Source organism: Bradyrhizobium sp., from assembly GCF_030654605.1.
Classification (GTDB): Bacteria; Pseudomonadota; Alphaproteobacteria; order Rhizobiales; family Xanthobacteraceae; genus Bradyrhizobium.
Window position 1 is genome coordinate 1 of sequence record NZ_JAURXB010000142.1, and the last position, 45291, is coordinate 45291.

General features: G+C 62.2%; 54 protein-coding genes, 2 tRNA genes and 2 pseudogenes. 29 read left to right on the forward strand and 29 right to left on the reverse strand.

Going from position 1 to position 45291, the window contains the following annotated elements; translation table 11 throughout:
* Nucleotides 1-630: 630 nt before the first annotated feature.
* The 3 genes from Q7U29_RS13645 to Q7U29_RS13655 form a co-directional block, all read right to left on the reverse strand.
* The gene (locus Q7U29_RS13645) at nucleotides 631-987 is read right to left on the reverse strand and encodes a DNA-binding transcriptional regulator (RefSeq protein WP_304742236.1); all 357 of its coding nucleotides are present in this window, start codon (nucleotides 985-987) and stop codon (nucleotides 631-633) included.
* The gene (locus tag Q7U29_RS13650; protein WP_304742239.1) at nucleotides 965-1351 is read right to left on the reverse strand and encodes a type II toxin-antitoxin system RelE/ParE family toxin; all 387 of its coding nucleotides are present in this window, start codon (nucleotides 1349-1351) and stop codon (nucleotides 965-967) included. Before Q7U29_RS13650 ends, Q7U29_RS13645 begins: the two co-directional genes overlap by 23 nt.
* A gap of 295 nt (nucleotides 1352-1646) precedes the next feature.
* Nucleotides 1647-1721: transfer RNA gene (locus Q7U29_RS13655), tRNA-Glu, on the reverse strand.
* A 307-nt stretch (nucleotides 1722-2028) separates the two neighbouring features.
* On the opposite strand from Q7U29_RS13655, the gene Q7U29_RS13660 reads away from it, so the two are divergent.
* Genes Q7U29_RS13660 through Q7U29_RS13670 form a run of 3 tightly spaced genes read left to right on the forward strand, consistent with a single transcriptional unit; the run spans nucleotide 2029 to nucleotide 2750 of the window.
* Nucleotides 2029-2286: a PilZ domain-containing protein gene (locus Q7U29_RS13660; protein WP_304742241.1), complete on the forward strand. Its 258-nt coding sequence runs from the start codon at nucleotides 2029-2031 to the stop codon at nucleotides 2284-2286.
* 32 nt (nucleotides 2287-2318) lie between these two features.
* A complete protein-coding gene (locus Q7U29_RS13665; protein WP_304742243.1) occupies nucleotides 2319-2564 on the forward strand; it encodes a porin in 246 nt (81 codons plus the stop codon).
* A 33-nt stretch (nucleotides 2565-2597) separates the two neighbouring features.
* On the forward strand, nucleotides 2598-2750 hold the full coding sequence (locus tag Q7U29_RS13670) for a hypothetical protein (protein WP_304742346.1): 153 nt from the start codon (nucleotides 2598-2600) through the stop codon (nucleotides 2748-2750).
* Between the two features lie 95 nt (nucleotides 2751-2845).
* On the opposite strand, the gene Q7U29_RS13675 is transcribed toward Q7U29_RS13670, so the two are convergent.
* Complete coding sequence (locus Q7U29_RS13675; protein ID WP_304742246.1) at nucleotides 2846-3493, reverse strand: glutathione S-transferase family protein; 648 nt, start codon at nucleotides 3491-3493, stop codon at nucleotides 2846-2848.
* 124 nt (nucleotides 3494-3617) lie between these two features.
* Between Q7U29_RS13675 and Q7U29_RS13680 the strand changes: the two genes are divergently transcribed.
* Nucleotides 3618-4268, forward strand: a complete 651-nt coding sequence (locus Q7U29_RS13680) for an HAD hydrolase-like protein (protein WP_304742248.1) — start codon at nucleotides 3618-3620, stop codon at nucleotides 4266-4268.
* A gap of 4 nt (nucleotides 4269-4272) precedes the next feature.
* On the opposite strand, the gene Q7U29_RS13685 is transcribed toward Q7U29_RS13680, so the two are convergent.
* The gene (locus tag Q7U29_RS13685) at nucleotides 4273-4443 is read right to left on the reverse strand and encodes a hypothetical protein (RefSeq protein WP_304742250.1); all 171 of its coding nucleotides are present in this window, start codon (nucleotides 4441-4443) and stop codon (nucleotides 4273-4275) included.
* Between the two features lie 180 nt (nucleotides 4444-4623).
* A complete protein-coding gene (locus Q7U29_RS13690; protein WP_304742253.1) occupies nucleotides 4624-5076 on the reverse strand; it encodes a VOC family protein in 453 nt (150 codons plus the stop codon).
* A 300-nt stretch (nucleotides 5077-5376) separates the two neighbouring features.
* Between Q7U29_RS13690 and Q7U29_RS13695 the strand changes: the two genes are divergently transcribed.
* A complete protein-coding gene (locus tag Q7U29_RS13695) occupies nucleotides 5377-5583 on the forward strand; it encodes a hypothetical protein (RefSeq protein WP_304742256.1) in 207 nt (68 codons plus the stop codon).
* A gap of 120 nt (nucleotides 5584-5703) precedes the next feature.
* Here Q7U29_RS13695 and Q7U29_RS13700 read toward each other — a convergent pair whose 3' ends face one another.
* Both Q7U29_RS13700 and Q7U29_RS13705 read right to left on the reverse strand, forming a co-directional pair.
* Complete coding sequence (locus tag Q7U29_RS13700) at nucleotides 5704-5889, reverse strand: hypothetical protein (protein ID WP_304742258.1); 186 nt, start codon at nucleotides 5887-5889, stop codon at nucleotides 5704-5706.
* A 6-nt stretch (nucleotides 5890-5895) separates the two neighbouring features.
* Entirely contained in the window at nucleotides 5896-6198 is a 303-nt protein-coding gene (locus tag Q7U29_RS13705) for a hypothetical protein (RefSeq protein WP_304742260.1), read from the reverse strand.
* Nucleotides 6199-6375: 177 nt separating this feature from the next.
* Between Q7U29_RS13705 and Q7U29_RS13710 the strand changes: the two genes are divergently transcribed.
* Nucleotides 6376-6513 (forward strand): hypothetical protein, encoded by a 138-nt coding sequence (locus tag Q7U29_RS13710; protein WP_304742263.1) that lies wholly within the window; start codon nucleotides 6376-6378, stop codon nucleotides 6511-6513.
* 40 nt (nucleotides 6514-6553) lie between these two features.
* Here the strand turns inward: Q7U29_RS13710 and Q7U29_RS13715 are convergent, their stop codons facing one another.
* Together Q7U29_RS13715 and Q7U29_RS13720 are read right to left on the reverse strand one after the other, a co-directional pair.
* Nucleotides 6554-6730, reverse strand: coding sequence for a hypothetical protein (locus Q7U29_RS13715; protein WP_304742264.1), 177 nt, complete (start codon nucleotides 6728-6730; stop codon nucleotides 6554-6556).
* 141 nt (nucleotides 6731-6871) lie between these two features.
* A complete protein-coding gene (locus Q7U29_RS13720) occupies nucleotides 6872-7144 on the reverse strand; it encodes a sulfur globule protein precursor (protein WP_304742267.1) in 273 nt (90 codons plus the stop codon).
* Nucleotides 7145-7470: 326 nt separating this feature from the next.
* On the opposite strand from Q7U29_RS13720, the gene Q7U29_RS13725 reads away from it, so the two are divergent.
* A complete protein-coding gene (locus Q7U29_RS13725) occupies nucleotides 7471-7662 on the forward strand; it encodes a hypothetical protein (RefSeq protein ID WP_304742269.1) in 192 nt (63 codons plus the stop codon).
* Between the two features lie 88 nt (nucleotides 7663-7750).
* Here Q7U29_RS13725 and Q7U29_RS13730 read toward each other — a convergent pair whose 3' ends face one another.
* Nucleotides 7751-7942, reverse strand: coding sequence for a hypothetical protein (locus Q7U29_RS13730; RefSeq protein ID WP_304742272.1), 192 nt, complete (start codon nucleotides 7940-7942; stop codon nucleotides 7751-7753).
* A 190-nt stretch (nucleotides 7943-8132) separates the two neighbouring features.
* On the opposite strand from Q7U29_RS13730, the gene Q7U29_RS13735 reads away from it, so the two are divergent.
* The 5 genes from Q7U29_RS13735 (at nucleotide 8133) to Q7U29_RS13755 (ending at nucleotide 10922) form a co-directional block, all read left to right on the forward strand.
* Nucleotides 8133-8411: a hypothetical protein gene (locus Q7U29_RS13735; RefSeq protein ID WP_304742275.1), complete on the forward strand. Its 279-nt coding sequence runs from the start codon at nucleotides 8133-8135 to the stop codon at nucleotides 8409-8411.
* 116 nt (nucleotides 8412-8527) lie between these two features.
* Entirely contained in the window at nucleotides 8528-9289 is a 762-nt protein-coding gene (locus Q7U29_RS13740; RefSeq protein WP_304742278.1) for a Sir2 family NAD-dependent protein deacetylase, read from the forward strand.
* 198 nt (nucleotides 9290-9487) lie between these two features.
* Nucleotides 9488-10153 (forward strand): cold-shock protein, encoded by a 666-nt coding sequence (locus tag Q7U29_RS13745; protein ID WP_304742281.1) that lies wholly within the window; start codon nucleotides 9488-9490, stop codon nucleotides 10151-10153.
* 188 nt (nucleotides 10154-10341) lie between these two features.
* A complete protein-coding gene (locus Q7U29_RS13750; RefSeq protein WP_304742345.1) occupies nucleotides 10342-10782 on the forward strand; it encodes a DUF192 domain-containing protein in 441 nt (146 codons plus the stop codon).
* Nucleotides 10783-10845: 63 nt separating this feature from the next.
* Nucleotides 10846-10922, forward strand: a tRNA-Pro gene (locus tag Q7U29_RS13755).
* Between the two features lie 15 nt (nucleotides 10923-10937).
* On the opposite strand, the gene Q7U29_RS13760 is transcribed toward Q7U29_RS13755, so the two are convergent.
* Nucleotides 10938-11279: an AlpA family transcriptional regulator gene (locus Q7U29_RS13760; protein WP_304742283.1), complete on the reverse strand. Its 342-nt coding sequence runs from the start codon at nucleotides 11277-11279 to the stop codon at nucleotides 10938-10940.
* Between the two features lie 444 nt (nucleotides 11280-11723).
* On the opposite strand from Q7U29_RS13760, the gene Q7U29_RS13765 reads away from it, so the two are divergent.
* Entirely contained in the window at nucleotides 11724-12899 is a 1176-nt protein-coding gene (locus Q7U29_RS13765) for a DUF262 domain-containing protein (protein WP_304742286.1), read from the forward strand.
* Nucleotides 12896-13546, forward strand: a complete 651-nt coding sequence (locus Q7U29_RS13770; protein ID WP_304742288.1) for an MAE_28990/MAE_18760 family HEPN-like nuclease — start codon at nucleotides 12896-12898, stop codon at nucleotides 13544-13546. The genes Q7U29_RS13765 and Q7U29_RS13770 overlap by 4 nt, the downstream gene beginning before the upstream one ends.
* Here the strand turns inward: Q7U29_RS13770 and Q7U29_RS13775 are convergent.
* Nucleotides 13534-14565 carry a DNA cytosine methyltransferase gene (locus tag Q7U29_RS13775; RefSeq protein WP_304742290.1) on the reverse strand — a complete coding sequence of 344 codons (1032 nt, stop codon included), beginning with the start codon at nucleotides 14563-14565 and terminating at the stop codon, nucleotides 13534-13536. The two genes, Q7U29_RS13770 and Q7U29_RS13775, sit on opposite strands and share 13 nt — an antisense overlap.
* A gap of 624 nt (nucleotides 14566-15189) precedes the next feature.
* Between Q7U29_RS13775 and Q7U29_RS13780 the strand changes: the two genes are divergently transcribed.
* The 5 genes from Q7U29_RS13780 to Q7U29_RS13800 are packed head-to-tail and all read left to right on the forward strand — an operon-like array spanning nucleotide 15190 to nucleotide 20513.
* Nucleotides 15190-16710, forward strand: coding sequence for an ABC transporter substrate-binding protein (locus Q7U29_RS13780; protein WP_304742292.1), 1521 nt, complete (start codon nucleotides 15190-15192; stop codon nucleotides 16708-16710).
* A 37-nt stretch (nucleotides 16711-16747) separates the two neighbouring features.
* Nucleotides 16748-17674, forward strand: coding sequence for an ABC transporter permease (locus Q7U29_RS13785; RefSeq protein WP_304742294.1), 927 nt, complete (start codon nucleotides 16748-16750; stop codon nucleotides 17672-17674).
* Nucleotides 17671-18570, forward strand: coding sequence for an ABC transporter permease (locus Q7U29_RS13790; RefSeq protein WP_304742296.1), 900 nt, complete (start codon nucleotides 17671-17673; stop codon nucleotides 18568-18570). Before Q7U29_RS13785 ends, Q7U29_RS13790 begins: the two co-directional genes overlap by 4 nt.
* Nucleotides 18571-19545, forward strand: coding sequence for an ABC transporter ATP-binding protein (locus Q7U29_RS13795; protein WP_304742298.1), 975 nt, complete (start codon nucleotides 18571-18573; stop codon nucleotides 19543-19545).
* Complete coding sequence (locus Q7U29_RS13800) at nucleotides 19542-20513, forward strand: oligopeptide/dipeptide ABC transporter ATP-binding protein (RefSeq protein ID WP_304742299.1); 972 nt, start codon at nucleotides 19542-19544, stop codon at nucleotides 20511-20513. The genes Q7U29_RS13795 and Q7U29_RS13800 overlap by 4 nt, the downstream gene beginning before the upstream one ends.
* A gap of 154 nt (nucleotides 20514-20667) precedes the next feature.
* On the opposite strand, the pseudogene Q7U29_RS13805 reads toward Q7U29_RS13800, so the two are convergent.
* The 5 genes and pseudogenes from Q7U29_RS13805 to Q7U29_RS13825 form a co-directional block, all read right to left on the reverse strand.
* A pseudogene (locus Q7U29_RS13805) lies at nucleotides 20668-20922 on the reverse strand (glutathione-dependent formaldehyde-activating protein); the annotation flags it as partial.
* Between the two features lie 118 nt (nucleotides 20923-21040).
* Nucleotides 21041-21244, reverse strand: a pseudogene (locus tag Q7U29_RS13810) (YkvA family protein); the annotation flags it as partial.
* Nucleotides 21245-21468: 224 nt separating this feature from the next.
* Nucleotides 21469-21762 (reverse strand): hypothetical protein, encoded by a 294-nt coding sequence (locus tag Q7U29_RS13815; protein WP_304742301.1) that lies wholly within the window; start codon nucleotides 21760-21762, stop codon nucleotides 21469-21471.
* Nucleotides 21759-23381, reverse strand: a complete 1623-nt coding sequence (gene groL / locus Q7U29_RS13820; RefSeq protein ID WP_304742303.1) for a chaperonin GroEL — start codon at nucleotides 23379-23381, stop codon at nucleotides 21759-21761. Before groL ends, Q7U29_RS13815 begins: the two co-directional genes overlap by 4 nt.
* A gap of 87 nt (nucleotides 23382-23468) precedes the next feature.
* On the reverse strand, nucleotides 23469-24008 hold the full coding sequence (locus Q7U29_RS13825; RefSeq protein WP_304742305.1) for an Hsp20/alpha crystallin family protein: 540 nt from the start codon (nucleotides 24006-24008) through the stop codon (nucleotides 23469-23471).
* A gap of 250 nt (nucleotides 24009-24258) precedes the next feature.
* Between Q7U29_RS13825 and Q7U29_RS13830 the strand changes: the two genes are divergently transcribed.
* Nucleotides 24259-25392, forward strand: coding sequence for an alpha/beta fold hydrolase (locus Q7U29_RS13830; RefSeq protein ID WP_304742307.1), 1134 nt, complete (start codon nucleotides 24259-24261; stop codon nucleotides 25390-25392).
* Nucleotides 25393-25401: 9 nt separating this feature from the next.
* Here the strand turns inward: Q7U29_RS13830 and Q7U29_RS13835 are convergent, their stop codons facing one another.
* Together Q7U29_RS13835 and Q7U29_RS13840 are read right to left on the reverse strand one after the other, a co-directional pair.
* Nucleotides 25402-26088, reverse strand: a complete 687-nt coding sequence (locus tag Q7U29_RS13835; protein ID WP_304742309.1) for a CBS domain-containing protein — start codon at nucleotides 26086-26088, stop codon at nucleotides 25402-25404.
* Between the two features lie 270 nt (nucleotides 26089-26358).
* Nucleotides 26359-26580, reverse strand: a complete 222-nt coding sequence (locus Q7U29_RS13840) for a ChaB family protein (RefSeq protein WP_304742310.1) — start codon at nucleotides 26578-26580, stop codon at nucleotides 26359-26361.
* Nucleotides 26581-26770: 190 nt separating this feature from the next.
* Here Q7U29_RS13840 and ftsH point away from each other — a divergent pair, with 190 nt between their 5' ends.
* Genes ftsH through Q7U29_RS13855 form a run of 3 tightly spaced genes read left to right on the forward strand, consistent with a single transcriptional unit; the run spans nucleotide 26771 to nucleotide 29376 of the window.
* Nucleotides 26771-28705, forward strand: coding sequence for an ATP-dependent zinc metalloprotease FtsH (ftsH, locus tag Q7U29_RS13845; RefSeq protein ID WP_304742312.1), 1935 nt, complete (start codon nucleotides 26771-26773; stop codon nucleotides 28703-28705).
* Nucleotides 28680-29144: a host attachment family protein gene (locus tag Q7U29_RS13850; protein ID WP_304742314.1), complete on the forward strand. Its 465-nt coding sequence runs from the start codon at nucleotides 28680-28682 to the stop codon at nucleotides 29142-29144. The genes ftsH and Q7U29_RS13850 overlap by 26 nt, the downstream gene beginning before the upstream one ends.
* 28 nt (nucleotides 29145-29172) lie before the next feature.
* The gene (locus tag Q7U29_RS13855) at nucleotides 29173-29376 is read left to right on the forward strand and encodes a hypothetical protein (protein ID WP_304742316.1); all 204 of its coding nucleotides are present in this window, start codon (nucleotides 29173-29175) and stop codon (nucleotides 29374-29376) included.
* Nucleotides 29377-29394: 18 nt separating this feature from the next.
* Here Q7U29_RS13855 and Q7U29_RS13860 read toward each other — a convergent pair whose 3' ends face one another.
* From Q7U29_RS13860 to Q7U29_RS13885, 6 genes are all read right to left on the reverse strand, one after another.
* Nucleotides 29395-30096 (reverse strand): ABC transporter ATP-binding protein, encoded by a 702-nt coding sequence (locus Q7U29_RS13860; protein WP_304742318.1) that lies wholly within the window; start codon nucleotides 30094-30096, stop codon nucleotides 29395-29397.
* Nucleotides 30093-31328 (reverse strand): ABC transporter permease, encoded by a 1236-nt coding sequence (locus tag Q7U29_RS13865; RefSeq protein ID WP_304742320.1) that lies wholly within the window; start codon nucleotides 31326-31328, stop codon nucleotides 30093-30095. The genes Q7U29_RS13860 and Q7U29_RS13865 overlap by 4 nt, the downstream gene beginning before the upstream one ends.
* Nucleotides 31325-32401 carry an efflux RND transporter periplasmic adaptor subunit gene (locus tag Q7U29_RS13870; RefSeq protein ID WP_304742321.1) on the reverse strand — a complete coding sequence of 359 codons (1077 nt, stop codon included), beginning with the start codon at nucleotides 32399-32401 and terminating at the stop codon, nucleotides 31325-31327. The genes Q7U29_RS13865 and Q7U29_RS13870 overlap by 4 nt, the downstream gene beginning before the upstream one ends.
* 40 nt (nucleotides 32402-32441) lie before the next feature.
* Nucleotides 32442-32855, reverse strand: coding sequence for a translational machinery protein (locus tag Q7U29_RS13875; protein ID WP_304742323.1), 414 nt, complete (start codon nucleotides 32853-32855; stop codon nucleotides 32442-32444).
* Nucleotides 32856-33035: 180 nt separating this feature from the next.
* Nucleotides 33036-33863, reverse strand: coding sequence for a universal stress protein (locus Q7U29_RS13880; protein WP_304742324.1), 828 nt, complete (start codon nucleotides 33861-33863; stop codon nucleotides 33036-33038).
* A 168-nt stretch (nucleotides 33864-34031) separates the two neighbouring features.
* The gene (locus tag Q7U29_RS13885; RefSeq protein WP_304742326.1) at nucleotides 34032-34343 is read right to left on the reverse strand and encodes a hypothetical protein; all 312 of its coding nucleotides are present in this window, start codon (nucleotides 34341-34343) and stop codon (nucleotides 34032-34034) included.
* 409 nt (nucleotides 34344-34752) lie between these two features.
* Between Q7U29_RS13885 and Q7U29_RS13890 the strand changes: the two genes are divergently transcribed.
* Nucleotides 34753-36564, forward strand: a complete 1812-nt coding sequence (locus tag Q7U29_RS13890; RefSeq protein WP_304742328.1) for a carbamoyltransferase C-terminal domain-containing protein — start codon at nucleotides 34753-34755, stop codon at nucleotides 36562-36564.
* A gap of 38 nt (nucleotides 36565-36602) precedes the next feature.
* On the opposite strand, the gene Q7U29_RS13895 is transcribed toward Q7U29_RS13890, so the two are convergent.
* Nucleotides 36603-37757, reverse strand: a complete 1155-nt coding sequence (locus Q7U29_RS13895; protein ID WP_304742330.1) for an OpgC domain-containing protein — start codon at nucleotides 37755-37757, stop codon at nucleotides 36603-36605.
* Between the two features lie 234 nt (nucleotides 37758-37991).
* On the opposite strand from Q7U29_RS13895, the gene Q7U29_RS13900 reads away from it, so the two are divergent.
* From Q7U29_RS13900 to Q7U29_RS13915, 4 genes are all read left to right on the forward strand, one after another.
* The gene (locus tag Q7U29_RS13900; protein WP_304742332.1) at nucleotides 37992-38297 is read left to right on the forward strand and encodes an ETC complex I subunit; all 306 of its coding nucleotides are present in this window, start codon (nucleotides 37992-37994) and stop codon (nucleotides 38295-38297) included.
* 334 nt (nucleotides 38298-38631) lie between these two features.
* Entirely contained in the window at nucleotides 38632-40236 is a 1605-nt protein-coding gene (locus Q7U29_RS13905; RefSeq protein WP_304742334.1) for a carboxyl transferase domain-containing protein, read from the forward strand.
* Between the two features lie 2 nt (nucleotides 40237-40238).
* Nucleotides 40239-42257 carry an acetyl-CoA carboxylase biotin carboxylase subunit gene (locus Q7U29_RS13910; protein ID WP_304742335.1) on the forward strand — a complete coding sequence of 673 codons (2019 nt, stop codon included), beginning with the start codon at nucleotides 40239-40241 and terminating at the stop codon, nucleotides 42255-42257.
* A gap of 7 nt (nucleotides 42258-42264) precedes the next feature.
* Nucleotides 42265-43170, forward strand: a complete 906-nt coding sequence (locus Q7U29_RS13915) for a hydroxymethylglutaryl-CoA lyase (protein ID WP_304742337.1) — start codon at nucleotides 42265-42267, stop codon at nucleotides 43168-43170.
* A 59-nt stretch (nucleotides 43171-43229) separates the two neighbouring features.
* Here Q7U29_RS13915 and dctP read toward each other — a convergent pair whose 3' ends face one another.
* Nucleotides 43230-44252 (reverse strand): TRAP transporter substrate-binding protein DctP, encoded by a 1023-nt coding sequence (gene dctP, locus Q7U29_RS13920; protein ID WP_304742339.1) that lies wholly within the window; start codon nucleotides 44250-44252, stop codon nucleotides 43230-43232.
* A gap of 320 nt (nucleotides 44253-44572) precedes the next feature.
* On the opposite strand from dctP, the gene Q7U29_RS13925 reads away from it, so the two are divergent.
* Nucleotides 44573-44806, forward strand: coding sequence for a pentapeptide MXKDX repeat protein (locus Q7U29_RS13925; RefSeq protein ID WP_304742341.1), 234 nt, complete (start codon nucleotides 44573-44575; stop codon nucleotides 44804-44806).
* Nucleotides 44807-44894: 88 nt separating this feature from the next.
* Here Q7U29_RS13925 and Q7U29_RS13930 read toward each other — a convergent pair whose 3' ends face one another.
* Nucleotides 44895-45248 carry a DUF6481 family protein gene (locus Q7U29_RS13930; RefSeq protein ID WP_304742343.1) on the reverse strand — a complete coding sequence of 118 codons (354 nt, stop codon included), beginning with the start codon at nucleotides 45246-45248 and terminating at the stop codon, nucleotides 44895-44897.
* Nucleotides 45249-45291: the final 43 nt, after the last annotated feature.

Genomic DNA, 45291 nt, shown 5'->3' on the forward strand with positions numbered 1-45291 from the left:
CTTTTGCCACCGTCGCCCGCGCCTTGACGCGAACTTGACACCATCCCTTGGGGTGTCGGGACCACATGACTTCGCCGTCCGCTTCAGGCGCCCTCGTCAGCACGCCATCCACGTCCACCGCATCCCCGCCCCGCGCCGGTACGTTGCGCAACGCCCCCCTGAGTGGGACGGGATGGCCAATCATATAGCCTGATTTTCATTTCCGAAAAACAGAAATATTTTTTCGCAAGGGGCTTGACAATAATTCTGATAAACAGAAGTGATTTGCCCGTCGGGTGGATTTGTTGAATCTACTCGGCAAATTTTGGTTTTTGGCACGGGCTCGTTGCGATGGGTTTCGTGGGGGGACTCAACCTGTCCTGCGAAGTGAATCAAGGAGCGATACACCCGGTTTGGGTAGTGGGGGCCGCAGACGCGACCCACCGGAACAGGCGTTCCAGGAAGTGGTTCAATCAGAGGTGAATTGTCGGCCGATTCAAAGGCCCAAACGGCGATGACGCTCCGTAGCGAAGAGCGATATTTAAGCAATATCAATCGGTTTGCCACCTTTTAGAAGTCGAAAACGCGCGATGCACGCGGACTATTTCGGCGTTTGGCAAACCCTCGAGTCCTTGATTCCGATGCTCCCCATCATCGTACCACGTCCAGTCCCTTGGTCCTGACGACATGCAAAAGCTTGAGCGCCGCGCCTGTCGGTCGCCGCTCGCCACGCTCCCACTGGCTCACGGTATTAACCGCGACATTGAGGAAACCGGCCAGTACCGCCTGACTGACGCCTGCTTGCTCGCGAACCCTCGCGATCTCGGTCGGCGAAAGCTCCGTTACTTTCGGCAGGGCATCGCGTCCGAGCATCCGGAGTGTGGTCTTTTCCAAGTCAGTTTTGTTGATGATACCGATCTTGTGCAGGCCCTGCATCGCTCCAACGATCTCCGAGCGTAGTCGTGCCTTGCCCCTGAGTTCGGGTTTAACCTTGCTCTTCCTGGCCATAGCTAACCTCCATCACTTCATCAGCAGTAATCGCCATTTCCAACCCATCATCACCAAGCGAGAGATAACTTCGCCCGATCTGCCGCAAACAGGACAACTCATCGTCATCGAGGTTGGTCCGCTCGCTCTTGGCGAAGCCAAACAGAAACACCGCTCGGTCGCCGCGCCGATAAGCGATAATCGTGCGATATCCGCCGCTCTTGCCCTGACCCGGCCTTGCGGTTCGCTGCTTAATCAACCCGCCGCCCAGGTCAGCGTCTACAAGTCCGCGCTCGGCGTTACCGATGGCCTTGCCGAGCATTCTGTCGGTGATCCCTTCGCGGCGCTGAAAGCGCGCAAATGCTCGCAGTTTATAGACCTGCAACGGACCCTCTATCTGATAAAGTATGTATCACTCAGTGAGTTATAGCATCAAAATTCGTCGTGGTCATTACAAGACACGCCCGACCATCATGATTATAGGTATCAAACATTCCCTGCGGGACTCGGAAAGACCATTTCATCACTCGATACATCGCCGGAGATACCGGTAATCCATGTCGTGCATCGATGGTGCTCGCCAAGGTGGACGAGAATGCAGGTTGGTGGGATTCCCGTTAGATTCAGGTTTGCCAAATAGGCTAAAAACCAAAATCAATTCAACGCTATTGCGGAATGCTTGGCGCTCCCTAGCGGAATCGAACCGCTCTCTCCACCGTGAAAGGGTGGCGTCCTAACCGATAGACGAAGGGAGCGAAGGCGTCGCTGCGACCGGGCTGGTCGCAAGGCTGCCGTTTCGCTGTAGATATCGTACAAAAAGCTTCAGCAAATCAAGGCTTTAAAAGGGGCGATGGTGCCGGAGCGCAACCCGGATCGCAGCGACGCAATCGAGGCAGCGGGCGAACGTATAGTGGCGTTTGCCCGGCCGGGCAAGCCACCGGCAAAAGCGTTTTCGCGGCGGGCCGGACGGGCTTCCGGCGACCGCGAATCCCGGGATTATTCGTCTCGCGCAACGGTTCCTAAAGCCTGATCGGGTAGGGATATCGCTTCAGGAGACTTAAGATGGCCGCAGCCGCCAAGAAGCGGGAATCCCGCAAATCCGTCCACCAGCCCGGCTGGATCACGCTCGAGGGCGGCTTTGCCGCCCGGCCATGCGTGGTGCAGGATTTGTCCTCGACCGGCGCCAAGGTCACGGTCGATGACCCCAACGCGCTGCCCGGCAAACTGCGGCTGGCGTTTTCGCGCGACGCGCGGACGGGGCGGAGCTGCGAAGTGGTCTGGCGCCGCGGCAAGACCGTCGGCGTCAAATTCGTCCGCTAGCGCCGGCCGCCCGCCGGCGATAAAAGGGCGGCATGCGAAACGTCCTCCTGCTGATCGCCGTGACGGCGCTGCTGCCGGCCTCGTCGGCAACGGCCGAGCAGTTCGGGCTGCAAAAGTCCGACAGATCCATCTCCGCTGGCCGGCAACTTCAGGTGAAGGGCGCCCGCGCCGACCATTTCTGCGCGGCGTATGGTGCCGGCTTTGTCAGGGTTGACGGCACGCAGACCTGTGTGAAGATCGGCGGCGCCGTCAGCATCGGGGTCGGCGGCAGCCGCTGAAGCGATGCCCGGTCAACAGCGACGAGGCCTGATTTGCAGCTCGAAATCATCGTTCCCGTGCTGATGGGCTGCGCGCTGCTGTGGTGGGTCGGCGGCGGCATGAGCTGGACCACGCGCCTCGTGGTGACGGCGGTGACGCTGGTCGTGATCGTCATCGTCGTGCTGTTCGAGCGGTCGGGGTTTTAGCTGCTTGTCGTCATTGCGAGGAGCGAAGCGACGAAGCAATCCATACTTCCTGTGTGGCTATGGATTGCTTCGCTGCGCTCGCAATGACGGTTGTGCTACGACATCGGTACCGCGACGAACTCGGCAAATCCGGGACGGGCGGCGAACTGCGCGAACCAGCGCTCCAGAAGCGGCAGCCTCGGCCTGGTGATGCCCTCGACCCCGAACCAGCGCCGCGCATAGGCGCCGAGCGCGATGTCGGCAATGGTGAAATCGTCGCCTTCGATGAAGCGCCGCGTCGCCAGCTGCGCCTCGACGATCCGCCATTGCGCGGCCTCGGCGTCGGCGTCCTTCTGGATCGCGACCATGTCGCGCTTTTCGACGGGGGTGCGCACCAGCGCCCAGAACACCGGGCGATCGACCGGCTGCAGCGTCGACAACGTCCAGTCCAGCCAGCGGTCGACACCGGCGCGCAGCTTCGGCGCCTGCGGATAGATCGTCGATCCCTCGCCATAGGCGAGGTTGAGATAGCGCATGATCGAATTGGATTCCCACAGCACGTAATCGCCGTCCACCAGGGTCGGCACCCGGCCGTTGGGGTTCATCGCGAGATATTCCGGCTTGTCGTTCTGGCCGAACGCCATGCCGGCATCGATGCGCTGGCAGGGCAGATCGAGTTCGCGCAGGCACCACAGCACTTTTTGCACGTTGACCGAATTGGCCCGGCCCCAGATCGTCAGCTGGCCCTGATTCTTGTTTGGCACGCGTTGGCTCTCCCGTTGATCGGCTTTTGCGTTTGATAGCGGAAAACCGCGAAAAATGCGCGCGCGTCCGAAGCGGGCCATCCCGGCAAAAAAGCGCCGCTATGGATGCTATAAGGCTCCGATCATGCCCGGATACAAGCTCGCGATATTCGACCTCGACGGCACCCTGTCGGACAGCCTGCCGTGGTTTCGGCAGGTGGTGAATTCCTTTGCCGACAAGCATCGCTTCAGGCGCATCGAGGATGGCGACGTCGAGATGCTGCGCGGCAAATCATCCCGGGAGATCATCGCGCATCTCGAAGTGCCATTCTGGCGAATGCCCCTGATTGCGGCGGACATGCGCCGGCTGAAGAGCCAGAACATCGACAGCATCCCGCTTTTCACAGGCGTCGGATCGATGCTGCAGGAATTGTCGCAAGCCGGAATCATCATGGCGATGGTCAGCTCCGACTCCGAAAGCAATGTCAGGCGTGCGCTGGGCGACCATGCGGCGTTGATGGCGCAGTTTGCCTGCGGCGCCTCGATGTTCGGCAAGGCCGCCAGGTTCACGGCGGTCCTGAAGCGAACTGATATCGCCGCGGATGACGCCATCGCGATCGGCGATGAGGTCCGGGACGGCGAGGCGGCAGCGCAGGCCGGGATCGATTTCGGGGCGGTGTCGTGGGGCTATGCCAGGCCGGAGGTGCTCGGGCGGCTGTCGCCGGCGCTGGTGTTCGACAGCGTGGCGGATATTCTGGGAATTGTTGAGCCCGCCCGCGTCACGCGCCGGGGCTGACAGCTCAGGCCGAGGCCTGTTCGCCGGGCGCTTCGCGGGCCGCCATCAACTCGGCGTATCGGCTGTATTCGCCGGCCATTTCCAGCAGTCGCTCACGAACCTCTGCACTGGTCACCTGACGGGCCAGGCGCTTGGCCTGGTCGGCCTGGAATTGATAGTGCTGGGCCTGGCTCATGTGATCCCCTCGAATCTCAGTCAAGTCTGAGGCCAAAAGGTTCACCGAACGTGAACACGTGCGTGAACACTTGGACGTGAATGCCGGCATGAGGTCGGCCTCGGATGCGCCGGGAGGAAACGGCGCATCCGCTGAGATCATCATCCCCGTAGTCGTACGGGGCGTCGCGGTTGCCCGGGCCTACCAGTGGCCGGTGTTCGGCATCGACAGCCAGGGCTCGGCCGGCGGTTTGGGATCGCCCTTCTGCAGCAGCTCGATCGAGTGCAAATCGGGCGAGCGCACGAACGCCATGTTGCCGTCGCGCGGCGGCCGGTTGATGGTGATGCCCATCTTCATCAGGCGATCGCAGGTGGCGTAGATGTCGTCGACCTCATAGGCGAGGTGGCCAAAAAAGCGGTCCTCGCCGTAGGTCTCCTCGTCCCAGTTATAGGTGAGCTCGACCAGCGGCGCGCCGCGCGTGCTCGGGGTGTTCTTCAGCAGCGCCTCGTCCCCGGCAGCGCACAGGAACACCAGCGTGAACTTCGCCTTGTCATTGTCGATGCGGCGGACCTCCTTCAGCCCCAGCGCATCCTGATAAAACTTCATCGCGGCATCGAGATTGCGCACGCGCAGCATGGTGTGGAGATAACGCATGGTTTCCTGTTTCCTTGAGAGCGTTGTGAGATCCGGGCGGTGGTTCTGGCGGGTCAGGGCCATAAATAGCAGCAAAATGTTCGAATGGGCAGACATTGCGGGGAGGACTTCGGAGGCCTGACGCACTCGATCTGTTCTGCTGTCACGCTCGGATTCGCTCAGCCATGTCATCACAGGCTTTGATGCTCAGGGCCGCTTGACCTGGAGGCCTATTAGGGCTGATGAGGCGTAGGAGCCAATGAAGTATCACAAGCGAGCTCGCGCCATGCGGTGAGCGGCGAACCCCCTACAAGGAAACAAATGGCTGTTGAGAAATCCAAAGACGCCGCGCCGAAAAAGTCGGCACCGGAAGCCAAGGCTGCCGAAGTGAAGGCCGAAACCGCCGCAGTCGACAGCAAGCCGGATGCCGCACCGAAGCGGCAAGGCATGGGCGAGGGTCAGAAGCCGGTATCCAAAGCCTACAAGGATAACTGGAACGATATCTTTGGAAAAAAGAAGAAGCGATAAAGCCCGGGCATCGGCGGGTTCGCGATCACCAAGCAATCGCGTTCTACATTTCTGTCCGCTGCTTTGCGGTCTAAGCGTAAGCTAGGAAACCAATGACCGCCGCGAAGCGGCTATCAGCGCCTACTTCGCGTAGCCCTGGGAGCGCAGCCAGCCGATGCGGCGTTCGCCGTTCATCCAGTCGTCGGCGTCGGCCTTGCTGGTGAGGCCGGTGATCATGCGCGGCTCGACGCCCGGATAATCCGCCTGGATGCTCCAGTTGTCTTCGGCGATACGGACGATTTTGAAGGTTACTTTTGGTTTTGCCATGCCGCGTTATGCAGGTTTTTTTTGGAAAAGAGAACTGCCTTGCGAGGTTTCCCCAGCCTTCGCCAATGTGGCGGCAGGACGCGCCTGGGCGGCGGACGCGTGCTTTGGGGGCAGGCGCCGTGCCGCGGGCGTTCGGGGGAGGTCGCCGAACTCGGCGGAATGGTAGGTCCGGCCTTCCGGCGTCGTGATGCGGACATCGTAACAGGCGCGCACGATGAACTCGCGGGCCTTTTTCAGCGCCGATTCAGGCGTGCGGCGCCTGGCGGTATTGACGCCTCGGATATCGGTTCCGCTTACGGTGTAGGGCATTTCGGCTTCTTCTTGTTCTTCTCGATAATGGCGGCCTGCTTCTTCAGCGCCCCGGTCGTCTTGTTCATGACTCCCCAACCCGTCGGCGCTTGGCGTGTTCCATCGGCCAACCAGCTATCGGCAGCGCTTGAATTTCGTTCGCGTTTTGTTCATAGTGGCGCCACCGAGGAGACCGCCATGGACGCCGGCCAAGAGCGACAGATCATCCGCCTGTGGAATCAGCTGCGCCTGCTCGAGCGGGAAGGCCGCCCCACCGAGGCCGTCCGGCGCCAGATTGAACGGGCGCTTGCCGAACGCGAGTCTCGTGCCGCCTGACTTTCGGTAGCCAGCGCGTTCAGGCGCAAAGCCGAGCCGCTTACGTCTCGTCCTTCCGCCGTCGCTGCGACGCCGCCGAAGACTTCGGCTCCAGCTGCGCTATTCGCGCCTCGTATTCCCGGGCGAGATCCAGCAGCCTCTGTTCGGTGAAGGGGTCGGCCTGTTTGGCGAGACGACGGCAGCGTTCGGCCTGTTCTTTCAGCGTCGCCAGATCCATCACTCACCAACCGTCGGGCCTGTTGCAGTTTGATAATACCGACCGGCTGCAATGGTTTCGCCGCCAAGCCGTTGCCGTTCCGATGCGGGACAGAAAAATGCCCCGGCCGTTCACACCGGCCGGGGCATTCTCTGGCAAACCTCAGTAAGCGCAGACGTTCACGAGACGCAGGCCGCGCCGGGTCTGGATGTACTTGTAGCAATCGCCACCGATGTAGAAGGCCGAACTGCCGTAGAAGTGGCGGTGACCATGGTGCCCGTGACCATGATGCCCGCCATGGCCATGACCGTGATGGCCGCCGTGGCCGTGACCGCCATGACCATGACCACCACCACCGCCCGCCGAAGCAGGGGACATGGCGGCAGCGCCGAGGGCGATCGCGGTGATGACGGCGAATGAAATCTTGCGAAGCATTGTATTCTCCAGATGAGGTGCATTGCACCGGCTACGATGCACATGGGACGTTCCCCGGACGCCGATCGTTCACCGGATTTTCCCGAGCGGCACTTCAGACGTGCGCCAGATCACACAACGCGCCTACGGCGTCGCCCGCATCATCGAGATGCGCATCGCGCGAGAAAAAGTTTTCATCTTGTTAAGGTCTGTCAGAACGCAAAAACGTGTCCTCTGTTCGTTCTACCGTGAACAAAACGGAATCGAGTCGTGTCAAGAATTGACGGAATCGCGGGGCAATGCATGCTTGCGGGATGTTGGGATGGAAGAATTGCCGGTTCGCCCGCATGAGCAGCGGTCGCTACTGCCTGATACGGGACCTCGGCCTCGTGAAGGGCGGCAAGGGGCTGCGGCACCATGAAGTGCTGGTCGCCTTCAGCGTTCGGGCAGCGCTGCAGCGCCTGCGCCGGGTTGATTTTTCGCTCGGGCGGTTCAATCCGGATGCCAAATTCCCGGCTCGTGAAATCGTCGGCGAGTAACGCCCCGGGCGGAACTGCGCCGGGGCGTCGTGATGGGTCGACCCCTTCAAGTGAAGACGGACCGCCGCGCTACGCGGCGACGATGCCGCTACGACCAGAACGGCGGGTCTTCCAGCGTGCCGCGGATATGCGGCTCGGATCCGCTGCGGGCATTCTGCAGCGTCGTGACGAAATATTCCTCACGCTCGCGCTCGAATTTTTCCTGGGTGGCTTTGAAACTTGCCACGCGGCTGACGATTTCTTCCCGCTCGCGCGCGGCGTTGTACGGCTGTTCGATCATGCCCATCCCTTTTTGATTCTTGTCCCGCGCCCATTGGCGTCCGCGATTGGGGCGTCAATTGGGACGCCTGGTTGCGGGATTGTGATCGCCCTCGGGCAAAGTCGCGTCGGCGTTCCCAGTGGATAAGACGGGCGCCGCGCTTGTGGCTGCTCCGGCTTCCCGCTAGCCAAAAAGAAACGGGAGGCTGGCCATGGCAAAAATCGATCTGGACGCAATGAGCATCGAGGAAGTCGCCGATCTGCGCGACCTCGCCACCGACAAACTGGCGGAGAAGGTCGCGGCACGGCGCGCCGAACTCGAAGCCGAGCTGGAGAAGCTCGCGCAATACGACAAGCCGGCGCGCAAGTCGCAAGTAGCTGCTCCCGCGGCCAAGCCGAAAAAGACCCAGGAGAACGTCGCGAACGGTGCGGCCGGCGAGGGCGCCAAGAAGGCCGACGAGGCCAAGGAGCCGGTCGCCAAGGCCGCTTGATATGGCGGCTTGAAACGGTGGCCTGACAAGGCGGCCTGATCCGGTCATGCGGTCGACTTAGCAATCCGATCCGCCGTGCTATGATCAGCACGGCCAGACATTTCGGATCTCATCCCATGATCGCAACCGATCTTCGCAGCGGCGTGGAACAGCTCGGCGACATGATCGCCGAGGCGTCCACCATCGTCCCCTTCACCGGCGCCGGCATTTCAACCGAATGCGGCATTCCCGATTTCCGCTCGCCGGGCGGATTGTGGACCCGCAACCGGCCGATCCCGTTCGATGAGTTCGTGGCCAGTCCTGACGCAAGGGACGAGGCGTGGCGGCGGCGCTTTGCGATGGAGCCGACCTTCGCCGCCGCGAAACCGGGACGCGGTCATCGCGCGCTCGCAGCACTCTACAAGGCCGGCAAGATCCCCGCCATCGTCACCCAGAACATCGACAATCTGCATCAGGTCTCCGGCTTCGCCGCCGACCATGTCGTCGAGTTGCACGGCAACACCACCTACGCCCGCTGCATCGGTTGCGCCAAGGCCTACGACCTGGCCTGGGTAAAGCTGCGCTTCGAGGAGATCGGCGGTGCGCCCGACTGCCCCGTATGCGACGAGCCGGTCAAGACCGCGACCATTTCGTTCGGGCAGGCGATGCCGGAAGACGCGATGCGGCGCGCCACCGAACTCGCGCAGCATTGCGACCTGTTCATCGCGATCGGCTCGTCGCTGGTGGTGTGGCCAGCGGCCGGGTTTCCGATGCTGGCCAAAAACTGCGGCGCCCGGCTGGTGATCATCAACAACGAGCCCACCGAACAGGACGACATTGCCGATCTCGTGATCCGGCATGACATCGGGGAGACGCTCGGGCCGTTCGTCGGCAATTGATCCCAGATTGATTCGCGGCCGTGCAAGCTGTTCATAGCTCATGCCAGTTTTGTTTTTTATCTATGCGCCGCACGCGGGAGTGTTATCTTTTGATTCGCAAGATTCGCGCGGCGTCATCATGAATTCTCATCGATGGGCGCGTGTTCCGGCGACGTCGCAGCGGTACGGGGTCGTCGATGATGTGTGGGGTCCGGGGTCATGGGGTCGGACGGTTTTGAGTCCAAGAAGCTCGGCGGGCCGCCATCTGGCGGAACCGGATCGGACCGGCTTGGGCCGAGTGAATTTGCTGGCAGCGCCGGGCGCGATCCCGCGATCGATGCGCTGACGGGGCTCGGCGAGAGCGCAGCCAACCTGGTCGAAATCTCCGGCGTCATCAAATGGTTCGATGCATCAAAGGGCTACGGTTTCATCGTGCCCGACAATGGCTGGCCGGATGTGCTTCTGCACGTCACCGTGCTTAGGCGCGACGGCTATCAGACCGCCTATGAAGGCGCGCGGATCGTCTGCGAATGCGTACAGCGCCAGAAGGGCTACCAGGCCTTCCGGGTGGTCTCGATGGACGAATCCACCGCGATCCATCCGGCGCAGATGCTGCCGCCGCGGACTCATGTCAGCGTTACCCCGACCAGCGGGTTGGAGCGGGCGCAGGTCAAATGGTTCAACCGGCTGCGCGGCTTCGGCTTCCTGACCTGCGGCGAGGGAACGCCCGACATCTTCGTGCACATGGAAACCCTGCGCCGTTTCGGCATGACCGAGCTGCGCCCCGGCCAGTACGTGCTGGTACGGTTCGGGCCCGGCTCGAAGGGGATGATGGCGGCCGAGATCCAGCCGGAAGCCGGCGCGCCCGGGCTGTCGTCGCACTGATCCTGCGAGGCGCCACCTCACGGAAGCGTTAGCCGGGCTTTCGAAAATGCCCGTTCGCGCCTTGCCGAAGGTCTGGTATTTGCCGGGATCATTGGGCTAGCATTGCCGAAATCCTCCACGGCCAGTGAGCGTTGTTGATGAGTCTTGCTTCATGTGTCGATCGGCGCCGCGCCCGCGGCTGGTTCTGGATGCCGGTGATCGCGCTGCTGGCGCTCTGCACATCGGGCGGCTTCGGCGCGCAGGCCGCGAGCATCCAGACGCTCGAAATCGTCACCAGGAACGGTGTGCATGTCTTCTCGGTCGAGATGGCGACCACCGAGGAGGAGAGGCAAACCGGGCTGATGCACCGCAAGGAATTGCCGGACGGCAAGGGGATGCTGTTCGACTTCTCGCCGGAACAGCAGATATCGATGTGGATGAAGAACACTTTCATCCCGCTCGACATGATCTTCATCCGCGCCGACGGCCGTATCCTGCGCATCGCCGAGAATACCGAGCCGCAATCGCTCAAGATCATCTCGTCGGGCGGGCTGGCCAAGGGGGTGCTGGAAGTGATCGCCGGCACCGCGCAAAAATACGGCATCGTCCCCGGCGACCGGGTCGCCCATCCGCTTTTCAAGCCCCGGTGAGGGGCCGAAGCCAGCCTTGCTGGCCGCGCCTGAAGCGTGTAACGACAGGGCTTCCCAGACAAACGGGGTATAGCGCAGCCTGGTAGCGCGGCAGTTTTGGGTACTGCAGGTCGTTGGTTCGAATCCAGCTGCCCCGACCAATTAACCAAACATTTTCAGGCAATTACTCGTCGATCGCGTTTTTGGACCTGCATTTTTTGGCTCCCCTTTTTTGCAGAACCTGCAGTACTACTTAAGCGCGCTTTAAATGTGCTTTTTCGGCGCTGATCAATCTGAACTGGTCCGCAGCAGTCGTCCACCCGAGTTAATCCCTGCTGCCACTGGATATCCACGTATGGAAAGAAACCCAGCTTCATGGGTGTCACATAACAGGGCTTTGGAAAGGCGCCTTCCTTTACAAGTTCGTCGAACGTGGTCCGGCTGATCGGAATGTGTTGAAGCAAGTCCGCTATCGAAATCATAGGACGCAAAGCGATCTCTGGGCGATCCTTTCTCATTCGTCCCAACATACCTCCGTATGTTCGTCTGATGGACGATCTGCCTTGGAGTGATATCGAGGCGCAGTGTCCTCAATTCACGTGACTTGCTCGCATCCTCGATAGGCCATCGTTGCGGTATTGGTGTGCGAAACGAGGTCCTCGGAGGTCGGAGCCCTTCAAGTCTGGAGTTCAGGGGAATTTATTTGAGCCGATCCGGCAGTCACGTGGCAGGAAAGCGGCTGGGATTGATTGCCGGGCTGATTGGGGGATGAAGACGCGGTGGACGCTGATCAACGCGTCCAGCCAGTCACTTCAAGCAGGCAGCAGCCGAAGAAAAAGGCTCGGTTTCGGAGGTGCATTGTTCGTCCGGGTTCCAATTCTGCCTTGCCCCCATCCTCCGGTTGCGGTTGGATGCCGACTCAATGCGGCTGAAACTGCTGCGCGGTTACTGGAAGCGTCCGAATGAGCCAACAATCTGACGACGACGCTATCGTGGAGTCGGGCAACGAAACCGCGATTTTACGTCAGCGTCCTCCGGTAAAGTCAGCTGATAATATTGCGGCCGCGGAAAATGAAATTGTCGAGAACATCAAGGACGTTCGCTACATCGTCCGCGAATATCCGGCTGAAGTCGTTGTTCGCAAATATTTGGTTGGCAAAGATCAGGACCAGAACGAGATTTACGTTCCGGATTATCAGCGGGACCTGATCTGGCCGGCCAAGAACCAATCACGCTTCATCGAGTCCGTTCTGATTGGAATTCCTATCCCGTTCCTCTTCGTCGCAGACATCAGCGAAAAGGAAGACCCAGACGGCGCGGGGCGCCTGGAAATCGTTGACGGCGTTCAGCGGATCCGCACGCTTGTAGAGTTCATGTCCGGACAGCTTGTGTTGAGCGATCTCGAACGTTTGAAAACATTAAATGGTTTTACGTTTTTTGATTTGCATCCGTCGCGACAGCGAAGATTTAGGAGAGCAACGCTGCGTTTGATCGAGCTGACCGAAATGGTCACTGAAGATGTTCGGCGTGACATGTTCGATCGTATCAATTCGGGTTCCGTGGGACTTGAGGCCGTCGAGGTCAGGCGTGGGGTCGAGGGCGGTCTCTTTGTCGATCTCACAACAGAGTTGGCCAAAAATCCGACGTTGCACAAGTTGGCACCCATTTCGGAGACGATGAAAAAGCGATTTGAGTACGAGGAACTTATCACTCGATTTTTTGCGTTCTCGGATCGTTACGAGCAGTTCGGGACTGGACCCGAAGGCAAAGTCGTTAAAGATTTCCTCCTCAAGTACGTTCGCGATCTCAACACTGAATTGAAGAACGATCAATCCGGTGCGATCGCGAACAAGATGCGGAAGGAATGGAACGATATGCTTGCGTTCGTGGAAAGCAAATTTCCGAATGGTTTCGTTAAAACTGGGCGAGGAAGAAAGGTTCCTCGCGTGCGGTTTGAAGCTATTTCGGTCGGCACAAATCTAGCGCTTCGATCAGGAAACAACATTAACGAAGCAGCCATTCCGATTTGGCTTGAGGACGAGCAATTCCAAAAATGGACGACAAGCGACTCTTCCAACAACCGCGCCAACCTTATCGGACGAATTGACTATGTGATGAAAAAGTTGATAGGCGCATGACTGGTCCGTTAGCGGTAGCCTTCAACGAGCGAAAACGGCAGGCTCGACATTATTTGTCCGTCGTCATCACCGCGGAAAGGATGGCGAGCCTCTCAGCTGCTTCGAAATCGCAGGGACGACGATTGCTCACTCTCCGCGCAGGGACGTTCCTGTTGCTTTACAACATCATCGAGGCGACTACGCGGAACTCAATAGAGGCAATTCACGACAAAATAACAACAGAGCAAACTCCGTTCGACAAGCTGTCTCAGGTTTTGCGACAAGAAACTATCCGACGATACAAGCGAAATGCCGACGATAGCACGGATCACGATTGGCAAGATTTCCCCGCGTCGTTTGTTGCGGTCGCCCTCAATGAGGAAATCAAGCTATCGGGCAATGTCGATGCCCGTTTGATCCGTTCACTCGGAAATGCATATGGCTTTTCATGTCACACAAATCCAACGAGCACTTGGAAGGGCAGTGATCTCGTTACGATCAAGGATATCAGGAACGACCTCGCACACGGCCTGAAGACCTATGAGGATGTGGGCAAGGAGTATCCAGCGAAGGAGCTGCTGGCGATCACACGTCGTTCGCTATCCTTTATGCGAGAGATAACCGTGAATATTGACGATTTTCTAGACAACAAACATTATCTGCGCTGACGGACGTGATCCACGATCGCCTTACCGATTGCTTGGGCCAAGGCAGGGGGCACCGCGTTACCAATCAGCCGGCCAATTGCGCGAAAATTCACGCGTAATCCGTCCTCAGCAAATTTGAAAGATTTGGGAAACGATTGCAGCAAAGACCCTTCACGCAGCGTGATCGCTCTATCTTGATCGGGATGACCAAACCGTCCGTTGCCAAATCCGTAGAACTGGGTCGTGATCGTCGGAGCTGGTTTGTCCCATGACATCCGACCGTAGACTGATGGATATGTCCGGCCCTTTTCGCTGGTATGGCACGCAGCCCGCATGTGCTTTGGCCATTCCTTCCACGTTCCGGCAGGTCTCGCGATGCGGATGCGAGCCAGGTTTCGGGCAGTGAGCGCACGGGCAGCATGCAAGGGATCGTTTTCGTTCTTCTTGCCTGCGGAAATCCCTCGTAATCCGCTGATCGCGGATCGAACGGTCGGGGCTGTCGATTTTTTTGCCTTAGGGAGATCAATTTTTCCGAAACGCGATCCGAGCAAAACCAATCTCCGTCGATTTTGCGGTACGCCGTACTGAGCGGCATCCAGGATGCCCCAAGTCACATGATAACCTGCGGCCTCTAGACGCGAGACAAATGTGGTCCAGAGTGGAAGGTGAGCCAGCCTTGGCACGTTTTCCAAGGTGACTATCTCTGGCTTTACGCCTTCTGCTATGCGCAGGAACTCAAGGAGGAGCTGCCATCTTGGATCGATGGCTCGACGTCGGGTCGTGTAGCCGGAGAACGGCTGACATGGAGCGCAGCCGGCCAATACCCTGACTTTGGAGGAGAATAACTCTGCGACGGCCTCATTCGACAAAGACCCGACGTCTAACTGCAGGAAGGGCGCGCCAATATTTTTCTCAAAGGGAAATTGGCATGCCGGATCAAGGTCGATCCCGGCAGCGATGGTGATCCCGCTTTTCTTCAATCCCCATGACAGGCCGGCCGCCCCGCAAAACAGATCCACGGCCTCAATATCGTTCTTCAAGTTCGTCAATCCCTGAGAGACTCGCCCACGCAACTGTATACCGCAATCTCGCCTTAGATCGAAATGCGCGTGAATCCGGCAGCGGGTCTCGGAGCATCCGGCCAACATCCGTCCTCCCCATGACGGCCCGTCCGCGTTGTGCAAGCTTAGTCGAGGAGTCTTAGTGCGACATCCTTCCAGATCGCTTGTTAGCTGACGTCCGCGAAACGGCATTGATGGATCGGCTGGGATTGTCTCACACGGGCTCGCGAACCGTTGAGCACTACGTCCCGAAGCTGATCCGGCATCGGATCACCAGGCTAGGATCAGGAGTCGCGCGAGCTTGCGCAGCCTCTCGGGCCGACTTGTCCATTTGTTTGGGTTTGGGTATTCGCCAGTTCGCGGGTTTTCCCTTTCAGAACAAAATGGAAACATCGTGAGCCCTTATTCGCGACGGCATCCTTCAACCCGTAAGTGCGTCTGATCTTCCCATCGCGCCCTGCGGTATGGCGCCACGCGCGGATTGGCCACGGCCTGCCCAAAAACCCAACATTGCCTGCAAACCGTAAAGCCTTGACTCGCGGGCATGCGGCCTTTCCACTTGGTGTCGGACAGGGCCGCAATGATGCGACTGAGGGGATGACGATGAGCAGGTTTTCGACCGGGGTATTGACGGCGGTGGTTGCCGCCATGATGGCTGTCGCGCCCGCGCTGGCGGACAAGAAGGGCAACGCCATCCGTTTTGCCTACGATCAGGTCGTGGAAAACGTCGATCCGTTCATGAACAATGTGCGCATCGGGGTCATCATCGGCCAGCAGGTGTGGGACACGCTGATCTACCGCGACCCCAAGACCGCCGAATACAAGGGGCAGCTCGCGACCGCGTGGAAATGGATCGACGACAAGACCCTCGAACTGGACCTGCGCAAGGGCGTCAAGTTCCACAACGGCGCCGAATTCACCGCCGATGATGTGGTCTACACGCTGAATTTCGTGGTGAGTCCGGAAAGCAAGGTCGTCACCCGCCAGAACGTGGCCTGGATCGACCGCGCCGAGAAGATCGATGCCTACAAGGTGCGCATCATCTGCAAGGAGCCGTTTCCGGCGGCGATCGAATATCTTGCCGGACCTGTCGTGATCCATCCGCATGAATATTACGCCAAGGTCGGCCCGCATGGGATGAATGAAAAGCCTGTTGGTTCCGGCCCGTACCGCATCACCGAGCATTCGGTCGGCAAGTACGTGCGCATGGAGCGCAATCCGGACTACTTCAAGGATTCGCCGAAGCCGCAGCCGAAGATCGAGAAGGTCGAAATCCGCTTCATTCCGGACCGACAGACCCAGGTCGCCGAAATGATGGCCGGCGGCGCCGACATGATCATGAATGTCGCGCTCGATCAGGCGACCCAGATGAAGGCGGTTCCGACCCTTCAAGTCGTCTCCGGCGAGACGATGCGGATCGTGTTCCTGCACCTCGACAGCCGCGAAGCGACCACCGCGCCGCAACTGCGCGATCTCAAGGTACGCCAGGCCATCATGCATGCGATCGATCGCGAAAGCATGGTCAAGCAGATCGTCGGCCAGGGTGCGCGCGTGCTGCACACAGTTTGTTTCCCGCCGCAGTTCGGGTGCAGCGACGAGGGCGCACCCCGCTATGCCTACGATCCGGCGAAGGCCAAGCAGTTGCTCGCCGAGGCCGGCTTCAAGGATGGATTCGACATCGATCTCTACGCCTACCGGGAGCGCAACCAGACCGAGGCGATGATCGGCTATCTGCGCGCCGTCGGCATCAGGGCTAACCTGCGTTTCATGCAATACGCGGCGATGCGCGAGGCCAATCGCGCCGGCAAGGCGGCGATGCTGCACCAGACCTGGGGTTCGTTCTCGGTCAACGACGTGTCCGCGTCGACGCCGGTCTACTACAAGTTCGGCCCGGACGATATTTCGCGGGATCCGGAAGTGCGCGATTTCCTGCAACGCGGGGACTCCCAGGTCGATCCGGCGGTACGCAAGGAGGCCTATCGCAAGGCGCTTGCCCTGATCGCGGAACGGGCTTATTCGCTGCCGCTCTATTCGCTGACGACCTATTACGTTGCCAACAAGGACCTCGTCTTCATCGCCTATCCGGACGAGATCCCGCGCTTCTGGGAAATGTCGTACAAGTGAGGGGCAGCGTGCGCCACCTCGCACACTCGGCCATCGGATGCTGATCTACGCCCTGAAGCGTCTTGGACTAGCCGTTCTGGTCGCGGTGGTCGTCTCCGCGCTCGCCTTCCTGCTGCTGCGCGCGTCCGGCGACGTCGCCATCGCGCTCGCAGGCGAAGGCGCGCGCAGCGAGGACATCGAGAACATCAGACGCATTTACGGGCTCGATCGTCCGCTCGTCGTGCAATATCTCGACTGGGCCGCGAAGATGGCGCGCGGCGATTTCGGCACGTCGCTGTTCTTCAAGACGGACGTCCATGCGCTCGTGCTCGACAAGCTGCCGACCACGGCGCTGCTGGCGCTGTTCTCGCTGATTTTCGCGCTTGCCGTGTCGCTGCCGCTCGGGATCTTGGCGGCGCTGTATCCCAACAGCTGGATCGATCGCCTCTGTCTTGCGCTGGCGGTGATCGGACAGGCCCTGCCGAGCTTCTTTTTCGCCCTGATCCTGATGATCGTGTTTGCGGTGATGCTCCGGTGGCTTCCGGTATCGGGCAGCGACAGCTGGGCTCATTTCGTGCTGCCGACTGTCGTGCTCGGCTATTACATCGCGCCCGCCATCATGCGGCTGGTGCGCGCCGGCATGATCGAGGTGCTGGCCTCCGATTATGTCCGCACCGCACGCGCCAAGGGGTTGTCTTCGAGCTCCGTCGTGCTCAAGCACGCGCTGCGCAATGCGCTGGTTCCCGTGGTGGCGCTCGCGGCGGTGCAACTCGGTTTCCTGCTCGGCGGCTCGGTCGTGATCGAGACCGTGTTCGCGCTCGATGGCCTCGGCTATCTCGCTTATCAGTCGATCACCCATAAGGATCTTCCCGTCACGCAGGCCATCGTGACGCTGCTCTCCCTCATCTATGTTGGCCTCACGCTTGCCGCCGACCTGGCCAATGCCTGGCTCGATCCGCGCATCCGCGTCGGGAGCGGAACATGACCGATGTCGCGGCAATTCCCGTCCTGGACCTGACGGCGGCGTCATCGGGCGCATTGTTGCGCCGCCGGATCCTGGCGCATCGCGGCCTGCTCATCGGCACCGGCCTGCTGACGTTCATCGTCATGGTGGCGCTGTTCGCCCCGCTGATCGCCCCCCATGATCCCTACGCGCAGGACCTGTCCCGCCGCATGATTCCGCCTGTTTGGTACGAGAAGGGCAATTGGGCCCATCTGTTCGGTACCGACAATCTCGGCCGAGACTACCTCTCGCGCGTGCTCTATGGCTCCCAGATATCGCTTCTGATCGGCGCGGCCGTGATGGTGATCTCCGGCCTGATCGGCACCGCGCTCGGCCTCGCCGCCGGGTTCTTCGGCGGTCGCGTCGACATGATCGTGACCTTCATCATCACCGTGCGGCTGGCGCTTCCGCTCATTCTGGTCGCGCTCGCGGTGGTCGCCACGGTCGGCGGCTCGCTCTGGGTCGTCATCCTGGTACTGGGCCTGCTCAAATGGGACCGCTTCGCCGTGGTGATGCGGGCCGCGACGCAGCAGGTGCGGGTGCTCGACTATGTGGCGGCGGCGGAGGCCGCCGGCGCGTCGACGCTGCGCGTCATTGTTGGCGAAGTGCTGCCGAATGTGCTGCCCCAGCTGGTGGTCGTGGCGACCGTCGAAGCCGCCAGCGCGATCCTGCTCGAAGCCACGCTCTCCTTCCTCGGTCTCGGCGTCCAGCCGCCGCTGCCGTCCTGGGGACTGATGATCGCCGAGGCGAAGACGTACATGTTCTTCTCGTTCTGGCTGATCGCCATTCCCGGCACCGTGCTCGCTATTCTGGTCTTTGCCGTGAATATGGTCGGCGACGGCATTCGCGACGTCTCGGCGCCGGGGGGGAGGGGTTAAGTGGCTGTTCTGCTCGAGGTCGAAGGTCTGACGGTCGACATCGCGACGGCGCGGGGGACGCTGCATGCGGTACGCGATGTGTCGTTCTCGCTGCAGAGCGGCGAGACGCTGTGCCTGGTCGGCGAATCCGGCTGCGGCAAGTCGATGACGGCGCTCGCCTTGATGGGCCTGTTGCCGCGCGCGGCACAGCGAAGCGCGCGCCGCATGCGCTTCGAGGGCAATGACCTCGCCGCACTTCCGGAGCGCCGGCTCGCCGAACTACGCGGGGCGCGCATGGCGATGGTGTTCCAGGAGCCGATGACGGCGCTCAACCCGGCCTACACGATCGGCGATCAGCTCACCGAGGTGCATCGCCGCCACAAGGACTCGACGATGGCGGTGGCGCGTGAGCGCGCGGTCGCGCTGCTCGAGATGGTCGGGATCACCAATGCCGCGGCGCGGCTCGGACAATATCCACACCAGCTTTCCGGTGGCCTGCGCCAGCGCATCATGATCGCCATGTCGCTGATGTGTGGGCCGTCGCTGCTGATTGCCGACGAACCGACCACCGCGCTCGACGTGACAATTCAAGCGCAAATCCTGCGGCTGCTGGTCGAGCTGCAGCGGGATCTCGGCATCGCCATCGTGCTGATCACCCATGATCTCGGCGTCGTCGCGCGGGTCGCGCATCGGGTGGCCGTGATGTATGCCGGCGAGATCGTCGAGTCGGCCAGTGCCGCCGATCTGTTCGCGGCGCCGCGTCATCCCTATACGCGCGGGCTGATGGCTTCCATTCCGGTGCCGGGCGCCACCCGGCCGGGCGACAGGCTCGGCGTCATCAGAGGCATCGTGCCCTCCCTGATCGGAGACGTGGGAGGCTGTGCGTTCCGCGACCGCTGCGATTTCGCACAGCCGGTATGTGCCCGGACCGTTCCGGTGCGCTCCGATGGCGGACATGACTGGCGCTGTATCCTCGGCGAAGCGGTGGCCGCATGAGCGCGTTGCTCGAAGCCTCCGGTGTGTCGCGCGATTTTTCGGTCGGGCGCGGGCTGTTCGCCGCCAGCCAGACGCTGCGCGCCGTCGTCGATGTCAATCTTGCGGTCGGGAAGGGCGAAGTGCTCGGTCTCGTGGGTGAGTCCGGCTCCGGCAAGTCCACGCTCGCCAAAATGCTGCTCGGAATCCTCAAGCCCAGTGCGGGCGTGATCCGGTTCGGCGGCACCGACGTGGCCTCGATCGGACGCCGCGCGCTGGCCCGCCGCATCCAGCCGGTGTTCCAGGACCCCTATTCGTCGCTCAACCCGCGCCGAACGGTCGCCTCGATCGTCGCACTGCCGCTCGCCGTGCAGGGCGTCGGTACGGCCAGGGAACGCCGGGAGCGGGCCCTTGCGATGCTGGATCGCGTCGGTCTGGCGCTACGCCACGCCGACGTCTATCCGAATGAGCTTTCCGGCGGTCAGCGCCAGCGCGTGGCGATTGCCCGTGCGCTGGTGGTCGAACCCGAAATCGTGCTGCTCGACGAGCCGACCTCCGCGCTCGATGTCTCGGTGCAGTCGCAAATCCTCAATCTGCTGCTCGACCTGCGCCGCGATTTCGGCCTGACCTACATCTTCATCAGCCATAATCTCGCTGTCATCGAGCATGTCGCGACCAGCGTCGCCGTGATGTATCTCGGGCGCATCGTCGAGACCGCAAGCCGTGAAGATCTGTTCCGCGCCCCGCGCCACCCTTACACGCGCGCGCTGCTTGCTTCGGTGCTGACGCCGGAGCCCGGGCTCGGCGTTCCCGATGTCGGTTTGGGCCTGAGCTTTCCCGATCCGCTGGCGCCACCGCCGGGGTGCGTCTTCCATCCGCGTTGTCCGGATGCCGGCCCACGTTGTCGAATCGAGCCGCCGCGCCTGATCCGTGACGGGCAGGGGCTTGTCGCATGCCATTTGCACCATGGCGGCACCCGGCTGGCTGCCTGAAGCCGCGCTGCCTGCAGGCTCCGACAAGGCAGGCATGCCGCGCCGCGGCCGCTCGGATTTGAAGCAGTTGGAGCCAAGCGTTCAGCGGCCGGCGCGCGCATTGCTTGTCGCGTGCCGCCGGCTGAGGCAGCCGGCAGCGCGCAACCTGCGGGGATCAAGCCGCCTTCTGTCTCGATTTCGCGACGTGGGTGGCGATCGCGTCCATCAGCGCCGGAGACAGGCAATCATAGGGCTCGAGCCCGAGTTCCGTCAGGCGAGATCGGATCCCCGCCATCTCCGATGGTGCGACGCCGGACTCGATAACCGACGACACGAACGCCGCGAACCCCGGTGCTGCCGAGCCGGCTTCCTGGAACAGTTCGGGGTGGATGAAGTCGAGACCATAGAAGGGATGCCCCTTGTTCTCAACTCAAGGTCGGAGGCGATGCATTGTTCGTCAGCGACCAGTATTTTGTCGGCGACGAATCCAATCAGGCGGCGAGGCTCGCCTCGTATACTGTTTTCAATACGCATGCGTCGTATCAGATCAACAAGACGTTCAACAACTCGTCGAGGTAACCGATGACCGGAATGAAGTCCGGGATGAGGTCGATCGGCGACAGCGCATAGGCGGCGACGGCAATGGCGAGAGCCTTTGCGTACCATGGCACGCGCGGATCGCGGGAGGCCAGATAGATCGCGTGACCGTCTCGCTTGAGGCTGCGCGCCCAGGTTTTTATGCGGGAGAGCATCTGGACTTTTTACAGTACCCGGCGGCCATTCGCCAAAGCACCCGGCAAAAAGATGCTCCCGAGCGAGGCTCAGGAGCATCCCGAAGTCTGGCGGTTGCGTCCGGGGAAGTGGACGTCCGCAAATTAAAGTTAAGCAAATGCCGGGGCGGCGTCGTTGCGATGGATCAAATTCGCCGGGAATGCTGCTTCGCGTCCAGCGGTCCCACTGCGGTCAAGGCCACGACTCACCAGAATTGCCACCAACTTCTTGAAGCCGCACTCTTTGTCACGAGGTATTCGACGATTTCCGCCTTGACCGCATCCTTTTCATTGGGGTGGCCAGCCATGAAATTCAGAATCCATGCGCGCCTGACCGTCTCCGAGCCGCTGGGGATTTTGCGCAGGACCTTCGCGTCCGACGCATGGCAGCCGCCGCAACCGGCTGCAAAGGCCTCCTCGGGGGTGACAGCGCCGGCGGGGAGGCTACCCGACGCCATCATGACCGCCCATACGATCAGGCTTCGCGTCCGCAAGGTCACATCGCCATTTCCGGTTCGGCCGGCCGCTCTCGCTTCGGCTCCGGTATCTCCGTCATCGTCGCTTCGGTGAGCAGCAGCACGCTGGCGACCGAAACGGCATTTTCCAGCGCGGTACGAACCACCTTCGCGGGATCGATGATGCCGGCCTCGACCAGGTCGACATATTCCTTGCGTGCGGCGTCGAAGCCGAAATTGCCCTGACCGCCCAGCATCCGGGCGACCACGACGCCGCCGTCCACGGCGGAATTCTCGGCGATCTGGCGGGCAGGGGCCTCCAGCGCCCGTTTCAAAATCTGGACGCCGGTCCGCTCGTCGCCTTCGCAGGCGGTTTCTTCCCGGGCCACCGCTTCGATGCATTTGAGCAATGCAAGACCGCCGCCCGGCACGATTCCCTCGGCCACCGCCGCCTTGGTGGAACTGATGGCGTCGTCGAGCGCCTCCTTCTTGGCCTTCATCTCCGCCTCGGCCGGGGCACCGACCCGGATTACCGCGACGCCGCCGGCCAGTTTTGCGAGCCGCTCTTCGAGCTTCTCGCGGTCGTAGTCACTGGTGGTCTTCTCGATCTCGCGCCGGATCTGCGCAATGCGGCCATCGATCCGGACACGATCGCCGCCGCTGCCGATCAGCGTGGTATTTTCCTTGTCCGCGACCACCCGCGCGGCGCGCCCGAGCTGTTGCAAGGTGACGTTCTCGAGCTTGAGACCGATTTCCTCCGAGATCACCTGCGCGCCGGTCAGGATTGCGATGTCTTCCAGCATCGCCTTGCGCCGGTCCCCGAAACCGGGCGCCTTGACCGCGCAGCCCTTGAGAACGCCGCGGAGCCTGTTGACGATCAGCGTCGCCAGCGCTTCCCCCTCGATGTCCTCGGCCACGATCAGCAAGGGACGGCCGGACTTGGCGACCTGCTCCAGCACCGGGATCAGGTCGCGCAGCGCCCCGATCTTGTGATCGCACAGCAGTACGAATGGGTCTTCCAGCACGGACTCCATGCGTTCGGCGTCGGTGACGAAGTAGGGCGAGATGAAGCCGCGATCGAATTTCAAGCCTTCGACCACGTCGAGCGTGGTTTCCGTGGTCTTGGATTCCTCGACCGAAATCACGCCGTCGCCGCCGACTTTCTCGATCGCGTCGGCAACGAGACCGCCGATGGACGGATCGTTGTGGGCCGATAAGGTTGCGACCTGCGCCTTTTCTGCTTTGGTTTTCACCGGGCGAGACATGGCGCGCAGCGCCTCGATCGCCACCCGCGCGGCCCGGTCCAGTCCGCGCTTGAGATCGATGGCGCTGGCGCCCGCCGTGACGTTGCGTACGCCGTCGGCAAGGATCGCATGGGCGAGGATGGTCGAGGTGCTGGTGCCGTCGCCGACGACGTCTCCGGTTCGTTCCGCCGCCTGACGGAGCACCTGGGCGCCGAGATTCTCTTCGGGATCCCTGAGATCGATTTCCTTGGCGATGGTTACGCCATCATTGCAGACGATCGGCGGACCCCAGCTCTTTTGGATCAGAACCGATTTCGATTTCGGGCCCAGTGTGACGCGCACTGCGTCGGCGAGCAGCGTGGCCCCCCGCAAGACCTTTTCGCGGGCGGCGGAGTGAAACAGGATTTGCTTATGGGCCATTCGCTGCTTCTCCGTGCAATACACGTGGCTACCATGCGGTGCGGCCTCGCCGATCCGGATCGTGACGCGGCGAGGCCGGCAGCCTGGTTACTTTGCGGTGACCGGAATCGTCTTCTGGTTATTCTGCGCATCCGGGGACTTCGGCATCGTCACCGTCAGGACGCCGCCCTTGTAGCTCGCTTCGATCTTGCCGGCGTCGACGCTACCGGGTACCTGCAGCGAGCGGCGGAACGAGCCGTAGCGGCGCTCGGAGACGTAGCGGTCCTTGGTCTTCTCTTCCTTCTGCTCCTGCTTCTCGCCCTTGATCGTCAGCGTGCCGTTGGCGAGCTGGATGTCGATGTCCTTGACGTCGAGGCCCGGCAGTTCGGCTGTCAGCTCGAATGCCTTTTCCTTCTCGACGATGTCGATCGCCGGCGAGACGTTGAAGCCGAGATCGCGCCGCCAGAACGCTTCCATGTCGGGAAGCGGACGGAAGAGTGGCGCCTGCAGGAAGCCGGTCTGGAAGTCATGAAACAGCCGGTCGACCTGATTGCGCAGAACTTCAAAGGGTTGCCAGTCCGCGGCCTTGGCCGCCGGCGCAGAGGTTTCTTCGGTCTTGATGGGTAATTTTGTTCCAGCTTCCGCCATGATGGATACTCCTCAAGAGGTTGCTTGACGTAGGAACCAATATTCCTGCGGGAGCGTAGGTCTTTGATCTTCATCAAACGAACTGGCGACGTGGCGGCGTGAGATAAATCGACGTTGGCGGCGAGGCGGCGCTATAGTGTGCTACGGAGAGGCCACTCGCTGAGGGTGACGGCCGATGCCGGTCCGGGCCGTTACAGGAACCGCGATCAACGCGATGGCGTTGTCGATGACGATAGCCGGGTGAGGGTCAATGGAGCGGCTTCCAGGAGGTCAGTTCCCGTATGCGGCGTTGTTCTGGCCGGCGCTCGTCGCCGCATCAGCCAGCGAGACCGCGTCGTTCATGACGGCGCAGTTTCTGGAAATGATGGGCGACGGCGGTCGTACGCCGCAGCCGGAGGGGGTGACGGCAAGCGAGATTGCGCTCGACCTGCAGGCCGTGCGGCTCCGCGACTTCTCCCTGGTCAAGTGCGGTGTCCCCACCATCCTGTGTTCGCCGTTCGCGCTGCATGGAGCCGTCCTTGCCGATCTTGCCTCCGGGCACAGTCTCGTTGCCGCCCTCCGGGATGCCGGAATTGAACGGCTTTTCATGGCTGATTGGCGGTCGGCCAGCCCCGACATGCGATTTCTCGGAATTGACGATTACCTTGCCGCGCTCAATGTCCTTGTCGATCATCTCGGCGGAGCGGTGGACCTCGTCGGGCTTTGCCAGGGCGGCTGGTTGTCGCTGATCTATGCGGCCCGGTTCCCGACCAAGGTACGCAAGCTGGTGATGGTCGGCACGCCGGTCGATATCGCGGCGCGGCAATCGAAATTGTCGGCGATGGCGGAAGCGACGCCTCTGGCAGTCTTCAAGAATCTCGTGAGTCTCGGCGATGGCCGCGTTATCGGCCGCAATCTGGCGAGGGTCTGGCGAGGCGGCGTCATTGAATCCGATGATATCAGGGAATCGCTGCAGACGCCGCAGGCGGCCGGTTCGCCGGAATTCGCGCGGCTGGAGGCGATCTTCCGGAACTGGAATGCCTGGACGATTGACATGCCCGGAACCTATTACCTCGAAGTCATCGAGAAACTCTACAAGCGCAACGAGCTTGCCACCGGAGGCTTCGTCGCGCTGGGACAAAGGATTGACCTCTCGCGCCTGCGACTGCCGATATACCTTCTCGCCGGAAACGCCGACGAAGTGGTTACGGCAGAACAGCTGTTCGCGGTGGCACGGCTGGTGCGAACGCCGCCGGAACACCTTCGCGAGGAGGTCGCTCCCTCCAACCATCTCGGCCTGTTCATGGGAAAACGGACCCTTGAGGAACATTGGCCGAGGATCGCAGCCTGGCTGAACGAGCCGCTGTCTCGTTCCACCGGGGACAACCTTGCCGCCACTGGTTGACGTGAGGGCTCAGGCCCAACCGCCGCCTGAGAAGATCACCATGTTGTCATTGACGCTGCGAACGCCGGGCGTGGTTTCCGCCGCGACCTTGATGGCTTTTCGCTCGGCTTTGGATTCGGCGAGTCCCCAGAGATCAACCACGCCGTCGGATACGGTGACGTTCAGCAGTGCCGTGTGAGCCCAGGGCTCTGCCTGCAGGCTGGAGAGGATTCGGTCGCGAATGGCCTTGTCGGATGGCGTCACTTGGAGCACCTGGCGCGCGCTGGCGACCGCCTGAAGGAGATTGGCGCGGCTGACGATTCCGACGATCTGACCGTTCTCCAGGATCGGCAGCCGCTTGATCGCATTCTTCTCCAGCACGGTGGCAATCTCGTGCAGGGGTGTCTCGGGAGCGGCCGTGATGACGGTGCGGGTCATGACATCCGCCACCTTGCGGCTGTGCGACTTGACATATTCGGCGGCGAGCGTGTCGGCCTCGGTAAAGGCGCGAAGCCACCAGGAGCGACGTCGTTCCGTACCCGCCTCGACGCGGTGCAGCAGGTCGCCTTCGCTGACAATGCCGACGAGCTTGCCGTTGTCGTCAACGACCGGGGCCGCGCTGATATTTCTTTCGAGAAACTGAGCCGCAACCTCCTGAACGGTCGCGGAGGGTTTGACGGTCACGACCGGCGTAACCATGACATTGCGGGCTTGCATGAAAAATCTCCCTTGTTCGGATGACAGCTGAGGACTCGGTCCCGCATTTGTCGTTGATTCAAGTCAAGTGACGGGCTCCACCAACTCGTCGCGCTCGATCCAGCGCCGGACCTCAGCCGGGGCAGTACGAATCTGGTCCGAACTCAAGCTTATGCCAATCATGGTCGACCTCCCGGGACAGGGCCTTGGTGGCATCGTTCGGCGATATCGATGTTGATCGGGATCAATCGGGACGCGGCAGCACCGGTATCGCGTGAAAGCGCACAGCGGTCAGTCGGCCTTTCGCAGGATCCACCGTTCACCGGATTTTTCGTATTTGCGCTTCACTGCCGCCCAGGCGACGCGGTGCGCGGTGCTCTCGCGCCGTTGGGGGCCGCGCCGGGCGTATTGTGTCCAGGCGCCGTTGAACGCGCCGAGATAGATCTCCTGCGCATGCCGCGGCAAATGGGCCTGGATGGACGGCGGAAGATCTTCGACGGATTGGTAGGGCAACCGACCGCCCTCCGCGTTGGATGGCTGGTGACAAAACGCCTCAAATCCTACCTACCTCCCGCGCGAGCAACGTCAATTGATCCAGAGCAAGCGGGGGCACCCGGCGCTTGCTAATTATGTCGGCACCGTCGGCGTTCGTCCGGCCAGGGCACCGTTCTGAAATTTCGAAGTGACGGGAGACAAAGGAAAAATGGAATCGGACCCGTCGTCACGAAAGCAGACTGTCGCCATCGGCTATATTTTCGCGGCCAGCATCGGCATGCTGCTGCTGCAATGGGTTCTGGCGACCTACAATACCGTCGATACAATTCCCTACAGCGAGTTCGAACAACTGGTGTCCGAGGGGCACGTCACCGAGGTCGCCGTCGGCCAGGATACCATCCAGGGCAAGTTGAAAGACAAGCTGCCGAGCGGCAAGTCGGCCTTCATCACGGCGCGGGTCGACGCGGCGCTGGCCGAGAAGCTGGCCGCGAAAGGTGTCGTGGTCACCGGCGTTCCCTCGGGCGGGCTGTTCCAGACCATTCTGTCTTGGATCGTTCCCGGGCTGATGTTCTATTTGATCTGGGTCTTCCTCGGACGCCGGCTGGCGGATCGGCAGGGCTTTGGCGGACTGATGTCGATCGGAAAGTCTCGGGCCAAAGTCTACGTCGAAAAGGACACCAAGGTCACCTTCGCCGACGTTGCCGGCGTCGATGAGGCCAAGTTCGAGCTGCAGGAAGTCGTATCTTTCCTCAAGGACCCCAAGAGCTACGGCCGGCTCGGTGCCCACGTGCCCAAGGGGATTCTGCTGGTGGGACCGCCCGGCACCGGCAAGACCTTGCTTGCCCGCGCCGTGGCTGGCGAGGCCGGGGTTGCATTCTTTTCCATCTCTGGCTCCGAGTTCGTGGAGATGTTCGTCGGCGTCGGCGCCGCCCGGGTCCGCGATCTGTTCGAGCAGGCGCGCAAGGCGGCACCCTGCATCATCTTCATCGATGAGCTCGACGCGCTCGGACGCAGCCGCTCGCCCGGCGCGTTCGGCGGCTACGATGAAAAAGAGCAGACCCTGAACCAGCTGCTTGCCGAGCTCGACGGCTTCGATCCCTCGGCCGGCGTCATCCTGCTGGCCGCCACCAACCGGCCCGAAATCCTCGATCCCGCGCTGCTGCGCGCAGGACGCTTCGACCGGCAGGTGCTGGTGGATCGTCCCGACAAGAGCGGCCGTGTCGCCATCCTGAAGGTGCACATCCGCAAGATCCGTGTCGGCGGCGATGTCGATCTGGACAAGATCGCAGCCCTCACCACCGGTTTCACCGGCGCCGACCTGGCCAACCTGATCAACGAGGCGGCTATCGCCGCCACCAGGCGCGATGCCGACGAGGTTTCGTTCGGTGATTTCACGGTCGCGATCGAGCGCATCGTTGCCGGGATCGAGAAGAAGAGCCGGGTGCTCGGCAAGCACGAGCGCCGCAGGGTCGCCTATCACGAGATGGGGCACGCCCTGGTCGCGGCCAGTCTGCCGGGTGTCGATCCCGTACAGAAGGTCTCGATCATTCCCCGCGGCGTCGGCGCGCTGGGCTACACCATGCAGCGGCCGACCGAAGACCGGTTTCTGCTGTCGGCGAGCGAACTCAGGAACCGGATCGCCGTGTTGATGGGCGGCCGCGCCTCCGAGCGCCTGGTGTTCGACGGCGACGTCTCGACGGGTGCGGCTGATGACTTGCAGCGGGCAACCGAAATTGCCGTGGAGATGGTGACGAAATACGGCATGGACGCGAAAGTGGGGCAACGTACCTATGCGCCGCGGCCCCAGACCTTCCTGCCATCCCTGCAGGACACCGTCGTCGGTGCCGCGGAGGCGACCGGGCGCGAGATCGATCTGGCGGTGCGCGATCTGATCGAGGCCGGTGCCGCCTGCGCGCACGCCATTCTCGAGAGACGACGCGGCGATCTCGATGCCGGCGTCGAACTCCTGATCGCCCGGGAGTCGCTGACATCGGAGGAGTTTGCGCCGCTGCGCCCGGTCGCCGAGCGAGAGATGGCAGAGCGACGAACCATTCCAGGCCCACCCACGGTCATTGATGAACGAACCCACCGAGAACAAGGTTTTCAGGAGAGCCAGCATGAACAAGCTCAAGATCCCGCATAATGCTTTCGTGTTCGTCGGCGACGGCCGCAAAGCCCTGTTCCTGCGTAATGACGGCGACGAGAAGTTTCCGAATCTCAAGACCGAGAAGGTCTTTGAGGAAGAAAATCCATCCAGCCATGAGCAAGGCACCGAGCGGCCGGGCCGGGTCAGCAAGGGATCGCAGACAGGCCAGCGAAGCGCCGTCGAACCCACCGACTGGCATGACATCGAGGAGCATCATTTCGCCAGAAAGGTCGCCGCCGCGTTGGAACAGGTGATCCGCGAACGGAAGGTGCAGGCCCTGGTCGTGGTGGCTCCGCCAAGGACCCTCGCCGAGCTGCGCGACGCCTTCCATTCCGATGTAAAGGCCTGCATCATTGCCGAGATCAACAAGGACCTGACCAAGCAGCCGGTCTGGGAAATCGAGAAGCATCTGACCGGCGATGCCGGTTCGCACTGAGTCATTGCGCGGCCTGGCGGAGGAGCACATGCGAGACTCAGACGGAAACGAGGAGGCAGGGGCGGCATCGCCCCCGCGAAAAAGTACGCCCTCGGAACAGCTCGACGAGGCACGGCGCCTGATCGAAAGCGAGCAGGTCGACGTCGAGCGCGCGGTTCCTGCGGATCACGACGAGCCGGTCGAGGGCGAAAAGCCGCATGAGCGGCCGGACCCGCCGGTGTTCGACGAGTGAGGGACGACATCGGCCGGATCACGCCGGCGCGGCGGCTGTTTCGTCATTCGCCAGCCGGCCGTCGACGACGTGAATCCGGCGGTGCATTTGCGATGCCAGATTGAGATCATGGGTGACGGCGACCACGGTCTTGCCGCGCAGCGCCACCAGATCGCGCAGGATGCCGAACACCTGCGTGGTGGAAACGGAATCGAGGCTTCCGGTCGGTTCGTCCGCGAGAATGACCGGGGGATCGTTGGCCAGCGCCCGCGCCACCGCCACGCGCTGGCGCTGGCCGCCGGACAATTGATCCGGAGTTTTGTGCCTGTGATCGCCGAGCCCGAACGAATCCAGCAGTTCTTCGGCACGCGCCACGATGGCGCGGGGCGGCAATCGGCCGAGCGCCCGCATCGGCAGTGCGACATTTTCCGTGATCGAGAATTCAGGCAGCAGGAAATGAAACTGGAAGACGAACCCCAGTCGGGTGAGCCGCACTTCCGCCCGCTCGTCTTCGGTCATGACGGTGGTGGATTGGCCGTCGATCAGGACTTCGCCCGTTGTCGGAAGATCCAGCAGTCCCAACAGGTACAGCAGCGACGATTTTCCTGAACCGGAGGGGCCGGTGATGGCGATGAATTCGCGCGGCAGGATGGCGAGGCTGATGTCCTGTACCAGCGTGACCGGTACGATTCCAGCGAGGACCTTGCTGACACCGCGCGCCTCGATCAGGGCCGCACTCATGTCGCGCCCCGGATGATGTCGACCGGGTGCAGTCGCGCCGCCGATCGGGCCGGGAAATAGCCGGCCACCACGCTCGACAGCAAGGCCACGCCGGTGGCCAGCAAGTAATGCTTTACCGAATAGAGCACGGGCAGGTGGTTGTAGTCGGAGAACGGGGTCTTGAATTCCAGCGACGCCAGCCCGCGGGTCAGCAGATAGCCGAAGATCCAGCCCAGCACCGCGCCGACCAGGCCGACCAGCAGCGACTCGACGATGAAGACGGCCCGGATGGTGTGGTCCCGGAAACCCAGCGATTTCAGGATGGCGATGTCGCGCGTTTTCTCGTGGGTGATGGTCGAAATGATGTTGTAGGTGCCGAAGCTCGCGACCAGCAGGATCGCGCCGACGATGGTGTACATCAGCACGTTGCGCAGCGTGATCGCCGACAACAGATCCTCCTGCGCCTCCTGCCAGGAGATGGATTTGTAGCCCGTCTGTTCGCCGATCCGCTCCGAGATCAGCCGGGCCGCCATCGGGTCGCGGGTGCGGACGCGGATCTCGTTGACGATGCCGGTCTGCCTTTCCAGCACTTGCGCGGTCTTGAGCAGGACATAACCGGTAGTCTCGTCGGTCATGCGGAATCCGGTATGGAAGGTGCCGACGACGGTGGCGTTCATGCTGGCGCCTTCGGCCGAGGCCAGCGTGATATTGGAATTGACCCGTGCGCCGATCTTGTTGGCGAGGCGGTCGCCGAGCAGGATGGCGTTGGATGCGCGATACAGCGAGTTCAGCGTTCCCTGCTTCATGTGGGTCGCGATATTGGAGACGTCGGCCTCGGTGCGGGGATCGATGCCGATGATCGAGGTGGTCAGGTTGCGTCCGGCGAACCGCAGCACCGCCTTCGACTGCACCGACGGGGTCAGCGCCCCGGGCACCCAGGTTTGCAGCGACGCGATGGTCGCCATCGGATTCTTGATGCCGGGACGACGGACATCAGGCGTCAGGCCATGGAACTCGGCGGCGGCATAGACGATGTCGGCCGGCTGCCGCGTCGGCTCGCGCAGTTCATCGGTGATGGAGATATGCGGCAGCGCGTCGACCAGGGTCCTGATGAAATCGTCCTGTGACCCCTCCATCATCGCCGCCATCATGATGGAGAATCCGACACCGGTCATGACGCCGGCGATTGCCACCAGCGTCTGGCGCGCGCGGTGGCGGACATGGGTCCAGGCTATGGTCAGGATAAGGTTCACGGCACGGCCGGTTCCGCCAGCACCGGGCGCACCCGCGATCCACCCTTGATATTGGTGGTGGCGGGAGCGGCGACCAGTTCGCCCTCGCTGGCGCCGCCGACGATCTCCACCATGCCGGTGCCGCGAATCCCCGTTTCGACCTTGCGCAGCCGGGCGCGATTGTTTTCGACCGTCATCAGGCTGTTGTTGACCACGGCGTTGGCCGGAACCAGAAGCACGTCCTGTTTCTCGCGGCTGACAATATTGGCTTCGACGCTCATGCCCACCCGCAACGGGGTATCGTCGGGCAAGCCGATCCGCACGCGGAAGGTCTTGGAGACGGGATCTCCGGCCGGCGTGATCTGCTTGACCACTCCCGGCAGCACCTGACCGATGAACGCGTCGGTGCGCAACAGCGCCTTCTGAGCGACCTTGACGCGGGGGATGTCTTCCTCGTTGACGTCGGCGACGACCCACAACGGCTTTTCCAGGCCGATACGGTAGAGAATCGTGCCGGGCTCCACCATGTCGCCGACTTCGCCGTCCTCCTTGAGAACGGTGCCATCCATCGGCGAAACCAACTTGAAGTATTCCAGCCGCTGGGCCTGGGCGGCGATCTGCGCCTGAATCCGCGCAAGGTCGCTCTCGGCGCGCTGATGGGCCTGCGAGGTCGCGACCCCGCGCGCCAACAATTGCGACTGACGGTCGAATTCCCGGCGCTGGAACTCCTCCAGCGCGCGCAGATCGTTCAGCGTGGCCAGCGCTTCCTTGTCATCGAGGCGCGCCAGAACGTCGCCCTTCCTGACGCTTTTGCCCTCGCACCGGCAACGCTCGATAATGCGGCCGCGTACCAGCGGCGTCGAACGCGACCAGGTCTCGGGCTCGACCGAGCCGGTTGCATAGACAATTTCCGCGGCGGCGCCGCGCGTAATCCGGGCGACGGTAATGACCGGCCCGCGAGACAGCCACCATGCCGTGGCCGCCAGCGCGGCGGCCACCAGCGCTGCCGCGAGCAGCTTCCATGCGTATGAACGCCGATTGCCTGCCGTTGACCGGGTTGCGGCGTCGGTCGTTTCGGTTGGCGTAACCCTCATGTCCATGATCGACTAAAACCGATCCTGGATCACGGAGGCGTCAGCCACGGCCCGACCCGCCGGCCGAAGCCGCCCTGACAGGAGCGATTTTGAAATATTGCTTGGCATAGGCGACGATCTCGCGATCGCTGGGGTGATCCGCGGCCTCGACGGCGACGATGCGATCGCCGATTTTCGAATGTTGCCCGCGGAGATATTTGGCGAACTCGGTCTTGGCGCTGGCGGGGCCGATGATCAGGATTTCGCCGGCGTCGCTGACGGCGTTCATCACCTCGGCCAAAAACTCCTTGTCGGGCGCGGCATGACCGCTGCCGATCGAGCCGGCCTTGTGGTGGAGGTGCTTGGTGGGCAAATGCGGGTGCATGACGATCTCGTCGTCGCCCGATCGCCCGACGTGGAACACCTTGGCCTGCGAGTGATCGATCCAGACGATGGCATGGAAGTGGGTCGGCATGTTTGTATCCTTTGTCGATCGGCAGCGTTCCGCCGGTCGTTTTTGAAGTCGTGGCTTGATGCGCGGAGGCGGCCGCGCATCTCCGAACGTAATTACCGCAATGGCGTATTGGCCGATTGATTCAGGTCAACCGAAGCAGGCCCGGACGCGACCTTGTTCAGCCGCACTGCCGCCGCCAACTCAGTGCGAAAACAACGTGGGGACAGTGAGCGTCTCGAACATGCCGCGCGTCACTCCGCCCAGGATGAATTCCCGAAGTCTGGAATGGCCGTAGCCGCCCATCACGATCAGATCGCTGTCGTTGTCGGCCGCCAGCGACAGGATGGTATTGTGAATGTTCGAGGTATCGGCCGTCAGCCGGTGAGCGGTTACGGGCAGATCGCGCCGGGCGAGATGGGCGATCAGGGCCGACAGCGATGCTGCGCCGGCAGTCTCTTCGTGCTCGTTGATAGCCACGACGTCGATGGCTTTGGCCTTGCGAAGGAAGGGCGCGGCATTGTGGACGGCCCGCGCCGCCGGCGCCTTGCCGTCCCAGCAGATCAATACGCGGTCCGTCCTGAAGGCCCCGCGGTTGATGTAGGGAATCATCAGCATCGGCCGCCCCGAGCCGAACAGCACCGCCTCGGACAGGAAATCGGTCTGGCTGGGGTTGGAACTGTCCGGCTGTGCGACGATGCTCAGATCATAGAGCCGCGACATCTCCGTCACGATGCGGGTCGCGGCATAGGAAACGTTGAACGTGCTCCTGGCATCGTGCGGGATATCGAGGCGTCTCGTCGTGATCTCGAACTGGTCGAGCACGGCGGCGGCCTGTTCCACGCCGCTGTCGTATTGAGCCGCCATGACGACGGCGGATGCCTCGAAGGCGATCATGGGATTGATGGCCTGATAGGCGCAGGCGATGCCATCGAGATGAGCCTCGAACAGGACGGCGACTGCAGCGGCGCAATCGATCAGGGGGCCGGCAGGCCGATCGACCGGAAGGAAAACAGCGATATCGTTCGGCATGATGGAACGCTCACGGGTTGCAGAAGGTTAGGATGCCCGCATCCGACCCAGGCGTTTTGATCTATCTCATGCCTTTGGCTGCCCGTTCAAAAAAAACAGGCGCGCCGGCTGACCGGCACACCTGTTGTCATGTTCCAGGCGTAACGGATACGCCGATGTAAGCCGCGATCAGTACGGGCAGACGACGCGACCCCAGCGGCGGCTGTAATAGCAACCACCGCCGCGCACAACCGGCGCAACGTAGACGCCGCCGTAGCCGTAACCGCGTCCGTAGCCGTAACCGCGTCCGTAGCCTCTGCCGCGAGCGTAGCCCCTGGCATAGCCTCTGCCGCCGCCTCGACCGCGGCCCCTTTGGGCTTCCGCCGACGACGTCGATGCGGCCAGGAACAGACCTGACGTGCCGACGACGCTGACCATATAGACGAAGACCAGAGCCGTAGCCGCGAGGAAGCGCGAAAGGATGTTGTAGCGTTTAGCCATTTAGGATCTCCCAGGTCATTCCAATCACCGTCAACTTCAAGCTTGGCTTTTGTGGACTCGCGAGGCCCCGCCCGACGTTCCGGTACGTGTTTAACAGCAATACAAAATGTTGTTCGTGTGGCTTGGTGGGATGCTATGGGGTAGCGCATGCGAGGTCAAGTTACAGTCTCAACCGGCGCAAGATGAACAAACGTTCAACATCATGTGTCGGCACAACATGAACAAAGGTTCAAACGTCGGCTCGCTTGAAAATATTGTGCATTGCGCAATTTTTACTCTAGGCAAGCGCGCGAGCCGGTTCTGCCAAACGATGCCCCAATTCTGCCGACAATAACGCTCGGCAAGACTAGGAATTACCCGACATTGATCTCGATCCAGTCCCTCGTCCATTTCATCCTGAAGAGTGCCGATGCCCAAACAACACACCTACGTTCTCGGCCTGAATACCTACGACCATGATGTGAGTGCCTGCCTGCTGCGAGACGGCGTCATCGCGTTCGCGATCGCCAAAGAGCGAATCACCCGCGACAAGCACGCCTCCGGTTTCTACAGCGAGGTGATCGACTATTGTCTGGATGCCGAAGGCATCACGCTCGATGACGTCGATCTGATCGTTCGCAATTGCTACATTCTGCCGGTTCCGGAAATGGAAGAACGGCTGGTCTACCAGGACATGCCGGGCTTCCTGCCCGAGCATGAACGCCCCGGGGCCGCCAAACATCCGCTTTATCTGTCGCAGTCCGACAAGGTGGTGTCGATCTCGCATCATCTGGCGCACGCCTACAGCGCCTTCGCCGTCTCGCCGTTCGAGGAAGGCGTCGTGATGATCGTCGACGGCGTCGGCAGCTATCGGTCCGACGTGATGGAATCCTATCCGGCAAGCGACGCCGCCACGCCGCTCGCGCGTGAGTCCGAGAGCTATTACAAATTCGCAGGCACCAGGCTGGAATGCCTGAAGAAGGTCTGGATGGAGCCCGATCGCGGCTTCCTGAGCGACGAGTTCTACAACATGCCGGGCCTTGGCGCGCTCTACAGCCGGGCCTCGTCCTACATCTTTGGCGACTGGAACAAGTGCGGCGAGCTGATGGGGCTGGCGCCGTACGGCAGGAAGGAGCAGGTCAGGCACCTGCTCGAGCTCACCGATGGCACCTTGCACGTTCCGCACTGGACCACGGAGTTCAAGCAGCCCTACATCATGGGCAGCGGTGAAAAATGGGAAACCAGCCCGTCGATGCGGCATTGGGAGGATCTCGCCTGGCGGGTTCAGGACGACACGGAAAACGTGTTGCTCGCGCGTGCCCGCTGGCTGCGCGAAACGACCGGCGCCAAGAACCTCACCATCGCCGGCGGCGTCGCGCTGAACTGCGTGGCCAATGGCCGGGTGGCGCGGGAGGCCGGTTTTGAAAATGTCTGGATTCAGCCGGCGGCCGGCGACGACGGCATTGCGATCGGCTGCGCCTATTACGGCTGGCTGGAAATCCTGAAGCGGCGCCGCAAGTTCGTGATGGATCATTCCTATGTCGGCAAGGTCTATCCCGATCAGGATATCGAAAAAGCCACGCAGAGATTTCTGGTTCGCATTCAGACGACAGCGGTGCGCAGCGACAATATCTGCCGCGACACCGCGAAACTGCTCGCCGACCAGAAGGTGATCGGCTGGTTTCAGGGCGGTTCGGAGTTCGGGCCGCGTGCGCTCGGCAATCGCAGCCTGCTGGCCGACCCGCGCAAGCCGGAGATGAAGGATATCCTCAACAGTCGCGTCAAGCACCGCCAGCCGTTCCGTCCGTTCGCGCCGATCGTGCTCGCCGAGCGGGTCAGGGAGATCTTCGAAGGCGAGGAGGACTCTCCGTTCATGCTGATCGCCAAGACCGTCCGCCCGGAATGGCGCGACCGGATTCCGGCGATCGTTCATGTCGACGGCACGGCGCGCGTTCAAACCGTCCGCGAGCAAACCAATCCGGTGCTGTATCGGCTGCTGAAGGAGTTCGAGGCGCTGACCGGCGTTCCCGTGCTGATCAATACGTCGTTCAACGTCAAGGGCGAGCCGATCGTCGAGACGCCGCGCGATGCCATGATCTGCTTCCTGACGACCGGGATCGATCATCTGGTCCTGCACGACACGCTGGTGTCGAAGAATGCGCTGCACCGGGTGGTCGGGCCGCTGGTCGAAATTTATGCCGACATCGCGACAATGGTGGCGTCCGGCACACGGCAGGGCTGACCGGCCGCGATGCCTGACGGCGCCGCGGCGCGGACCGATCAGGCCGCCTTGGGCGGCGCCATCGGCTTGGGCAGCGGTTTGTCCTGCCGCTTCGACCAGGAGATGTAGTAGGCGACCAGCGTCATGATCGCGATCCCGGACACGCTGACGAAAATCTGCGCCAGCAGCGAGCCCGAGCTCATCATCAGTTCGAAGTGACCGACGAAGGACAGGAAAACGCCGACGCAGAACACCGCGAGCGATTGCTGGCCGCAGACCACGAGCGGATCGAACACTTTCCATTCCAGCCCCGGCCAATCCTTCGGCACGAAGCGGATGACCATGATCACGATCACCACGAAATGCAGGAAGCGGTAGGGAGCGAGGAAGGTTTTGTCGTTGTGCTTGAAGATCTCATAGAGCCAGTGCGGGAGCAGGGCGCCGAAATCCGGAAACTTGGCGGCCATTGTCATGACCATCGCAAAGACGAGATAGGCGATGCAGAAATACAGGGTGATGGGCAGATCGACAATCCATCGCGCCCGCTTGGCGCCGCCGAGCGCGCACCATGAGCCGAACACGAACAGCACCTGCCAGCAGAACGGGTTGAAGTACCAGGCCCCGGCCGGATAGGCCGACAGGTTCCAGCCGAATTGCCGGGAGAGCAGCCACAGCACGATCGACGCCACCATGGTCAGGTCGGGTTGGCGCAGCATCAGCCACAGCACCGGCGGAAACAATCCCATCAGCACGATGTAGAGCGGCAGCACGTCCAGATTGACCGGCTTGAACTTGAGCAGCAGGCCCTGGCGCAGGGTTTCGATCGCCTGGTCGCCGGCAAGGCCCGCCAGATTGAACTCGTTGATGATCTCCGCATCGCTGAAGCGCAGCGCGACATAGCCGATCGCGACGATGTAGATCACGAACAGGAAGACGTGAGCGACGTAGAGCTGCCAGACGCGCTTGGTGAGGCGGGTGGCGCCGACGATAAAGCCGCGTTCCAGCATCATCCGGGCGTAGACGAAAGAGGCGGTGTATCCCGAAATAAAGACGAACAGATCCGCGGCGTCACTGAAGCCGTAATTCCGGGTGGTGATCCAGTTCACGACGTTGTCGGGGATGTGATCCAGATAGATCGCCCAGTTTGCGACGCCGCGAAACAGGTCGAGCCGGAGATCGCGTCCCTTTTCGGGCAGTGTTGCATTGATTTTCATGGGTGCCGTTTCGAAGTGATGCTTTCGACGATGTCGGACCGCAGGCGAGGGGGCCTCAGCCGCGCGGCTGGCCGAGATTGTCACAGCGCAGCATAATGATTATACGGGTGGCAGAAAATGTAACATCCGGGACCGGGAATCACCGATCAAATTCTCGAAAGGTGTTTCTATACTATCCCGGCCGCTTCTACCACGCGCTTTCCATGCCGCAGATATCACGGGGCCCTGACATCCATGACCGCACGCATCTTCAAGCCCGCCAAAAACGCGATGCAATCGGGGACCGCCAAGACCAGGGACTGGCAGCTGGATTATGAGCCGGAGCAGCCGCGGGCAATCGAGCCCTTGATGGGCTGGACCTCTTCCGGCGACATGAAGCAGCAGCTTACGATCCGATTCGACACCAGGGAGGACGCCGTCGCCTATTGCGAGCGCGAGGGCATTCCCTACCAGGTGATCGAGCCGAAGGAGCCGGCACGCCGCCAGGCCGCCTATGCCGACAATTTCGCCTTCCGGCGCGGCGAGCCCTGGACCCACTAGGCTTGGACCCACCAGGCTTGGACCCACCAGGCTTGTACCCTCACGGCTTGGACCCTCAAGGCTTGGACCCTCCTGGCTTGGACCCTCAAGGCTTGGACCCTCAAGGCTTGGAGCCTCAAGGGAGGGCGCGAGGTGAGGCGCAAAATTGCCCGAGGGAATGTCGGGAAAAAGACATTTCAGAGGGGCAATTTGACCTAATAGCGCTAATGTCGCCTCCAAGTGTCGTCTCGGGCATGGTCGCTTCGTCAAGTTGAGGTTGCGCCCGACGACGGCCGAATGACATCTAAACGCAAGCCCGATGCCGGATTGCGGCGCACCCTAACTGCGGAAACCCATGCCGCTTCATTCCACGATTGACACCACATCCCAGGATTTTGCCCGCAATGCCGAGGCGATGCGGGCGTTGGTCGCCGAACTGCGCGGAAAACTCGACCAGGTGGCCGGCGGCGGCGGCAAGGTCTCTCGCGCGCGCCATACCGCGCGCGGCAAAATGCTGGCCCGCGAACGCGTCGACCTCTTGATCGATCCCGGTACGGCGTTTCTCGAGCTGTCGCCGCTGGCGGCCCATGGCCTCTATGGCGGCGATGTGCATTCGGCCAGCGTCATCACGGGCGTCGGGCGGATATCGGGGCGCGAATGCGTCGTCGTCGCCAACGATGCCACCATCAAGGGCGGCACCTATTATCCGATGACGGTGAAGAAGCATCTGCGCGCCCAGGATATCGCGCGGCAGAACAATCTGCCTTGCGTCTATATGGTCGATTCCGGTGGCGCCTTCCTGCCGATGCAGGACGAGATTTTCCCCGACGAGCGGCATTTCGGTCGCATTTTCTACAACCAGGCGCAGATGTCGGCGCATGGCATCCCGCAGATCGCCATCGTGATGGGCTCCTGCACCGCCGGCGGCGCCTACGTCCCGGCGATGTCGGACGAGAGCATCATCGTGCGCAACCAGGGCACGATCTTTCTCGGCGGGCCGCCGCTTGTGAAGGCCGCGACCGGCGAGGTGGTGACGGCGGAAGAACTCGGCGGCGCCGACGTGCACTCGCGGCAATCCGGCGTCACCGATCATTACGCGCAGAACGACGCGCATGCGATCGGCATCGCCCGGCGCATCGTCGCCACGCTGAAGCCGCCGGTCCGCGCCAGCCTGAACATGCGCGAGCCGCGCGAGCCGTTGTTTGCGCCCGAGGAAATCTATGGCGTGGTCTCCGCCGACGGCCGCAAGCCGTTCGACGTTCATGACATCATCGCCCGGCTGGTCGACGGCTCGGAATTCGATGAATTCAAGAAGCTGTACGGCCAGACCCTGATTTGCGGCTTCGCCCATATCTGGGGCCATCCGGTCGGCATCATCGCCAACAACGGCATCCTGTTCAGCGAGAGTTCGCTGAAGGGCGCGCATTTCATCGAACTGTGCTGCCAGCGCAATATCCCGCTGGTGTTCCTGCAGAACATCACCGGCTTCATGGTCGGCAAGAAATACGAGGCCGGCGGCATCGCCCGCGACGGCGCCAAGCTGGTGACGGCGGTGGCCACCGCCGGCGTGCCGAAATTCACCGTCGTGATCGGCGGCTCCTACGGCGCCGGCAATTACGGCATGTGCGGCCGCGCCTACAGCCCGCGTTTTCTCTGGATGTGGCCGAACGCCCGCATCTCCGTGATGGGCGGCGAACAGGCTTCCATGGTGCTGGCCCAGGTCCGGCGCGACGGCATCGAGGCCAAGGGCGAGACATGGTCGGCCGAGGAAGACGACAAGTTTCGTGCGCCAATTCGCGCCCAGTATGAAAGCCAGGGCAGCCCCTATTACGCCACCGCGCGGCTCTGGGATGACGGCGTGATCGATCCCGCCGATACCAGGCTGGTGCTCGGCCTGGGGTTATCGGCGTCGGCCAACGCGCCGATCGAGCCGACCCGTTTCGGCCTGTTCAGGATGTGATGATGAAAGGCCAAACCCAAGCGCACTCCCAGTACCGGCGATTTCGCACCCTCCTGATCGCCAACCGCGGCGAGATCGCCTGCCGGGTGATCCGCACCGCAAGGGCCATGGGCCTGCGCACGGTGGCGGTCTATTCCGAAGCCGACGCCGATTCCATGCATGTCGCGATGGCGGATGAGGCCGTGTTGCTCGGTCCGGCGCGGGCGCGCGACAGCTATCTCAACATCGAGCGCGTGATCGAAGTGGCGCGGCAGACCGGCGCCGAGGCCGTGCATCCCGGCTATGGATTCTTGTCCGAGAGCGCCGAATTCGCGCAGGCCTGCCTCGACGCGGGCCTGGTGTTTGTCGGCCCGACCGCCGCGATGATCCGGTTGATGGGGTCGAAGTCGGGTTCGAAAATGCTGATGGAGGAAGCCGGCGTGCCGCTGGTGCCCGGCTACCACGGCGAGGCCCAGGACGACGCCACGCTGGCTGCGGCGGCCGACAAGGCCGGCTACCCGGTGCTGGTCAAGGCTTCCGCCGGCGGCGGCGGCCGCGGCATGCGGGTGGTGCGCGCGGCCGGTGAGCTTGCCGCTGCTCTCGTCAGCGCCAGGCGTGAGGCCAAGGCCGCGTTCGGCGACGACCGCATGCTGATCGAGAAATTCGTCCAGAATCCGCGCCATATCGTAGTGCAGATCATCGGCGACAGCCACGGCAATCTGCTGTCGCTGTTCGAGCGCGAATGCACGCTGCAGCGGCGGCATCAGAAGGTGATCGAGGAAGCGCCGTCGCCGACGCTGAATGCGGCCCAGCGCGAGACCGTCTGCGCCGCTGCACGAAAAGCCGCCGGGGCGGTCAATTACGTCGGCGCCGGCACCATCGAATTCGTGTCCGACGGCAAGGATGTGTTCTTCATCGAGATGAACACCCGGCTGCAGGTCGAGCATCCCGTCACCGAACTGATCACGGGCATCGATCTCGTGGAATGGCAGTTGCGGGTGGCGTTCGGCGAAACGCTGCCGCTGACGCAGGATCAGATCACGCTCAACGGCCACGCCATCGAGGCGCGGGTCTATGCCGAAAATCCGCACAAGAATTTCATGCCGTCGGTCGGCCGCATCAGGACATGGCACACGCCGGCCGAAGTGAACGGCCTGCGCATCGATGCGGGCTATCGCACGGGCGACGCGGTCTCGCCGCACTACGACGCCATGCTGGCCAAGGTGATTGCCTGGGCGCCGACCCGCGACGAGGCCATCGATCGCCTCAACCGCGGCCTCGGGGAGAGCGATGTCCGCGGCATCGTCAGCAACATTCCCTTCCTGTCGGCGCTGGTGACGCATCCGCAAGTGCGCGCCAATACCATCGATACCGGCTTCATCGAACGCGAATTGAAGAACCTGACGCCGGCAGCACCGGTTCCGCACGATCTCGAGCTGGGTGCGGCCGTGGTCGCCATTCTCGGCGAGGAAACAAAGCGCGCCGGTGCGGAAGCACATTCGCCGTGGCGGATGGCGGGCTGGATGCCGGTCGGCCGGCGGCGGCGGGTGTTCACGTTCCGGGACGGGCAGGGCGACGAACACAGGGTCAGCCTGGTCTACGGCAACGGTCCGGCGACGCTGTCGATCGGCGAGCGCGAACTGGCCTTCACCACCGCGCCCGAGGCTGCCGGCGGTTTCCAGCTCAGGCTGCACGGCATCAAATCCCATGTCGTCGCCGTCATCGAAGGCCATGAACTCTATCTGCGCACCCGCAACGGCCGCTTCGACCTGCATTGGGTCGATCCGTTCGGTGGCGAGACTGAAGAACAGGTCGGCGAGGACAAGATCGTGGCGCCGTTGCCTGGCACCGTGGTGGCGTTGCTGGCGGAAGTCGGCGCCAGGCTGGAGAAGGGAGCTCCCATTCTCACGCTGGAAGTGATGAAGATGGAGCAGACGTTGCGCGCGCCGTTCGCGGGCGTGCTGAGCGCCATCAAATGCAAGGTCGGCGATATCGTCGGCGAGGGCGTCGAACTCGCCGTGGTCGAGCCAACCGTTGTGTGAGACCAACATGAACGATTCCGTCCGCATCGTCGAAGTCGGTCCACGCGACGGCCTGCAGAACGAGAAGACGCCGGTTGGCGTCGAGGACCGCATCGCCTTCATCGAGGCGCTGCTCGGCGCTGGCTTGCGCACCGTCGAGGTTGGCGCCTTCGTGTCGCCAAAGGCGATCCCGCAAATGGTGAACTCCGATGCCGTGCTGCGCGGGGTCGATCATCATCCCGACAGCGAATTCCACGTGCTGGTGCCGAATGAGAAGGGCTATGAGGCCGCGCGCGCGGCCGGCGCCAAAGTGATCGCGGTGTTCGCCTCGGCCTCGGGAGGCTTTTCCCGCGCCAACATCAATTGCACGGTGACGGAATCGATCGAGCGCTTCAAGCCGGTGCTGGCGCGGGCCAGGGCCGACGGCATCAGAGTGCGCGGCTATATCTCCTGCGTGCTCGGCTGCCCCTTTGACGGCGAGGTGAAACCGCAAGCGGTGGTCGACGTGGCGCGGACGTTATCTGAGCTCGGCTGCTACGAGGTCTCGCTCGGCGACACCATCGGCGTCGGCACGCCGCTGAAGGCCAAAAATCTTCTGCGCGCGGTGGCCGGCAGCGTGCCGATGGCGAACCTGGCGATGCATTTCCACGACACCTATGGCCAGGCCCTTGCCAACCTCTATGCCGGGATGGAGGAGGGCTGCCGCGTGATCGATTCCGCGGCGGGCGGTCTCGGCGGCTGCCCCTATGCGCCGGGCGCCACCGGCAATGTCGCCACCGAGGACGTGGTCTACATGCTGGAAGGCATGGGCATTGCCACCGGCGTCGACATGCCGAAGCTGCTGGCGGCCACCAACACGATCAGCCGGTTGCTCGGCCGGCCGCCGGTCAGCCGGGTGGCGTCGGCGTTGAATGCCAAGGCGCCTGTGAGGTAAAATTGCACCTTATGGCTTACTGTGCATGGGGTTGTTTTCGCGATTTTGCAGAAAGCGCATCACACCGGCACATCGCTTGCGAGCTTCAGCAGGTTGGCTGAGGTCGGCGTCTTGGCGCCATAGTCCTTCCAGGCGGTATCGCGCGCAATGTCGCGCCACTGGCCCACGGTGGCGGCATCGAGCATGCTGACTCTGGCGCCGGCCTTTGCATAGACCTCGGCAACCCTGATATCGTCGTCCTGCGCGCCCTTCTTGCCGAAGGCTTCGAGTTCGGCGCCCACATTGCGGATGATGTCCTGCTGGTTTTTCGGCAGTTTGTCGAAAACCGTCTTCGACATCAGCAACGGCTCCAGCATGAACCAGTAGGATGTGCCGGCGCCCGAAGTCAGGACCTTGGAGACTTGCTCGAGCCGGAACGAAATCAGGCTGGTCGAGGAGGTGATGCCGGCGTCGCAGGCGCCGCTCTGCATCGCCGCATAGAGCTCGTTCGACGGCACCGACAGCACTTCGGCGCCCGCGGTCCGCAGCACCATATCCATCTCGCGCGAACCGCCGCGGACCTTGAGGCCCTTGACGTCTTCCGGCGCCACGACGGGCTTGGCGCGGCTGGCGACGCCGCCGGCCTGCCATATCCAGGTGAGCAGGATGATGCCCTTGTCGGCCAGAAAGTCCGTCAACAGCTTTCCGACCGGGAGCCCCTTCCAGCGCAGGCCCTGATCGTAGGTCGAGACCAGGCCCGGCATCAGCCCGATATTGGTCTCCGGCAATTCGCCGCCGGCATAGGGCAGGGGATAGAGGCTGATGTCGAGGGTGCCTTTGCGCATCGCCGAGAACTGCGCGGTGGTCTTGCTCAGCGTGGAGTCCGGAAAAACCTCCGCGGCGATCTCGCCACCGCTGCGTTTGGCGACTTCAGCCGCAAACATCCGGCAGAGCCGGTCGCGGAAATCGCCCTTGTCGATGCTGCCGCCGGGAAACTGGTGCGATATTTTCAGGGTAGTTGCAGCCTGCGCCGTTCCCGTCCCGAAACGCAGGATGGCCGGTGCGGCAAGCGCCGTGATGAGGGCTTGGCGGCGCGTGAACATGGAACTCCCTCGAATATTGTTGATTGAATATAGACTGGAATATTGCGGCGGCATTGAAGGCATCGCCCGCTTCTGCCGAAATTTTCTCTGGTCTGATATCCGGGACCGGGCTTTTGAGGAAGCCCCCCCTGGGGCGGCAGCGCGGGTTTCAACCGAAACAAGATCGGCCGGCGCGTTATCCGGAACCCACGGCCGGTAGCAAAAAGCCGGCTCGGGCGAAAAATTCTCAGGTCAAGGTAACAAACGCCATCGCGGGTCCGTCCTGAACCATAGCGGCATCCGTCGCTTGCAAGAACCGGTTTCAAGGGAAAGACCAGCCAATGACCATCAGCACCCGTATCGCACTCGGAATCTCGGCCGCGGCTCTCTCGCTCAGCCTGGCGCTGGCGCCTGCCGCCTTCGCTCAGGACAAGATGGGCAAGGACGACGGCATGAAGAAGGACACGATGTCCAAGGACGGCATGAAGAAAGATGACGCCATGTCGAAGGACGGCATGAAGAAAGACTCCATGGCCAAGGACGGCATGAAGAAAGACGACGGAATGAAGAAGTAGGTCTGCCGCCAGCTTCAGCGTCGTGTGGGCTCGCCTCCCTGGGGAGGCGGGCCTGCCACGGGCGGGGCGTCAGGCGACGCCGGCTGTCTTATCTCTTCTTGCCCTTGCCCTTGCGGGCGGCATAACGCGCGTCGCGTGCGGCCTTGCGCTCGGCCTCCAGGGCGAATTCAGCAGCGGCGGCGGCTTCCTGTTCGCGCAAGATCTGTGCGGCGGCTTCCGCGGCGGCTTGCTCCTCGCGCGCCTTTTGTTCGGCCTTGGCGGCCTCGCGCGCCAATTTGGCCTTCGCCCGTTCGGCGGCCTGCGCCTCGCGCTCGGCGCGGCGTTTAGCGACCTCGGGATCGTTGAGACCCGGCTTGGCCTTAAACTTCTCCAGGATGTTCTTCCTTGCTTCCTGCGCCGCCTTCTGCCGGTCCGCGAAGCTAGGTTCCTTGAATCCACTCATTGAAACGGCCTTGTCACTTTCGTTTGGGTGATGGGGTGATTGG

Excerpts from the sequence above, each read along its gene's own strand:
- Q7U29_RS13645 (WP_304742236.1), bottom strand. The coding sequence starts at position 987 with ATGGCCAGGAAGAGCAAGGTTAAACCCGAACTCAGGGGCAAGGCACGA.
- Q7U29_RS13660 (WP_304742241.1), top strand. The coding sequence starts at position 2,029 with ATGGCCGCAGCCGCCAAGAAGCGGGAATCCCGCAAATCCGTCCACCAG.
- Q7U29_RS13665 (WP_304742243.1), top strand. The coding sequence starts at position 2,319 with ATGCGAAACGTCCTCCTGCTGATCGCCGTGACGGCGCTGCTGCCGGCC.
- Q7U29_RS13680 (WP_304742248.1), top strand. The coding sequence starts at position 3,618 with ATGCCCGGATACAAGCTCGCGATATTCGACCTCGACGGCACCCTGTCG.
- Q7U29_RS13685 (WP_304742250.1), bottom strand. The coding sequence starts at position 4,443 with ATGAGCCAGGCCCAGCACTATCAATTCCAGGCCGACCAGGCCAAGCGC.
- Q7U29_RS13690 (WP_304742253.1), bottom strand. The coding sequence starts at position 5,076 with ATGCGTTATCTCCACACCATGCTGCGCGTGCGCAATCTCGATGCCGCG.
- Q7U29_RS13695 (WP_304742256.1), top strand. The coding sequence starts at position 5,377 with ATGGCTGTTGAGAAATCCAAAGACGCCGCGCCGAAAAAGTCGGCACCG.
- Q7U29_RS13700 (WP_304742258.1), bottom strand. The coding sequence starts at position 5,889 with ATGGCAAAACCAAAAGTAACCTTCAAAATCGTCCGTATCGCCGAAGAC.
- Q7U29_RS13705 (WP_304742260.1), bottom strand. The coding sequence starts at position 6,198 with ATGCCCTACACCGTAAGCGGAACCGATATCCGAGGCGTCAATACCGCC.
- Q7U29_RS13710 (WP_304742263.1), top strand. The coding sequence starts at position 6,376 with ATGGACGCCGGCCAAGAGCGACAGATCATCCGCCTGTGGAATCAGCTG.
- Q7U29_RS13715 (WP_304742264.1), bottom strand. The coding sequence starts at position 6,730 with ATGGATCTGGCGACGCTGAAAGAACAGGCCGAACGCTGCCGTCGTCTC.
- Q7U29_RS13720 (WP_304742267.1), bottom strand. The coding sequence starts at position 7,144 with ATGCTTCGCAAGATTTCATTCGCCGTCATCACCGCGATCGCCCTCGGC.
- Q7U29_RS13725 (WP_304742269.1), top strand. The coding sequence starts at position 7,471 with ATGAGCAGCGGTCGCTACTGCCTGATACGGGACCTCGGCCTCGTGAAG.
- Q7U29_RS13730 (WP_304742272.1), bottom strand. The coding sequence starts at position 7,942 with ATGATCGAACAGCCGTACAACGCCGCGCGCGAGCGGGAAGAAATCGTC.
- Q7U29_RS13735 (WP_304742275.1), top strand. The coding sequence starts at position 8,133 with ATGGCAAAAATCGATCTGGACGCAATGAGCATCGAGGAAGTCGCCGAT.
- Q7U29_RS13740 (WP_304742278.1), top strand. The coding sequence starts at position 8,528 with ATGATCGCAACCGATCTTCGCAGCGGCGTGGAACAGCTCGGCGACATG.
- Q7U29_RS13745 (WP_304742281.1), top strand. The coding sequence starts at position 9,488 with ATGGGGTCGGACGGTTTTGAGTCCAAGAAGCTCGGCGGGCCGCCATCT.
- Q7U29_RS13750 (WP_304742345.1), top strand. The coding sequence starts at position 10,342 with ATGCCGGTGATCGCGCTGCTGGCGCTCTGCACATCGGGCGGCTTCGGC.
- Q7U29_RS13760 (WP_304742283.1), bottom strand. The coding sequence starts at position 11,279 with ATGAGAAAGGATCGCCCAGAGATCGCTTTGCGTCCTATGATTTCGATA.
- Q7U29_RS13765 (WP_304742286.1), top strand. The coding sequence starts at position 11,724 with ATGAGCCAACAATCTGACGACGACGCTATCGTGGAGTCGGGCAACGAA.
- Q7U29_RS13770 (WP_304742288.1), top strand. The coding sequence starts at position 12,896 with ATGACTGGTCCGTTAGCGGTAGCCTTCAACGAGCGAAAACGGCAGGCT.
- Q7U29_RS13780 (WP_304742292.1), top strand. The coding sequence starts at position 15,190 with ATGAGCAGGTTTTCGACCGGGGTATTGACGGCGGTGGTTGCCGCCATG.
- Q7U29_RS13785 (WP_304742294.1), top strand. The coding sequence starts at position 16,748 with ATGCTGATCTACGCCCTGAAGCGTCTTGGACTAGCCGTTCTGGTCGCG.
- Q7U29_RS13790 (WP_304742296.1), top strand. The coding sequence starts at position 17,671 with ATGACCGATGTCGCGGCAATTCCCGTCCTGGACCTGACGGCGGCGTCA.
- Q7U29_RS13800 (WP_304742299.1), top strand. The coding sequence starts at position 19,542 with ATGAGCGCGTTGCTCGAAGCCTCCGGTGTGTCGCGCGATTTTTCGGTC.
- groL (WP_304742303.1), bottom strand. The coding sequence starts at position 23,381 with ATGGCCCATAAGCAAATCCTGTTTCACTCCGCCGCCCGCGAAAAGGTC.
- Q7U29_RS13825 (WP_304742305.1), bottom strand. The coding sequence starts at position 24,008 with ATGGCGGAAGCTGGAACAAAATTACCCATCAAGACCGAAGAAACCTCT.
- Q7U29_RS13830 (WP_304742307.1), top strand. The coding sequence starts at position 24,259 with ATGGAGCGGCTTCCAGGAGGTCAGTTCCCGTATGCGGCGTTGTTCTGG.
- Q7U29_RS13835 (WP_304742309.1), bottom strand. The coding sequence starts at position 26,088 with ATGCAAGCCCGCAATGTCATGGTTACGCCGGTCGTGACCGTCAAACCC.
- ftsH (WP_304742312.1), top strand. The coding sequence starts at position 26,771 with ATGGAATCGGACCCGTCGTCACGAAAGCAGACTGTCGCCATCGGCTAT.
- Q7U29_RS13850 (WP_304742314.1), top strand. The coding sequence starts at position 28,680 with ATGAACAAGCTCAAGATCCCGCATAATGCTTTCGTGTTCGTCGGCGAC.
- Q7U29_RS13855 (WP_304742316.1), top strand. The coding sequence starts at position 29,173 with ATGCGAGACTCAGACGGAAACGAGGAGGCAGGGGCGGCATCGCCCCCG.
- Q7U29_RS13860 (WP_304742318.1), bottom strand. The coding sequence starts at position 30,096 with ATGAGTGCGGCCCTGATCGAGGCGCGCGGTGTCAGCAAGGTCCTCGCT.
- Q7U29_RS13870 (WP_304742321.1), bottom strand. The coding sequence starts at position 32,401 with ATGAGGGTTACGCCAACCGAAACGACCGACGCCGCAACCCGGTCAACG.
- Q7U29_RS13875 (WP_304742323.1), bottom strand. The coding sequence starts at position 32,855 with ATGCCGACCCACTTCCATGCCATCGTCTGGATCGATCACTCGCAGGCC.
- Q7U29_RS13880 (WP_304742324.1), bottom strand. The coding sequence starts at position 33,863 with ATGCCGAACGATATCGCTGTTTTCCTTCCGGTCGATCGGCCTGCCGGC.
- Q7U29_RS13885 (WP_304742326.1), bottom strand. The coding sequence starts at position 34,343 with ATGGCTAAACGCTACAACATCCTTTCGCGCTTCCTCGCGGCTACGGCT.
- Q7U29_RS13890 (WP_304742328.1), top strand. The coding sequence starts at position 34,753 with ATGCCCAAACAACACACCTACGTTCTCGGCCTGAATACCTACGACCAT.
- Q7U29_RS13895 (WP_304742330.1), bottom strand. The coding sequence starts at position 37,757 with ATGAAAATCAATGCAACACTGCCCGAAAAGGGACGCGATCTCCGGCTC.
- Q7U29_RS13900 (WP_304742332.1), top strand. The coding sequence starts at position 37,992 with ATGACCGCACGCATCTTCAAGCCCGCCAAAAACGCGATGCAATCGGGG.
- Q7U29_RS13905 (WP_304742334.1), top strand. The coding sequence starts at position 38,632 with ATGCCGCTTCATTCCACGATTGACACCACATCCCAGGATTTTGCCCGC.
- Q7U29_RS13910 (WP_304742335.1), top strand. The coding sequence starts at position 40,239 with ATGAAAGGCCAAACCCAAGCGCACTCCCAGTACCGGCGATTTCGCACC.
- Q7U29_RS13915 (WP_304742337.1), top strand. The coding sequence starts at position 42,265 with ATGAACGATTCCGTCCGCATCGTCGAAGTCGGTCCACGCGACGGCCTG.
- dctP (WP_304742339.1), bottom strand. The coding sequence starts at position 44,252 with ATGTTCACGCGCCGCCAAGCCCTCATCACGGCGCTTGCCGCACCGGCC.
- Q7U29_RS13925 (WP_304742341.1), top strand. The coding sequence starts at position 44,573 with ATGACCATCAGCACCCGTATCGCACTCGGAATCTCGGCCGCGGCTCTC.
- Q7U29_RS13930 (WP_304742343.1), bottom strand. The coding sequence starts at position 45,248 with ATGAGTGGATTCAAGGAACCTAGCTTCGCGGACCGGCAGAAGGCGGCG.